Here is a 55103-nt window from a genome sequence, read left to right on the forward strand (position 1 = left end):
GAATCACCGGACACACTCAGCCGGTGCGCCAGCGAGTGACTCCAGCCAAACCCCAGCCCGCAATCCACTTCCACCGCGCTGGTGCGATACAAGCGGGTCCACTCAAACGGCAGAATCCCATCCAGTGCCCCATCAGTGAGCGTCAGCAGTTCCTCGCCCGTGACCATCGACACCGGGCAGCCGTTAGTGGCCGTCTTATCCGAAGAATCAGCCGCATCCCCCGCCGGATTTCGAGCAGAAACAGGCACATCATCCACAGGCTCCACCTGCTTCAGCACCGCGTTCTGCCGCGCCTTCCAGCGCATCTGCAGCCTGCCTTGCTTCAACCCGCCAACCACCCCGCGAACCGCGACCGCCTTGTAGCGATCCACGGCCTGCATGAACTTTGTCAGAATTCCCAAAAGCCCCCTGACAAAACCCACCGCCGCCTCAAGAATCTGCCCGCCATACTTGACCAACCGCAGACTCAAATACGCCACACCCGCCGCCGGCAAGGCGATGGTCAACACCACGCCAATCACCAGATCAATCAGCAACGACACCACAAACCCAGCCGCCATCTCGGCCATTTCACCGGGCGGCAAGGCGTCCAGCCAGATCATCGCCGTGCGCAGCATCAGGAACAGTGCTGCCTCATCACTGGCCAGCAACATCGCCTGTTCCATGACTTTGGGCGCATCGGTGGCGAGCTGCGCCAATTTGGCCGCTTCTGCGCCCAGCTGTTCGACATACTTCAATGGGTCATCAAGAATCGCCTGTACGAGCTTGATGCTGTCCCACACATCACGAATCGCCGCCCAACTGCCCGCCAGTACGCCGCTGCCAATCGCACTGGCGGTGGACTGCTCCCAATGCGGTTTAAAACCCGACCACTCAGACCGAAGCCACTGCTCAAGGTCACCGGTCAGCCCCGCGTAAGAGGCAAACAACGCGTCCACTTGCTCAGTAGAAACGCCCCCCTGCACCCGCACTTGATAGCGTCCGCCCGCCGCGCAGCGGTGCGAACCCTTGCCTTGGTCATCCAGCATGACCTCCGCGGAACTGCCGTCATCCAGCCCGATCACCTCCACCGGGATGTTGCCGATCGGCACGTCATACACCGACTCGAACAGGCTCTCGATCTTCAGTTCGCCGCCCACCGGGCACTGGGCTACGGTGGAAAAGTCGGCATCCGCAATACTCACCGCCCGCTGCGAATCCCCCACCCGCAACACCCGATCCATCCCCAGCAGCGACGGCATGTCCAGGCCATGGCTCACCGAACTCAGCGCACGCGAATACCACGCGTCCATCTGCTGGCGATAAATAACCAGGCTCTGATGGAAACCATCCAGCTCAAATTCAATCAGGGCAATGTGGGAAGGGTGGGTCATCCGTGACGTCTCGGCAAAGGGCAAGGCGTCGGAGCATGCCGTAGCAAAACGCAGCGGGATGAGCGGTTGAGAAATTCAGAAAGGGCTGACTGAACGCGGAAAAAAAACGCAACGAGCCAACCCCAAGAGCTACAGAAAAAAGCGACAAACCTGATTGCAGCGCATCAACTCAAATAAAAATCGCTCTCATCCTTACCCGATCTTCCGATATGGCCGTCATGGTTTATAGAACCTCCCTTACCCAGGATTTCCCATGTCGCGCCTTGCTCGTCCCTTGCACCCACTGGCTTTGTCAGTGGCGATGGCTTTTGCCGCCGTGCCGTTGCTGACCGTCCAGTCCTCCTTTGCCGAAGAAAGCAGCAGCGCCGTGCGCAGTTTCTCGATTCCCGCCGGTGATTTGAGCCAGGCGCTCAATAGCCTGGCCGAGCAGGCGGGCCTGGTGCTGGCGTTTGATGCAAGCCTGACCCGTGGCAAGCGCAGCAAGGCTCTGAGTGGGCAGTACGACACCGACGTGGCGCTGAACCAGTTGCTCGCCGGCAGCGGCTTGCAAGCCTTGAAGCTCTCCGCCGACCGCTACCGCCTGGAAGCCATCCCGGATAACGGCGGGGCCATGGAGTTGCAGGCCACTACCATCAGCGGCGCCTACCAGAGCGAAAGCCCGACCGGGCCAGTGTCCGGTTATGTGGCCACGCGCAGCTTGTCGGGCACCAAGACCGACACTGCGCTGATCGAAACCCCGCAGTCGATCTCCATCGTCACCAAAGACCAGATGCGCGCGCAAAACGCCGAGAGCCTCAACCAGATCCTGCGCTACAGCGCCGCCGTCATTCCGGAGACCCGTGGCGCCACCGCATCGCGCCTCGACCAGTTGACCATCCGGGGTTTCTCACCGGCCACTTACCTCGACGGCCTGCGCATGCCATCGAGCCGTGATGCCTTGCCGCAAAAGGACGCTTTCGACCTGGAACGCGTTGAAGTGCTGCGCGGCCCGGCCTCGGTCCTTTACGGCCAGGGCACGCCGAGCGGCGTGATCAACATGGTCAGCAAGCGCCCGGTGGATACGCCGTTTCACGAAGTAGGTGTGGAGTACGGCACCTTCAACAAGAAGCGTACGACCTTCGATTTGAGTGGCCCATTGGATGATCAGGGCGTGTATTCCTACCGCGTGGCCGGGCTTTTCGACGATGCCGATGGCCAGGTAGAACACACCGAGACGCGCCGCCAGTCATTGTCCAGCGCCTTCACCTGGCGCCCGGACGACGCCACCTCACTGACCCTGCTCGGGCACTTCCAGAAGGACCCCAAAGGCGCGTCCTACGGTTCGGTGCCGGCCTGGGGCTCGGTGCTGCACAGCCCGACCGGGCGCAGCATCGATGTGGATTTCTACGACGGCGAAAAGAATTTCGAGAAAAGTGACCGCGAGTACTACAGCATCGGCTGGGCATTCGAGCATCACTTCGATGACGTGTGGACCGTGCGCCAGAATGCGCGCTACCTGCGCAGCGAAGGCCAGTACCGCAGCCTCTACAGCAACTACCTGATGGCGGATTACCGCACCATCCGCCGCTCGACCATCGCCAGCGATGTCGACCTGGATGCCTACACCCTCGACAACCAGGTGCAGGCCAAATTCGACACCGGCCCGTTGCAGCACACCTTGTTGATGGGGCTCGACTACCAGAACACCAGCACCGACACCAAGTCCGGCTCGGGCGTGTACACCGCCGGCCCGACCCTGGATATTTTCAATCCGGTCTATGGTGCAGCCGTGCCGGTGCCGGCGTACACCACCGACGGCACGTCGCGCAGCGAGCAGACCGGTGTGTACCTGCAAGAACAGATGAAGTGGGACAAATGGGTCCTGTTGCTGGGCGGACGCTATGACTGGGCCAGCACTGACAGCAGCACCAAGACGATTCGCACCGGCGCCAAGTCCGAGTCGTCCCTGGACAGCAAGGCGTTTACCGGCCGTATCGGCCTGGTCTACCTCTTCGACAATGGCCTGGCCCCCTATGCCAGCTACGCCGAGTCGTTCAACCCGCAGTCGGGCACGGGCTACGGCGGTTCGGTGTTCAAACCGACCGAAGGCAAGCAGTATGAAATCGGCATCAAGTATCAGCCGCCGGGCAGCAACAGCTTTATCACCGCGGCGATCTTCGACCTGCGCCAGACCAACGTGCTGACCACCGACCCGGACCCGACTCACCTGTGCGGTACCGGGCGCTGCCAGAGCCAGGACGGCGAAGTGCAATCCCGTGGCTTTGAGCTGGAAGGCAAGGCCAGCCTCAACGACAACCTGGACATCACCGCGGCCTACGCCTACCTGGACAACCGAATCAGCAAGTCCAACAACACCGTGCGGTATGCGCCCATCAGCGACATCGGCGTAGGCCCGGCCATCGCCGCCGAAGGCACCACCACCTACGGCGTGCCGCGTCACACCGCGTCGGCGTGGGCCGACTACACCTTCCACGATGGCAACCTGAAAGGTTTCGGTGCGGGCGCGGGTGCGCGGTATGTCGGATCGTCCTGGGGCGATACGGCCAACACCCTCAAGGTGCCGGGCTACACCCTGTTCGATGCGGCCGTGCACTACGACATCCCGAACATCACCAGCCTGAAGGACAACCTGCGCTTGGCGCTTAATGCCACCAACCTGGCGAACAAAGAGTACGTTGCGTCCTGCTACTCCTATTCGTGGTGCTGGTATGGCTCGCAGCGCACCGTACAGGCGAGCGCCACGTACCAGTGGTGAGGTGAAAAAAAGGCCTTGGCGAAAGGATTCGGGAGCAGCATCGCCAAGGCCGAAACGGGCTAGCGCTTAGCGGGCTCGATCCATTTGTCGACCACCGGCGCCTGCCACCGCCCAAGGGCATCGAGCAGGGCGCCGGGGTGGTCTTCGACGATCAGCATCTGGCTGTGTTCGGCTTTGATGAAACCTTCCTTTACGCCGTGCGCGAACAGGCCCTGCAACGGCGCGAAGAACTGTGCGGTATTCAGGCAGGCCACGCCTTTGTGGTGTTCGCCAAGCTGCGTCAAGGTCATCGCTTCCAACAACTCCTCGAAGGTGCCGAGGCCACCGGGCAGGGCGATAAACCCATCGGCCAGTTCGCTCATGCGCGCTTTGCGGCTGCGCATGTCTTCGGTGATTTCATAGGCGCTGAGCCCTGGATGCATGTGCCCGAGCTCATGCAGCAATCGGGTGATGACGCCGATCACTTCGCCACCCTCAGCGAGCGCGCTATCGGCAATCACGCCCATCAAGCCTTTGGCGCTGCCGCCGTAGACCAGGCGAATACCACGTCGGGCGATTTCACGGCCCAGGGCTTTGGCGTCTTCACTGTAGCGAGGGTGGGTGCCGAAGTTGGAGCCGCAAAACACCGTGAGACTGCGCATCAGAATTCCTGGTTGGGAGAGGGCGTCGCAGTTTCACGCCTGTTGGCCGACAAGCACAGCGCCAAGAAATCGCCTGATGACTAGGCCACCCAGCATTCCAGGATGCGCCGGCCCAATGCTTCAGCGCTGGCCTGGGAATCGATGTTGGCAAACCCCAACAGCAGGCCTGGACCGCTGTGCTGCACGACATTCCATTCGCTCAAGGCTTCTGCGAAGAGACCGACGCTCGCCATTTTCTGCACCAACAGGCGGTCTGATTGCGGGGTTTTGAACCGGAGGATCAGGTGCATCCCGCCAGGTTGTGCATCAATGGAAATATGCGCGTCCAATACCTTGCGCAACCCGTTTGCGGTGGCTTCGCGGCGCTCGCCGTACAGCTTGCGCATGCGCTGGATGTGCCGGGCGAAATGCCCTTCGGCAATAAAACTGGCGACGATGGCCTGGGTGAGTTCCGGGCAGTTGCCGAGGAAGCTCTGGCTGACCTGCTCGAAACGCCCGACCTGGGAAACGGGCACCACCAGATACGCCAGGCGAATGCCGGGGAACAGCACTTTGCTGAAAGTGCCCGCGTAAAGCACCCGGCCCTCACGGTCCAGGCTCTTGAGCGCCGGTAGAGGGCGGCTGACGTAACGGTACTCGCCATCGTAGTCGTCCTCGATGATCCAGGCGTGTTCGCGGCGGGCCCAGGCCAGCAGTTCCAGGCGGCGCGGCAGCGACAGCGACACACACAGCGGGCTTTGATGGGCCGGGGTGACGACCACGGCGCGGGCAGCGCACAGGTGCTGTACGCAGAGGCCATCCTGGTCCACAGGCACTGGGATGGACTTGATCTGCAAATGGTCCAGCAAGGGTCGCGTGGGCAGATAACCTGGGTCTTCCACCAGCACCGCGTCGCCGGGTGACAGCAACGCATGGGTGATCAGGCTCAGCGTGTTGCGGTAGCCCGACGTGACGAAGACCTGCTCCGGCGAGCAATGGATTCCCCGCGCCACCTGCAAGTAACTGGCGATAGCGGTGCGCAGCGAAGGCAGGCCGCAGACCGGCGGGTTGGACATGTCCGCCAGTTGTGTGGCGCGTACGCAGCGGGCGGCGATTTTCGACCAGATTTTGCGCGGGAAAGCGTCCAGCGCCGGCAGGCCCATCTGAAAGGGCAGTACGTGTGACTGTTGTCGCACGGCGTTGTAGGGCGTGATGACCACGGGCGTAGGCTGGGCGCTCTGGATGCCGTGCGCCACCACCGTGCCCGCCTGGCCGCGAGCCTCAAGGTAACCCTCGGCGGTCAGCAATGCGTAGGTGCTGTCGATGGTGCCGCGCGCGAGTCCCAACTCCTTGGCCAGCGCCCGCGCCGCCGGGACACGCTCGCCAGGCTTGAGCAGGCCTTCGGCGATGGCACTGCGAAACCGCCAGTAAAGCTGGCGGTAGATCGGCTCGGCCGAGGTAGGGTCCACAGGGGGTAGGGTGTGCATGGGGGAGATTTCCTGGTCGCGCCTGCCTTAACTGTAGCGGCTGCATGACCTGTACCCAAGGACCATAACTGCAACATTTGACTAGACCATCATGGTCCGGTCACCGGGCCCATTCTTGGCTCTTCAGAGGTGAGCCATGGCGCTGCAACATGGTGCCTTCACTCAACCTCGACAGGATTTATCATGACCACTCGCCTCGATTACACCCAAGCATCCCCGGAAGGCTACAAGGCTTTCGGTGGCGTCTATGTCTACCTGCAAAACAGCGGCCTGCCCAAGACGCTGATCGACCTGGTCTACCTGCGCGTTTCGCAGATCAACGGCTGCGCCTTTTGCATCGACATGCACTCGCGTGACTTGCTTAAACAAGGCCTGACGGTGGACAAGCTGGTACTGGTGCCGGTGTGGCACGACGCACGGGATGTGTTCACCGCCCGTGAACGCATCGCCCTGGCCTTCGCGGAAGCGGTCACCCACAGTGACGTCTCGGACGCCGAGTACGCAGCGGCCGCCGCCGAGTTCAGTGCCAAGGAACTGACCGACCTGACTTATGGCATTGCCTTGATGAACGCCTTTAACCGCCTGGGCATCACCTTTCGCACCACACCGGCGGCGGCGAGCTGAAACATTGCTCGATAAGGCAATTTAATGGCCCCTTTGTAACAAAATCCTCGCCAGAATCGCTTTTATTTTCAGGTGGTTAGGTGAGGATGCAAATGCGCTCTGTTGGAATCATGCTGATCGCCTGCTCCCTGGCTGGCGGCGCGGCTGCCGTGCAGGCACGGGAGCTGCGCGAGGGGGACAAGTACATGTGCAGTTGGGGCGCCGGCACTGCCGCCAGGGCCCAGGAACTCAAGCTGTCGGGCGTGTCGTTGTACGCGGCGCGGCAGAAGATCCAAAGCATGAAGTTCAACAAGTCGTGGATGCGCATGATGGCCATGGGCATCACCGAGCAGACCTACGACAGCCGTTCACGGCTCAAGCCCGAGGCGATCCGCCAGGGTTTCTATCAGGATTGCGTGCGCTACAAGGTCGCACGCAAATAACCGCTTAACGTGACAGCGGCGAGCTGGCGTCCTCCTGGAAATACACTTTCGCCGTTTCAATGAACCGCCGATTGGCCTGGGACAGGTATTCGCTGGCGCGCCAGCACAGGTTGAAGTGCATGAATTGCGCCGGCTCGAATGACACGCCGGCCAACCCTGGCTCTTGCTCCTGCACCGACCGCAGCAAGGTAGAGACACCCATGCCGTTGCGCGTGGCGGTAATCACCAGCGGCACGAAGTTGCTTTCCAGGGCGATGTTGAAACGCACGCGGGCGTTGCTGCAAAAGGCGTCCAGCAGATGGCGTTGCAGGAAGGTGTTGTCGAACACCAGCATCGGTTCGTGTTGCAGCCGCTGCGCCGCAATGGACGAGTTGCCCGCCAGCGGGTGATCTTCGGCCATGCACAACACCATCTCATCACTGCCGAGCAGCACCGACTCCCACGCCGGATCCACCCGTCGCGACTCCAATAGCGCCACATCGATATCCCGTGTGGCCAGGCGTTCGCTGATGTCATCGGCGCTGCCTTCCACCACATGCATGGCAATGCCGGGGTACTGGGCGCGAAATTGCATCAGCAGTTCGGGAATATGGCGGATGCCGTACATGGGCGGCACGCCCACGCGGATTTCGCCGCTGTGCAGTTGGGTCAGGTCCTGCAATTCTCGGCGGGCACCGGCCAAGCCTTCAAGACACGCCTCGGCGCGTGCCAGGAACAGCTGGCCTTCGGCAGTCACGCTGATCTGCCGCGTCGCGCGGTTGAACAGGGCCACACCCAGCTCATCCTCCAATCGGCTCACCGCCATGCTCAGCGCCGGCTGTGCCACGTGCAAGGCATGGGCGGCTTTGGTGAAGCTGCCTTGGCGGGCGATTTCGACGCAGTACTCCAGCGCTTTGAGGTTCATGATGGCTCGCATAACAAAGTGTGATAGCTGGTTTCACAAATGGATATTTTCTGTGATGAGAGCAAGTCTATAGCCTGTCGGCATTCTTCTCCATGCCGAGTACCCGACCATGCCCAACCATTGGCTTTTCACACTGATTATCGGCGCGTTGGGCGGCAGCCTTGCCAGTTGGGCGGGGTGGCCGTTGCCCTGGGTGATCGGTTCGCTGGTCGCCGTGATGCTGACCCGTTGCGCCGGCAGCCTGGTGCCGGAAATTCCCCATGGCCGCCAGGTCGGGCAACTCATCGTGGCAGTTGCCATCGGCTGTCATTTCACGCTGCCGGTGATGCAGCAGGTGGCGGCTCATCTCGGGCTGATCGTCACGGCGGTGTTGCTCACGCTGGTACTGGCGCTGTGTTCGGTGCTGCTCCTGCATCGCTGGGGCGTGCCTTTCAGCACCGCATTCTTTGCCTTGATGCCGGCCAATTCCAGCGAGATGGTGCACCTGGGCCGCCAACGCCAGGCGGACACCAGTTTTATCGCCGCCGCCCATAGCATCCGATTGTTGCTGATTCTTTTGACGGTGCCGGCAGTCGCCACCTTCGGCATGCCCCCCGTCGCCGCGCATGCGCCGTTGCCGGTGGTCTGGCCCTGGTTGATCTTCATCCTCGCCGTGGGCTGGCTGGCTGCGCTGGGTTTTAAGCAGTGCAAGTTGCCTAACCCTTGGACGTTCGGGCCGTTCCTGATTTGCGCGGTGGGGGTGGGCTGCAATCACCTGTCGATGAGCATGCCGGGCTGGCTCAGCGGCAGCGGCCAGTTGCTGATTGGCTGTGCATTGGGTGTCGCGTTTGACCGCAGTTTCTTCCAGCGCGCGCCGGGCCTGCTGGGTAAAGTGCTGCTGCTATTGACCGGTTCGGTGATCGCCAGCGCATTGGCCGCCTGGGCGCTGGGTGCCGGGTTGGGCATGCCGTGGCTGTCGCTGGCCCTGGGCATGATGCCCGGCAGCGCGCCGGAAATGAGCCTCACCGCCGAGGCCCTGGGCCTGGCCGTGACATTGGTGACGGCGATGCAGGTCATCCGCATGCTGTTGATCCAGGCGGCGTGCCTGCCGTTGTATCGCCTGTTGGATCGGTCGCCTCAAGCACCGGCCAGTGCAAAATCTGCGTAGACCTGTCCAACTTCGCGCCGGCGCCACTCGCCATACTGGCGCCAGGTAACGACGAGGCCCAAGCCATGACTGACTATGTATTCACCCCGACGCCCATCCCATCCCTGGCCGTGCAGGGCAGCGAAGCCCGCTTCCCGCTGCGCCGGGTGTTCTGTGTGGGCCGCAACTACAGCGAACACGCCCGTGAGATGGGGCATGACCCGGAGCGCGAGCCGCCGTTCTTCTTTATGAAACCGGCGGATGCCGTGGTGCCGGCTGAAGGCGTGGTCGCCTATCCGCCGCTGACCGCCGACCTGCACCACGAAGTGGAACTGGTGGTGGCCATCGGCAAGGGTGGGGTCGACATCAGCCCGGAACAGGCGTTTTCCCACATCTGGGGGTATGGCGTCGGCATCGACCTGACCCGTCGCGACCTGCAAGCCCAGGCGAAAAAGCTCTCACGCCCGTGGGATTGGGCCAAGGCTTTCGATGCGTCCGCACCGACAACGGCGCTGCAACCGGTGAGCGTGGTCGGGCATCCGTCCAGTGGCAAGATCTGGCTGAAAGTGAACGGTGAACAGCGTCAGGTGGGCGACCTGGCCGACCAGATCTGGTCCGTCAGTGAAGTGATCAGCCATGCCTCCAAATCCGTTGCACTGAAGGCCGGCGATTTGATCTTTACCGGCACCCCGGTGGGCGTCGGCACCTTGCAACCGGGCGATGTCGTCACCGCCGGCATCGACGGCATCGGCGAGTTGCGTTTCACCCTCGGCCAGGGTTGAGGCTACAGTGGTGCCCAGGCCACCCGAGAGACCGTTATGCCAGGCACCCGCGTCACCACTTACGGCATGCAACAACGCAGCGACCGCCCCGACTTCTATATCCGCGACAAACGCGGGCGGGCGGCGCTGACCAGCCCGCATCGCCATGAGTATTTCCAGATCCAGATCAACCTCGGCGGTGACACCGTGCAGCATATCGGCGGCGCGGTGCGGCCGTTTCCGCGCAAGGCCCTGGCATTTATCCTGCCTCACCGCCTGCATGTGATTCCCCATCCCGAAGAGGGCGAATTCATGCTGATCAACTTCAGCCAGGCGTTTTTCCTGCCGCAATTGACCTGCGATCCCCTGGACCTGGAAGACATCCCCATCGGCCAGGCGCCGGAGCTGTCGCCGTTTCGCTTTCAGGAACAGCTGGACTTCATCCTTGAAGACGCGGCGTTCGAGCAGGTAAAAACCTGGCTCGCCCATATGCGCGAACTTGATGCCCACCGCACCTTCGGCGCCCGCGAACGCCTCAAGGGCTATCTGTTTCAACTGGTCGGCCTGGTCTGCGAACAATACGCCGAGCCGTTGCAGGCCTTCGCCGCCAACAATGCCACGCGGCGCGGGCGCAAGGATGCGTTGGCACGGGTGCAGGGCTATATCCGCGAGCACCTGCATGAACCGACCCTCAACCTCACGGACGCAGCGGCGGCGGCGTTCCTGTCGCCCAACTACCTCACTCACCTGTTGCGCAAGGAAACCGGCAAACCCTTCTCGCAACTGGTGCTCGACCGGCGCATGCAGTTGGCGCGCACCTTGTTGCTCAACAGTGCGCAGATGATTGGCGTGGTCGCGCACCGCTGCGGTTTCACTGACGAGGCGTATTTTTCCCGGTGTTTCCGCAAGGCCCATGGCGTGGCACCGGGGCAGTTCCGTCGTCAGCAGCAGGGCGAGGCGCTGTAGGCGTTTTACAAATCCACGACATTCACTGTGTTTCAATTTGCATACAATTGCGCTTCGTCACAGGTAGAGCAGGGCGCTCGAGGATTATGCAACAGCCACAAGATGCGCCGTCCAACAGCTTTCGCTACTTCGTGCTCGGCGTGCTCTGCGCTGCAGTATTGCTGGGGTTCTATTTTGTGCGGCTCAACGCCGAGGTTGACCGCGAGCGGGAAGCCGCCAACCAACGCCTGGCACTGTGCAGGCAGGTGGAAAGTGTAGGGCGCTCGTTACTGCCCAATAGCCTTGAAACCCAGGAAGCGTGCAAACAATTGAATGAGCGTATATCCAAAAGTGTGACGCCGCTTTAATCCAATAACCCTTTTTTATAAGTGGAAATAATCTCAGTAGTTGCACCAAAAAGTGGCACTCATATACTGCGCTACCTTAAAAAATGTGTGGTTATTGAATGACTTACAGCACTTTTAATCCGACGAAAGGATTAAAATAATCTTGTTGCAGGTTTTTACAATCGTTACTATAGCCGGGCGTTCACCTCCCACGGTTTATGCATTTTTAAATCCCAAGTTTCCATCAGCTACTTGGGATTTTTTTTGCCTGCGATTTGACCTTCGCGTCACACTTCACCGTCAGCGAACTCTGCGCGCATCCGCCCATTGCGTTTGGCTTGGTACAACAACTTGTCGACGGCTTCGACAAACCCCAGCATCGGGCTGTCGGGTTTCACGATGCGCGTACCGACGCCCAGGCTCAGGGTCAGCAGGTTCGACACCGCCGAAAAACCGTGCTCAATGTGCTGCTGGCGGATCAGGTGCAAGCAACGCTGCGCCACCTGCCGGGCAGACGCCGCATCGGTTTCCGGCAGCAGCCACACAAACTCTTCGCCGCCAATACGCGCAATGAAATCCCTCGGACGGTTGGCCGCCTGGGACAGGGTGTTCGCCACCTGACGCAGGCATTCATCGCCCTTGATATGGCCGTAGTGGTCGTTGTACTGCTTGAAAAAATCGATATCCAGAATGATCAACGACAGCGGTAACTGGCTGCGCTGGGCACTGGCCCATTCGCGCTCCAGCACCGTGTCAAACATGCGCCGGTTGGCGATGCCGGTCAGGCCATCCTGGTAGGAATATTCCTCGAGTTGTTTTTGCAGGCGCACCAGGTGCTCTTCGGTCTTCTTGCGTTCGCTGATATCGAACATGAACCCGATCAGTGCTTCGACCTCGCCGTCCTTGCGTACCACATGCACCACGTCGCGAATCCACACGTAGTCGCCGTTCACGGTCAGCGCGCGGTAGTCCGCTTCGTGGTCCACCCCGGCGCGCGATTGCGACACGCAGAAATTCACCACGTATTCACGATCATCCGGGTGCATGCGCTCGACCCAGTCGTCCACGCTCACCCAACTCTGCGGAGTCCAACCCAGCAAGGTCTCGATCTGCGGGCCGATGTAACTGAAGGTCATGCTCTGCCAATCGATGCGCCAAGGGATGGCCTTGGTCGACTCCAGCAAGGTCTTGTACACATCGCTGTCGGGCTGGCTCGGAGGGTCGATGCTCATGGTGGTTTGGCTCAAGATGATGGCGAAAAGCCAAGAGCGTCTGGTGATCGACGCTTCGAGTCAAGCCCTCCACGGAGCAGCAGACGAGAGGTCGAAAAGCGGGTTTTCTGGCGTCAGTGATTCGGCGTTTTTGGGGTGAAATGAGGCATGGCTAACACTTTTGCATTAATGCTTCCATGCCCTGTAGAACCTCATCTACTCTGTCTCCATCACAACACCTCGTGAGGCCCAGGGATGGGAACTTGTCATGATTTCAATCGTTGAATTCAACCGCATCATGGCCTCGGGTTTCCTGCCGCTGGCGTGCGATTGCACCTTGAACAGCGACGGCTCGTTGCGCATCAACATCTTCGAGCCCGTGTCTGGCCGGGTCGACCTGTTGTTGACCGGTGTGTCCCCCGAAGGTTTGGACAGCATCCGTTCCATCTCAAACCTGATTGGCGAGTTGCGTACCGAAATCAAGGCCGGGCGCCGGGGGTTTGCGGCAGTGGGTTAGCTGTTGACGCTGTGGGTCGGCGCATCGAGCGCGCCGTAATAGCGCCAGCAGCAGTGGCGGTGTTCCGGCACGATCACGCAGCCGCTGAGGCTGGCGATCAGCAGTGCGGCAACCAGCAGGTAAAGTCGGCGGGACATGGTGTTTCCTCTTGGGTTGATCAGCGTTAATCCTTCAACGTTGCCACCGGCATAAATCCGTCGCGAAGCTTTCAAACCTTTCATCAAGTGCCTTCCTCCCCTGGGCAATACTGCCTGCGACAATAATCTGCGCGTCCTGCGACGGATTTTTCGACACGCCCCGTTCAACCCATCAGCAACCGGCACTTGCGCCCGTTGCATGAAGGAGTTGCCATGAGACCCCTGGCCACATTGCGCTTTGCCTTGCTTGCTCCGCTGGCCCTTGCCGCGTTTGTCAGCACCCCGGTGTTTGCTCAGACCGAAATCATCATCCGCCAGGCGCCGCCACCGGAGCGCGTGGAAATGGTCCCCGTGGAGCGGCCCGGTTACGCCTGGGACCGAGGCCACTGGCGCTGGGAAGGACGCGGTTATGGCTGGGTGCCGGGTCATTGGCAGCCGGTGATGCGCAATGCACGTTGGGAGCCCGGCCATTGGGAAGCCCACGGCCCCAATTGGTACTGGCGCGAAGGGCATTGGATCCGCTGACCGAGAATTGCCCGATTGAACGACACTGATCCGGACGTTGAACTGCTCGCACGTATCGGCAACAACGAACCTGCAGCCGTCAACGAAATGGTGACGCGCAAACTGCCGCGTCTGCTGGCACTCGCCAGCCGGATCCTGGGGGATGCCGACGAAGCCAAGGACGTGGCCCAGGAAAGTTTCCTGCGTATCTGGCGCCAGGCATCCACATGGCGCAGTGGCGAGGCGCGTTTCGACACGTGGCTGCACCGCGTGGCACTCAACCTGTGCCATGACCGCCTGCGTCGGCGCAAGGAGCGGCCTTTGAACGAGGAGGCGGCGCTGGAGCTGGCAGACAGCGCACCGCCTCTGGATGAACAATTGGAAAGCACCGAGCGCAGCGCGCGCATGGCCGCCGCACTGGCCGCTTTGCCCGAGCGCCAGCGCGAGGCGATTGTGTTGCAGTACTACCAGGAGCTGTCGAACATCGACGCCGCGGCCCTGATGAATATCAGCGTCGAGGCACTGGAGAGCCTGCTGTCGCGGGCCCGACGCCAGTTGCGCCGCCAACTTGCCGATACACCCGGGCTTGCCCGCCCAGGAAGGGGAACATCATGACACCCGAACGATTTGCTTATCTGGCTGACGCCTATGGCGCCGACCTGCAGCGTTGGCCGCTGGCTGAGCGCGGGGCGGCTAAGGCGCTGCTCGATAGCGGCAATCCCAGTGCCCGTGAAGCGTTGGATCAGGCCGGTTGGCTCGACGCCCAGCTGGACAGTCATCAACTGGCATTTATCGACCCGGCGCTGACCCGACAGGTCCGTGAGTCGGCGCCGCGCCGTAGGTCGTTCTGGTCGCGTTATGCCGGCTGGCTGTCACCGGCGGGGCTGGTGGGGGTGGGCATTGCCGGTGTCGTCACCGGCATGCTGGTGGCGTCCATGAGCGTGCCGCTGCCGATGGTGTCTGCCGAGGTGTTGCCCAGCGTGTTTGACCAGGGCGATGCGCAAGTCATCTTTACCGTCAACGCTGAGGAAACCGAGCAATGAGCGCCCAATCTCTTAAACCGTGGTTGCTGGTCTCGGTGTTGCTCAATGTGTTTTTGATTGGCGGGGTAGGCGGGGGGCTGTACCACTGGATGGCGAGTGCCAAGCCTGTGGAGGCGGTGGTCAATCAGCATGGGTTGCGCCAGGCGATGGTCAAGTTGCCGCCGGAGCGGCGGCGGGAGTTGCGTCAGTTGTTGCGCCATAACCGTGCCGACAGCCAGCCGCTGGTGATGGCGGGGCGGGAGGCGCGGTTGGGGGTGATCAAGCAGCTGGAGGCGCCGACCTTGGATCGGGATGTGTTGGTGGCGGAGTTGGCCAAGGCGCGGGAGGCGGATATGGCGCTGCGGGCGTTGGTGGATTCGACCTTGGCGCAGTTTGCCGGGACGTTGCCTCGGGAGGAGCGGCAGAAGTTGGTGGAGGCGTTGTATTTGCGGGGGCAAGCGGGTGGGGTTAAGCCTCGGTCTTGATTGTGTGGCGAGGGAGCTTGCTCCCGTGGCGGCCTTCAGGTTGGCCTCGGGGGGGAGGGGCTGGTTGAGTACATATTCCGTTATTTGGGTGATGGCGGGTATGGGTTCCGCCCTTACGGCGGCTCACTTTTGATAGAGCCGGAATGCCGGCCCAGTCAAAAGTAAGCAAAACGCTCTTGCCCCAACACTCGGCACCTCGCCTAGGCTCGGTGTGCCCAAATCCCCGCCGAATTCCGGCCAGCGTGTTTGACGGGGCGCCTGAGATCAAGATCAAAAGCAAGAGCACGGCGGCCTGGTAGCCGACCTGAGTGGTTAGATCAAAAGCAGGTGCGTGTAGGCGCAGGCTTGCCGGGTCGCCGCATCGCTGCGACGCAGACGCCTCGATGCTACGGCTAGGGAGGGCTCTAATGCTTTCATGTGGTGAGCGGGCTTGTCCCGCGCTGGGCTGCGCGGAAATGTGCATGCTAGTGAGTTCCTGGCTTACCCCAGTGAGGGCTGTGGAACGGCAGTTTCCCTGCAAACCCAGGTCACCGAGCAATGGCGCCCGGTGCAGGACGATTTCATGACCATCCGCCAAGCCATGGCCGTACCGGTGGCGCACGCAGCCGCTGCCGCGTTCGTCAGGTCCTTTGTCGAACGGCAGAAAGAGAATGGTGGGGTGAAGCGAGGTCTGTTGGCCAGTGGCCAAAGCGTCGAACTACAGGCGACGTAGAAAAGATTTAACGATGTGGCGGGTGGCGTCGGTGGTGTCCAGATCATCCATGGCGCTATAGGAGTGCCACTGGCAATCGATTATTTCATTGCAAGGTTTTGCATCGGCAATGTTCACCACCGACGCTTCGAACACGTGATGGACGGTGTCGCGGGCTTTCAGCTCCTGCAAGTACAACAAGCCGTCCACGTTCAATCCGGTTTCTTCTTCCAGCTCGCGTTCAGCCGCGCCGACCGGGCGCTCATTGGGTTCGACCTTGCCACCCGGCAACGCCCATTTCGATCTGGCCTTGCGCACGAAGAGGATATGCCCCTCGTGTTCGCAAATGACCGTGGCCCTTATTTTCATCGTCTGTGCCCCGCAGTGGGATGAGTGTCATAAAAGTGTAATGCAATTGTCATGCTAAGTGCTTGTGGCGCTGACGTGTGGGGATGTGGATACTGCCCGATTGATCAAAACGCATGAGGAGAGCAGATGAGCAGCGTACGCTGGGGCATGATCGGCTGTGGCAGTGTCACTGAACTGAAGAGTGGACCGGCTTTCTACAAAGCGCCAGGTTCTGCGTTGGTGGCCGTGATGGGGCGCCGCGAAGAAGCCGTGCGTGATTATGCGGCACGCCACGGTATTGCACGCTTCTACACCGACGCCCAGGCATTGATCAACGACCCTGAAGTGGACGCCGTCTACATTGCCACGCCGCCCGACAGTCACCTCGAATACAGCCTGATGGTGGCGGCGGCCGGCAAGCATTGCTGCGTCGAGAAACCGATGTCGCTGAATGCCGAGCAGAGCGCCTTGATGCAGCGCACGTTCGAACGTGCCGGGTTGCATCTGTTTGTGTCCTATTACCGCCGTTCGCTGCCGCGCTTTCAGCAAGTGCGCGACTGGCTGCGAGATGGGCGTATCGGTGAGCTGCGCCACCTGACCTGGACCCTGTGCAAACCACCGGCTGCCCACGACGCCAATGCCGCCAACTGGCGGACCGACCCGAGCGTTGCCGGGGGCGGTTATTTTGCCGACCTGGCGAGCCATGGCTTTGACCTGTTCCAGTACCTGGCCGGCGATATCATCGAAGTGTCCGGTTACACCTCGCGCCAGGAAGGCCGTTACGCGGCGGAAGATGCCGTGACGGCCAGCTGGCGCTTCGCGTCCGGCGCGCTGGGCATGGGCTGCTGGAACTTTGTGGCGGACCGTCGTGAAGACCGGGTGGAACTGATCGGCAGCCGTGGGCGTATCCAGTTCTCGGTCTTTGAGGACCAGTCCCTGCACCTTGAAGGCGAGACGCGGGAGGTGCTGGAAGTGCCGTGCCACGCGCATATCCAGTGGCACCATGTGCTGGCGATGAACGCGCATATTCGCGGCGAAGCCGAGCATCCGTCATTGGCCATCGAGGCGCTTAAGACCGATCGGATCCTGGACAAGGTGCTACAACGTAACCCCCATCACCCCGGCTAGGCACGATAGGGTTTTCTTTTTCCAAGGAATAGACGGATGAAATACTGGATAGCGGTGTGGCTGGTCCTGGCCACCAGTGCAATGGCGGCCCCGCGTAGCCAAGGCACGCCGGGGGAGTTTGATTTTTATGTGTTGTCGTTGTCCTGGTCACCGACCTTTTGCTTGACCCACCCGGACAACGAACAGTGTTCAGGCAAGGGCTACGGGTTTGTGCTGCACGGCTTGTGGCCGCAGTACGCGCGGGGAGGGTGGCCGGCGTCGTGCTCGCCGCAGACACAGTTGAGCCGTGAAGACATCGAGAAAGGCGCGGCATTGTTCCCAACTCGTTCGTTGCTCAGGCACGAATGGGCCAAGCACGGCACCTGCAGTGGCCTGGAGCCGTTGGCCTACCTGCAAAAGACCGATGAGGCGCTGGGCGTGGTGAGCATTCCGCAGCAATTGCAACCCTTCAACACGCCGCCATCGCTGCAAGCCCGTGAGATCGAGGCGCTGTTTCGTGAGAGCAACCCGCGCATGGGCAACCATGGGCTGGCGGTAATCTGCAAAGGCAAGGTGTTCTCGGAGGTGCGCGTGTGCCTGAGCAAGGACCTGGCGTTTACCGGCTGCCCGCGCAGTGTGAAAACCCAGTGCCGCGACGGTGATATCCGTATCCCCACCCAGCGCTAAGGCAGCATCGCCAGGCGATAGCGCTCGTCAAAATCTTCGGCCAATTGCGCCAAGGTGACCTGGTCCAGGCGCTCCAGCAGCAGCGCCTGGGCTTGCTCGAAGGCCTGCGTCAGCGCGGCGTTCACCGCTTGTTCCACCAGGCATTGCGGGTGGTCGGTGGACAAACCGATAGCAAATATCGAGGGTGTACCCAGGGCGTTGTGAATCTCCAGCAAGGTGATTTCACTCAACGGCTTGCCCAGGCTCCAGCCACCTTGATGGCCCTTTTCCGAACGGACATAGCCCTTTTCCTTGAGCAGCCCGAGCGTGCGCCGCACTACCACCGGGTTGGTGCCGAGCATCTGCGCGATGGTTTCCGACGTGGCGCGTTCTTCATGGCGGCCCATATGGATCAGCACGTGGAGCATGCGCGAAAGGCGGGTGTCATTTCTCATCAAGGGGCCTCGGTTCATTCAAGCCGAAAGTATCGTTCGTAACCCTAAAAGTTGCGAGACGCTTGACGGACTATTTTTACGTAACTTATGGTGTGTCGTGAAAGCCCTCGGATAACCGAGGGCACACAACATGGGGTCATTTTCATGATGTACGACGTGATTATCGTGGGTGGCAGCTACGCGGGCCTGTCTGCCGGCCTGCAATTGGCGCGGGCGCGACGACAGTTACTGGTGATCGACTCGGGGCAGAGGCGTAATCGCTTTGCGGCCACCTCCCACGGTTTTCTCGGCCAGGACGGCCAGGCGCCGGAGATGATCGCTGCCGAAGGGCGCAGCCAACTGATGGAGTACCCGACTGTCACGTGGGTGCAGGACCGCGTGGTTCAGGCCGAAGGTTGCAACGTTCGCACCGAATACAACGGTACGTTCCAGGCCAAGCGCCTGATCCTCGCCACCGGCGTTGTCGACGAGTTGCCCACTATCGAAGGCCTGCAAGAACGTTGGGGCAAGCACGTATTCCACTGCCCGTACTGCCACGGCTATGAGCTGGATCAAGGCCGCATCGGCGTTCTCGCCACCTCACCGCTGGCCATGCACCATGCGCTGATGTTGCCGGACTGGGGCACCACCACCTTGTTCACCAATGGCGTGTTTACCCCGGATGCCGATCAGCAGGCGCAGTTGGATCGACGTGGGGTCAGCGTGGAAAACGCGGCGGTACGGCGTATCAGCGGTGAGCGCGCCGACCTGGAGTTGGTCGACGGCCGAGTCTTCAACCTCGACGGCATCTTCACGATGTCCCGCACCCGAATCAGCCCCTTGGCCGAGCAACTGGGTTGCGAACTGGCCGATGGCCCCACCGGCCCTTACCTGCACACCAACGACATGCGCCAGACCTCCGTGCCTGGCGTGTTTGCCTGTGGTGATACGTCGCTGGCCGCCGGTTCCGTCGCGCTGGCCGTGGCCGAAGGCGTGCGCGCCGGTGTGGGCGCGCACTTTTCGTTGATCAATGGTTGAGGTAGACCTGGCTTGATCCGGCGCAGGCGCTAGACTCCAAGCACCGTCTCCCATTGGAAGGGACATCGCTTGAGCGCCGATTTCGAGAGCAAGACCACGTTTCAGGGGTTGACCTTCAAGCTGTACCGAGGAGAGGGCGCTGCACTGCTGGCGTTCGACCTGGCGCAGGATCTGGCCACCCCTGACTTTGTCGGCTTCAGTATCGAAGTGCGCTACCCCGGCGCCACCCATTGGGGTGTGCTGCACAACCGCCTGCACTTCGATTATCCACCTACGCCCGAACGGCCGCGGACTTTTCCTTCCACCGAGGCGCCATTCCAGAAATTCCGCTGGATCCATGTGCCCAGTGAGATCCCACCAGGCTTTTTCCGCTACCGCGTCACCGCTTGCTACATGGGGGCTGACGGCACGCTGAGCAAGGGCGTCGGGGTAGAAGGGCAGGTGAGCCTCGAAGCGCAGACCATCAGCCATTTCGTCAATATCGGCTTTACCCGAGGCTTTGCGTCCTCCCAGGCCTACGGCGACCGTTTCGACAATGAAACACGCATCCTGCCACCGGCCCGTTCCGCCCCCAGTGCCTACCTGGAGCTGGACATGGCGCCTTTCGAGCGCAACTACCAATGGTTGGGTTTTGAGGCGCGTCAGTTGATTCTGCAGGTGCTCGACCAGGTGGCGAACGACCCCGAGTTGAGCCTCGACGCGTTGATCTACGAAAGCAAGGAGCCGGACATCCTGCGCCGCCTGGAGCAACTCGGCCCGCGCCTGCGTGCAATCATCGATGACCATGGCGACCAGGGCGCCGCCGATAGCTGCGAAAGCATCAGTGCCGCCCGCTTGAGTACCGCCGGAGCGCAGATCAAGCGTCTGCATTTCTCCAGCCAGCAGCACAATAAAGTGTTGATTGTACGTCGCGCCGGCAAGGCAATCCGGGTGCTCGGTGGTTCCACCAACTTTGCTTTGCGCGGCTTGTATATCCAGGCCAACAACGTGCTGTTGTTTGACGACGAAACGGTCGCGGGCAAGTTCGCCGAAGTCTTCGACGCCTATTGGACCTCACCCACGACGTTCCGCAAGCACCCGCTCTCGCAACAGTGGTGGGTGGTGCGCGACGAGCCGGGCTCCAAGGTGTCGCTGTGTTTTGCGCCGCATGCCGACAGCGCGTTGTCTCTCGATCCCATCGCCACCAGCATCGAAAACGCCACCAGTTCGGTGCTGTATTCCATCGTGTTTCTGAGCCTGATCAACGGCAAAGTGCGCACAGCACTGGACGAGCTGATGCAGCGCGCACTGTTCTCCTACGGCGTGGCCCAGCGCACCGGCAAGCTGGCGGTGCGCAAGCCGGACGGTTCGGTGGGGTTGCTGCCGTTCGCCTACCTGGCGAGCAACGCACCGGCGCCGTTCAAGTCGGAGTGGTCGGGGAATGCGGGGAACATGGTGCACAACAAGTTTGTGGTCACGGACTTCAATGGCGCCAACCCCACGGTGTACACCGGTTCATCCAACCTGGCCGGCGGTGGAGAGAAGAACAACGGTGACCACCTGATCCGCATCGAAGACCGCAAGATCGCTGTGGTGTATGCCATCGAGGCGTTGCGCCTGTTCGACCATTTCCACTTTCGCGTCAATGCCAGCCAGCCTGGCGCACTGCAAACCCTGCGTCTGGCCAAACCTCCGGCTGCGGGTGAGAAAGCCTGGTTTGACGCCTACTATCGCCCCGGCCATGTGAAGGCGCGGGACCGCGAACTGTTCGTCAAATAGGCCCCGGCTGGCCGTCCACCAACTGTTGGAACAACGGCGTCAACAGGTCGATCAACACCTGGGGATCGGCCTTGGCCAATGCCGACAGTTCCAGCATCTGGCGCATCACCTGGAAGCCCGACACCAGCGCCATCACCAGCGCTGCGCGCTCTTCGTGATGGGCGCCCTTGAGCGCGGCGGCCATGGTCGCCTGATGGCCCTTTTCCACTTGCTCGCGGCCGATGATCGCCGCGCGTTTGCTGGACGCCGAATGCAGCATGATCAGGAAACCTTCCAGCGGCGTGCTGCCGGCTTCGGTGATGCTGACCAGTGCGGTAGCCATCGTGCGGCCGAGGTTTTCCGAGCTGAGATTGTTCTCGGTGAGGATGATCGGGCTGGCCATGGTGTCGGCGATCACTTCGGCAAACAGCTGCTCCTTGGAGCCGAAGTAGCGGTTGACCAGCATTGCCGTCACGCCCGCGCCAGCGGCGATTTCGCGCACCCCGGCACCGTCATAGCCCGACTGGGCAAACGCCTTGCGTGCGGACAACAAAATGGCTTCGCGGGTGACGGCGGCATTGCGCCGGCGTGGAATGGGGTTGGGCATTGGCATCCTGACGTGGCTGGAAACTGTGGGCGCACACACCGTGCGCGCCGACAGGGTACAGGGTCTATTTGCTGTCGAGGAAGCCCAGCAGTGCGGCATTGAACAACGCCGGGTCTTGCAGGAAGGCAAAGTGACTGGTGTTCGGCAGGATCAGCAGGCCTGCACCGGGGATGGTTGCGGCCATGTACTCGGTGTGTTCGCGCTTGATCGCTTCGTCATGGTCGCCGTCGGCAATCAGGATTGGCGTCTTGATGCTTTGCAGTTGCGCGTCAGTCCAGTTCGGTTGGCTGGCCCACATATGGCTGATCTGCTCGACGAACGCGTCGTACTCTTTTGGCGTCGGCGACAGCTTGGCGTACTCCTTGCCCGCGCGTTCGATGAAGGCAGCGAAGGTCGGGTTTTTCTCCACGCCGTCTTTTACGCCGGCGGTCTGGGTGTTGGCGGCGAAGGCGAACACTTTGCCGATACGGTCCGGATGACGCAGGGCCAGGTCGATGCCGATGATCGCACCGTCGCTCCAGCCGACGATGTCGGCGCGGGGGATTTTCAGGTGGTCGAGCACGGCCACCACGTCGTCGGCCATCAGGTCGTAACCGTAGGGTTTTTCATCCCGCGAACTGCGCCCGTGGCCACGGCTGTCGATGCTGATCACCGTGTGTTTGGCCGACAGCGCCTTGACCTGGTTGCCCCAATAGTCGGAGTTGGACAGGCCGCCGTGCAGCAGAACCACCGGCGAGCCGTGGCCGGTGCGGGTGTAGTAGACCTTGATGCCGTTGACGGCAGCGTAGCCGGTCTTGGCGCCGGCCACGGCGGCGGGCGTTGGCGGCAGGGTTTCCCAGCGTTCAGCGGCTTGAGTAGCGGAAAAAGACAGCATCAGGCAGGCAGCTGCCAGCAGGCGACGTGACATAGCGGTTCCTTCTTTGCGATGAGTAGGGGCCGAACTCTAGCATCGGCTCCGGCACCGGAAATACGCATTTTTGCCTATCAAAACCGGCCGTTTGAAAGAAAAAAATGCAGTTATATCAATGGAATAAAAGCGTCTAAACGACCTTGTGGGCGATCAGGCTATTGGCACAATCGATCAGCGTCTCGCGGGCCGGGCGCGGCTGCCAGCCCAGCATCACGCGGGCTTTTTCTGAGGTGTGGCGGTGTTGGCGGCCAAGGTTGGGGGTGAGGCCGCGCAGCAGCGGATCGAAACGTGCCAGCAGGCGCAGCAGCCAATCCGGGATGTTACGGCTGGGCACCTTGTTGGCGGCGTCGCCCAGGTGGTCGCGCAGTATCTGGGAAATTTCTGCCATCCACAGGAACTGCCCAACCCCCAACAGCCGCTGTCCGGCGGCGGCCGATGCGGTCATGGCGCGGATATGCAGGGCGGCGAGATCGCGTACATCCACCACTTCGAAGCCCAGGCGCGGGTTGCCTTTGGCGCGACCTTGCAACAGGCGGGCGATGACTTGCACGGACCCGAGGGTGTCGGCGCTCATGATCGGGCCGAACACCGCACCGGGCAGCACAGTGGTCAGTGTGGTCGGGCCGGTCTGTTTGTGCATGAAGTCCCACGCGGCGCGCTCGGCCTGGCGCTTGGCGTGGCGATACGGCGTCACGTGGGTTTCCTTGGGGTCGAACCACACGGACTCGTCGCTGAGGCTGTCGGGACTCTGCAAGGGTGGGGTGGCGACGGTGGCGGCGCTGGTCATGACCACCCGGCGAACCTCCGCGTGGGTTGCCGCACGCAGGACACGCAAGGTCCCGTCCCGCGCCGGGGCAACCATGTCCTCCAGGTGTTGTGGCGCATCCAGGCCCAGGGGCGAGGCGACGTGCAGCACGTAGTCGCAACCGGCCATGGCCGCGCTCCACCCTTCATCGCGAGTCAGGTCGGCGGCAAAACAGGTGAGCCGGGTGTGATCGATACCCTGGCCGCTCAAGGTGGCGCGCAGGGCCGGTTCCCTGGCCAGGCTGCGCAAGCTGGTGCGCACGTCATAACCCTGTTGCAACAGGCCTGCCAGGCACCAACCGGCGATGTAGCCCGTGCCTCCGGTGACCAGAACCGTTTCCGCCATGACCTTTCTCCCGCCTGTGTGAATGAATTCAGGCTGAATTTAGGGCTGAAATCGCTATAAGTCTACAGCTGTATACAATTTTTTCCGGAGAGGGGCATTTTGTTCAATACCCCGATCCTTTTGCTCTTTACCGTAACGTCATCGTCACTCGCTCGAATAAAAGGGAACTGCAATGAGCTTGATCATTTCCATGGCCGCCTTCGCGTTGGCCACTTCCATCACGCCGGGACCGGTGAATGTGGTGGCGCTGAGTTCGGGGGCGCGTTTCGGGTTTGTCGCCAGCCAGAAACATGTGGTTGGCGCTGCCGTGGGGTTCACCTTGTTGCTGGTGCTGATTGGCCTGGGCCTGCATGAGGTACTGGTGCGCTGGCCGATCCTGACCCAACTGATCCAGTGGGGCGGAGTGGCCTTCCTGCTGTACATGGCTTGGAAGCTAGCGGTCGACGATGGTCGACTGGATGCCGAGGGCACTGCCACCGCACCCTCGATGCTGTATGGCGCGATCATGCAATGGCTCAACCCCAAGGCGTGGCTGGCCTGTGTGGCGGGGATGGGGCTGTTCGTCGCGGACGGCGACGCCGCGCAAGTCTGGCTGTTCGCGGCGCTTTACCTGGTGATCTGCTACCTGTCGGTGGCCTGCTGGGCCTATGCGGGAACCTTCCTTCGCCGCTACCTGGGCAACCCCGGAGGCGTGCGGGTGTTCAACCGTTCAATGGCCGCGTTGCTGGTGGCCAGTGTGGGTTATTTGCTGATGGCGTGAGCCGGTCGCGGTACTGCCCTGGTGTGGCAGCGAAATGCTGTTTGAAGGTGCGCTGGAAATGCGCCTGGTCGGCGAAGCCTGCGGCCAGGGCTACATCGGCGATCAACTCGCCCTGGCGCAATTGCGTACGGGCAAACTGGATGCGCTGGTTGACCAGGAACGCATGGGGCGTGAGGCCGTAATACTGCTTGAACGCACGGATCAGGTAGGACGGCGACAGCTCGGCCGCACCGCAGATATCTTCCAGTTTCAGCGTCTGCGTGCAGTGCTCGCGGATGTAGTCGGCGGCACGCTCCAGCTTGTGATTCACCTCGCGCAGGGGCGCATCGCAAGGGTTCAGGCGCAGTTGCACCTGCGTGAAGTAACTCACCAGCGCGCTTTGCTTTTGCAGGTGTTCGGCCTGTTCATCCACCAATAGGGCGTGCAACTCCAGCAAGCCGCTGTACAGCTGTGGGTCGCGGGTATGCGGGGTGGTGAACGCTCGATAACCCTGGTCGGTACTGAAACCCAACTGGTATTGCAAGTCGGTCAACCAGGGCGTGTCGATGTACAGCATCTGATAGGACCAGGGCTCATCAGCGATCGGGTTGCAGGCATGCACATCGCCGGGGTTCATCAGCACCACGGTGCCAGCGCTGATTTCGAAGGTCTCGGCGCCGTAGTGGTAATAGCTGCGCCCGGTAGTCACCGCGCCGATGGAGAAATGCTCGTGTGCGTGCCGGGTGTAGGTCACCTTGCGGCCATCGGCAATGGTGCGGGCCTCGATAAATGGCAAGGCGGCGTCACGCCAGAAACTGTGGGCTGTCGCGCTGGCGCAAGAGGACATGGCAGGGCACTCCGAAAACATTCGCTGTGTAGGTTTATCTATTCCCGCCGCACGTTCAAGGCTTCATTTGGCGGCCAGTGCCATGCTCAGCAAATAATCGGCCCACGGATCATCGCCACGGCTGAGTTGCGCCAGGCTGGGCACCAGCAAGGCTTGGGCGTGCAGCCGTGCGCCTTGTTGCAAGTAGTGGCGCTCGATAATGATGTTGGCCAATGCCTGCGACCGGGTTGAGTCGAGGCTGCGCGGGATGCGGTGGCCATCGGCGTCGGGCTCCGGCAAGTGATCGACTTCGATCAGAACGCTGTCCAGCTGGTTGATGTGCACACCGGGCAAGCTCTTCACCGGCACGTCTTCCGAGGGTTCGGCACCCTTGGCGTAGGCTGGCCACTCGAACGCCAGGTTCGACACGGCCTGCCCTGTCGTGGCGGCATTGATCAGGGTGGTGTAGTCCAGGTCGCGTCGGGGGCGCATCAGTAGATATTTGGGAAAGCACTCGTACACGTGTTGGTCGCTGTAAAAACTGGCACAGATAATCAAACCGAACGTCCCGACCGGCCCGGTGCCGCTGCGCAGGGTAAAGAACACCACTCTGCCGAATTCCAGTGCCTCACGGCGGGGCAGTGACAGCGAACAAAAGACATTTTTCAGGTAGTCGATATAGGCGGTCTGCATCCGGCCCAGGTGCGCGGCGAACGCCTGGGCGTACAGTGGGCCGAAGGGCTGCAACTGCCCGAAATGCGGGGCCATTTGCGCGAACTGAATGCCTGGGTCCGACGATATCCAACGGTGTGACGTGGCGACCAGTTCATTGGCCATGTACAGGTCGACAAACGCATATTTTTTGCCTCGGTGCGGGTTTCTCTGCAACGGATTGACCGGCGCCCACTCCCACACCAGGTCTTGCAGCAGCGATGACTGCGGGTAGACCTGCTTCAGCGCCTCAAGGGCGACCTGGCGTTGGGTCGGGACTGCTTGGTTGAAGATAGCTTCGGCTGACTGCAAGCGTGTACGCAGGCTGTTCAGTGCGCCGATTGCGCTGTTCGTCTGCGCAACGCTGTAATGCGTCTGGCGCGGCAGGATGCCGTTGGTCACTGCCCAGGCCAGGATCGGCGGGGTCGCCTGCGGCGAATCGAGGAACAGGCTCCAACTGCCGCGCACGGGCTGATAGGCCACGTAAAGAATTTCATCATGACTCATCTGTCGGGCGCTTCCGCGTATGCGTTGCTCCAGGTAGGTGGCGAATTGCTCAAACAATACCCAGGACTGGGTGCTGCGCAAAGGCAGTGAGTCGGGAATATCCCGTACCAGCAAATAGGGCGCCTGGCCGCACAGCATCAGGTGCGCCGCCAATGCGGCGGTAGCCGGGTCAAGGCCCCTGAAGCTGTTTTCGATGTGCAAGCGTACGAACGCCACCGATTCACCCCAATAGTAGGGCGCTGCCCAATCCAGGCCGTTGATCACGGTAGAGTGCTCGTCTGCTTGGGCGTCGAAGCTGAGAATTAACGCCGCCCACAGCAATGCACTTCGGCTCGCGCGCCCGCCGCTCACACTGGCCTCACTGCCTTGCCATTGCACTGCCTCGTCCAATAGCTTGGCAAGTTGCTGCGCACGCGGCGAGGCAATCAGGCGGGCCATCAGCAAGTCGGCTTCGGCCCTGACGTCGAGCCGCGACTTGCCTGTCAGCAGCGGCTCACTCAAATAAGCGAACAGTGACTGATCCGAGTCGGGCAGGAAGCCACGGCTGACGCTGACCAGCCGCTGACGATCCGTTGTCGACAAGGTCCACCCGGCAGGATGCGTGGTTTTGACGGGGGTGAGTGCGCGCCAGTAGTTACTTTCGTAGATCGGATGGGGCACGGTGATTACCCGGCGGCGGGCGGTCAGTCGCGCTGCCTCCAGGGTGGTGGGCAGTGGAATGTTATAGAGCCGTAAGGCCTGGCGCAGGCTGATGGCCTCGTTGGTACGCAATTCACCGCCCAGTTGCTCGGCGACGGGCAAAAGCTGGCGCACCCTCGGCGCCAGCCGAGCGTCGGCCGTTACGTCTGCCTCAAACGATTTCCAAACGCCATCCGCGCCGAAGGCGCCCAGGCCGCTCTCCACGCTGAACAGCACATGGCTTTGCGGATCAATGTTGTGTTTCACGAGAATCGCGACAAATTCAGGTTGGTCGATCAGCTCGCGCAGTTGGAGGCGTGCGGAGAGCAGCTTGGGCGGCAGGGTGTCGGCATCGATTTCGATGATCGCATCGAGCCCCATTGGGCCCTTGAGCGTGCCGGTATTGACCGCCCGGTACAGCGCGTCGCGCAGATTGTGACGATCATTGAGTACCCCGATGAAGCGACTGTAGATATAGCGCTCATCCAGGCTGCGAGCCGCCGCATACAAGGTCGGCGCTGCCGGCATTGGCCACTGGCGCAAACGCGCCACCAGCGCAGTGCGCGTGGTCTTGTTAGTGGGCAAATCAATATCGTAGGCCCGCAGGCACGCAGCCAGGCTCAGGCTGTGATCAGGGTAAAGGTCGAGGCCGAGTTTGTCCGCCAGCCGGATCAGCGCATGCCAGCGCCAGCCAGGGGATTCGGGGCGTAACTCGTAGGGGCGCGTCTCTTCGTCTCCCGGCTGAGGTTGGACATGGATCGCGTGTTCAGCCTGATCGAAGTAGTACTGGGACGAGGCCACCTGTACGCCTTCGTCACCATTGTCTTGGAGGATACGTTGCAAATGCTGCGCCGCGTCTATCAACGCCCGGGCCAGCCATGTGCCGGATGTGAGACGTAGGCGGGTACTGAGCAACGCCGGTCGGTCGAAAGGCTCAAGTGCTTGTAATGCGGTGGCCAATTCTTGGAAATCCAACTGTTGATTGACGCGCTCGCCATGTATCAACGAGCGGTTCAGGCCCACCGCATCAATGGATGGGAAGGCGTCGGCGGCGCGCAGCTCTTCGCTGATCACCAGGGCTTGCAGGCGATTGGTGGGCATGGGGTAGCCGTAGAACGCCAGCACCCGGTCCAGGGTTAACGTTCGCGCGAGGTTATCGACACGATCTCCGATGTAGGGCAATCCAAGCTCAGCGGGGTCCAGCAGTTGGGCGATGAAGACAATCGGGTTGGCGACTTTCCACCAGCCCGAGTCATCAGCCAGGGTAAAGCGTTGCAGGACGGTTTGCTGCGGCGTGCGGCCCAGCAACACGCCATTGCGCACCTGCAGCGTGGTGAAGTCCAACTGCCGACGGTCTGCCCAGTCGAGGAAGTCTCCCTGGTTGATGGCCTTGTGAAAGACCTCTCCCCATTGCCCCAGCAGTGACAGCTCGGAAATAATCACCGATGTGCTCGCGGATGCCAGTGCCGGGGCCTCCAGGATACCCAGCAACTGGGCGATCAGTTCACTGTCACCCAGGCGGCGCAGGTCCTCGCGCTCGCTGAGTTCGGCCGTGGTGTAGTGGATGCTCGCCAGCGGCAGGGCGTCGGGGGAAAAGTCTTCGGGGGACAAGGTTAGAACAAACAAACCATCCATAGCGGCGGCCTTCTACTGTGAGGGTGACCCGTATGATTGGCTCACTCGGGCGTTCGTCGACAGCAGGCCGCTCGCTGAATGCCGTGGCGGGTCTCAGCCATGGCTGTAGGCGTCAGAAGTCCCAACGCGTGGCGAGTTGCACGCTGCGCGGCTCGCCATAGAAGCCCGTACCGAAGTTACCCAGCCCGGTGTAGTACTTTTTATCGAACAGGTTCTTCACGTTGAGCGTGGTGCTCAGGTGATCGTTGAAGCGGTAACGCGCCATCAAGTCCACCAGGTAGTAGCTGTCCTGGGTGATCCGCGAGTTATGGCCGAAGTTGACGGTGTCGGCCGGATCGGGCTGGAACACATTGCCGAAGAACTCGCTCTGCCAGTTCACGCCGCCGCCCACGGTGACGTTCTGCAGGGCGCCGGGCAGGCGATAGGCGCTGAACAGGCGTACCACTTGCTGCGGCGTGGTGGTTTGCAGCACCGAGCTGTAGACGTAGCCATCATTGGCATCGCGGGTGTGCTGGTAGGTGTAGCCGGCGGAAAGGTTCCAGCCGTCCAGCACTTCACCCGACAGCTCTGCTTCGAAGCCCTTGGTGGTGGCGCCGGCAATAGGGCGGTACACCGAGTCGGTCTCGAAGCCCGAGACATACTCGGCGACGTTGTCCTGCTCGATGCGGAACGCGGCAAAACTGGCGTTCAGGCGGCCCTCGTAGAACGCGGCCTTGATCCCGGCTTCGTAGGTTTCGCCTTCGATCGGGTCGAGCAATTTGCGGTCCGCGTCCTTGCTGGTTTGCGGACGGTAGATCTGCGTGTAGCTGGTGTAGACCGACCAGGTGTCGTTGAGGTCGTAGACGATCCCCGCGTACGGCGTGACCACGCCACTCTGATGATACGTGGTGCGATTGTCGGTCTTGGTCGGGTCGTAGAAGTCGGTGGTGTCGGTGCCACTGAAATTGCTCACGCGGGTGCCGAGGATCACCGACAGGTCATCGGTGGGTTTCAGGCGCGTGGCCAGGTAGGCGCCGGTCTGGCGTTGCACGATGTCGTTCTGGCCGCTGCGTGGGATATCCGGCTTGGCGTACTCGCCGTGCCAATCGAAGATGCTGCCGCCCACCGCGGGGTAGATCGAGCCATACACTGGCACGTCCTGCTTCGAACGGGTGGCCATGAAGCCCATGATCAACTCGTGCTCGCGACCAAACAGACTGAACGGCCCGCTGAGGTTGACGTCCAGGGTGTTCTGCACCTGATCGCCCTTGTACTTGCCCATGAACATGTACATGTTCTCGCCGCTGACCGGGTCCGGGTTGCCGCCGCTGGCGGAGGCGAGCAGGGTGTCGTGCTGGCTGCGCTTGCGGTCGAGGCTGACCTTGAGCGACCAGTCATTCGTCAGCTTCTGCTGCACCGAAGCGAAGAGCGTCTGGTTCTGGAAGTCGCGACGGCTCCAGTCGGCCGCCGGGTTGAACGAGCGCGAGAAGTTCGTGCGCGAGCCGTCGCTGAAGTACATCGGGAAACCGGTCCAGCTGGCGCCGCGTGAGCGGGTGTTCTGCTGGTCGATGCCGAAGGTCAACAGCATGTCGGGCGTAGGGTCCGCCTCAAGGATGCCGTAGGCGATGTCCTTGGTGTTCTGGTAATGGTCCAGGTACGACTGGTGGTCCTGATACACACCGACAAACCGCCCACGCACATTGCCCGACTCGGTCAGCGGGCCGGAGATGTCGCCTTCGGTGCGGTAGTTGTCCCAGGAGCCGAAGGTCTGGGTCACGGAGGCCTTGAACGCCGCCGTAGGTTTCTTGCGGATCAGGTTGACCGTGGCGGACGGATCGCCGGAACCGCTCAACAGGCCAGCCGAACCCTTGATGATTTCCAGGTGGTCATACACCGCCATGTCGGTGCTGGTGGTGCCGTAGTCATACACGCCGTCGTAGGTGGAGTTGACGCCGTCGTACTGGAAATTGGTGATCGGCAGGCCACGGCTGGAGAACTCCCAGCGCTCACTGTCGTAGTTCTGCACGCTCACGCCGGGGGCGCGGCGCAGGGTGTCGGCGATGCTGTTGGAGCCTTGGTCATCCATCTGCTGGCGGGTGATCACGGTGACCGATTGCGGGGTCTCGCGCATCGACAGTGGCAGGCCGGTGGCCGAGGCCATGGAGCCTGTGGTGTAGGAATGGGTGTCTTCAGTGGTGGCGCCAAGGTCCTGGCCAGAAATGGTCGTGGCGCCCAGTTCGAGGGCACCCGTATTGGCCGGGATCTGTTCCAGCACATAGCCGTTGTTGCCTTGGGGCAGGGCCTGCAAACCGCTGCCCTGCAACAGGCGCTGCAAGCCGGCTGCCGGGGTGTAGCTGCCGTTCAGGCCGGGGCTGGTCTTGCCGGCAGCGAGGTTGTTGTGGCCGGCGATGTAAATACCGGACTGCTCGGCAAAGCTGTTCAGCACACTGACCAGGGAGCCGGCGGCGATGCGATAGCTGCGGCTGGCTTCCTGGGTCGAGGGCGATTCGGCGGCTTGCAGCGTCGGTGCGCCAAGGCAAAACAGCGAGGTAGCCAGCGCCAATGGGCGCAGCGCGAAGCGAGCAGGTTGCGACATGGATGTTTCCCTTTGGATCAAATCGATCGGCGAAATGAAGCGTCTGCAGGGTTAACCGAACGAGTTTTCAAAAAGGGAACTGGCGGTTGAGGATTGTTTACCGAGGACCGACGGTGACCCACCATGTCATCGGTTTATCGACACGTATCGGCAATGCGGCTTGCAGCAGATGCAGCGCGTGGTCGCTGTCCATCAACGGGAATGAACCCATCACCGGCAAGTGCGCCACGGCCGGGTCGCAGCCCAGGTGGCCGGGGCGATAACGGTTGAGCTCGGCGATCAGTTGGCCAAGCGGCAGGTTGTCCGCCAGCAATACGCCGCGGCTCCAGGCCTCGCGCGACGGTGAGGCCGGTGCGGTTGGCTGGAAGCCGTTGCGGCTGAATGAGACTTGCTGGCCGGCTTCGATGATGCGCACGGGGTGGTTGGCAGCGGTGACTTGCACCCGGCCTTCGAAGACGTTGAGTTGGGTGTGGTCGTCGCTTTGCACCACGCTGAAACGAGTACCCAGCGCCTGCATACGGCCGTATGCGGTATCCACCAGAAATGGCCGGCTGGCATCTTTGGCCGTGTCGATCAGCACTTCGCCAAAACGCAGCTGCAGCAAGCGTTGAACCCCATCAAAGCGCACATCCAGAGCCGTCAAGGCGTTCAACCACACATGACTGCCATCGGCCAGCAGCGTGTCGCGGGTTTCACCGCTATGGGTGGCATAGTCCGCACTCCAGCCGCCGACCAGTCGGGGCAGGGCGGTATTGCGCCAGGTGCCCCAGGCCAGTGTCGAACCGACGCCCAGCACCAGCAGCGTCTTGAGGGTTTGACGGCGCGAGGTGCGCAACGCCCGGCTGGCGCCATGGGCGTGTTCCTGCAACGGGGTAAACCGCTGGCTTACACGTTGCACATACTGCCAGGCCGCCAGGTGCTCGGGGTTCTGCGCGACCCAGGCCTGCCAGTGCAGTTGCTCCAGGGCGCCCCCTTGATCCTGCAGGCGCACGTACCATTGCGCCGCCTGCTCCAGGCTGGCGTGGCTGAGTTTGCCGGGCGTGTTCATTGCACCAGCATGCCGTCGAGTTCCGCTTCCAGGATCGCGCAATGCAACAGGGCCTGAGCCATGTACTTCTTGACCATGCGCTCGCCCACGCCCAACTGCTCGGCGATCTGCTTGTAGGCCAGGCCGTGCAGTTGGGCGAGCAGGAAGGCTTCGCTGACTTTCTTCGGCAGGCGCGCGAGCATGGCGTCCACTTCGTAGAGCGTCTCGACGATGATTGCGCGTTGTTCCGGTGACGGCTGGGTGGCTTGCGGACACAGGGCCAGGCTGTCCAGCCAGGCCTTCTCTAGCTGGCGCCGCCGCCAGAGGTCGATGCACAAGCCACGGGCGATGGTTGCCAGGTACGAGCGCTGGCCCACGTGGTCGGTTTCGGTCGGCGGGCGGTTGAGGAGGCGAATAAAGGTGTCGTGGGCCAGGTCGGCGGCATCCCAGCGGTCATTCAGCCGACGGCGCAGCAGGCCGAGCAGCCAGCCGTGGTGAGTGCCGTAGAGGTGGGTGAAAGAGGTCGACACGATGTCCATCCAGCGCAAAAGGATTGGCGTAAATAAGAATTGGTCGCGATTAAAGCAAAGGGAGGAGATGTGCGCAAATGATATTGGATTGCTTTTGTGTGGGAGCCGGGCTTGCCCGCGATGGCGGTGTATCAGTCAGCGGATGTATTGGCTGACCCGCCGCTATCGCAGGCAAGCCAGCTCCCACATTTAACAGTGTTTAGTCAGGCGGGCACGAGGAACGCTGCCTCCAGCAGTTGCCGGGTGTAGGCATGCTGCGGGTCGGCAAAAATCGCCTTGGCATCGCCTTGTTCCACCACCTGCCCATGCTTGACCACCATCAACTGGTGACTCAGCGCCTTCACCACCGCCAGGTCATGGCTGATGAACAGGTAGGTCAGGTTGTACTTGGCCTGCAGGCTACGCAGCAGTTCCACCACTTGGCGTTGCACCGTGCGGTCCAGGGCTGAGGTAGGTTCATCGAGCAGGATCAGGCGCGGCTTGAGCACCAAGGCGCGGGCGATGGCGATGCGTTGGCGCTGGCCGCCGGAGAACTCGTGGGGGTAGCGGTGGCGGGATTCGGGGTCGAGGCCCACTTCCTTGAGCGCCGCGATGATCGCGGCTTCCTGCTCGGCCGGCGTGCCCATCTTGTGGATGCGCAGGCCTTCGCCGACGATCTCGCTGACGCACATGCGCGGGCTCAGGCTGCCGAACGGGTCCTGGAACACCACCTGCATTTCCCGGCGCAGCGGGCGTACCTGCTGCTGGGTGAGCTTGTCCAGTTGCTGGCCTTCAAAGCGAATGCCGCCCTTGCTGGCGATCAACCGTAGAATCGCCAGGCCCAAGGTGGATTTGCCCGAGCCGCTTTCGCCGACGATGCCCAGGGTCTGCCCCTGGGGCAGGCTGAAGTTGATGCCGTCCACCGCCTTGACGTAATCGACGGTGTTGCGCAGGAAGCCCTTCTTGATCGGGAACCAGACTTTCAGGTCATCGACCTCCAGCAAAGGCGGGCCGACTTCGTTGCAGGCCGGTCCGCCGCTGGGCTCCGCCGCGAGCAGTTCCTGGGTGTACGGATGCTGGGGCGACTGAAACAGCGTTTCACAGTCGGCCTGCTCGACGATGCAACCCTTTTGCATCACGCACACGCGATGGGCGATGCGCCGCACCAGGTTCAAGTCATGGCTGATCAGCAGCAGCGCCATGCCCAGCCGCGCCTGCAATTCCTTGAGCAATTCGAGAATCTTCAACTGCACCGTCACATCCAGCGCCGTGGTCGGCTCATCGGCGATAAGCAGCTCCGGCTCATTGGCCAGGGCCATGGCGATCATCACCCGCTGGCGCTGGCCGCCGGACAGCTCATGGGGCAGGGCCTTGAGGCGTTTGTGCGGCTCGGGAATGCCCACCAGATCCAGCAGCTCCAGGGTGCGCTGGGTGGCGACTTTGCCTTGCAGCCCCTTGTGCAGGCCGAGCACTTCGTTGATCTGCTTCTCGATGGAGTGCAGCGGGTTCAACGAGGTCATCGGCTCCTGGAATATCATCGCAATGCGGTTGCCACGAATATGGCGGATGGTCTTTTCTTTCAGCGTCAGCAGGTCCTGCCCGGCATAGTCGATGGTGCCGGAGGGGTGCCGCGCCAGCGGGTAGGGCAGCAGGCGCAGGATCGAGTGGGCAGTCACCGATTTGCCCGAGCCACTTTCGCCCACCAGGGCAATGGTCTCGCCACGCTTGATGTCGAAGCTGACGTTGTTCACCACGCGGTGGTGATGGTCGCCCGTGACGAACTCGACGGAGAGGTCGCGGATTTCGATCAGATTGTCCTGATTCATCTCATTTCCTCGGGTCGAAGGCATCGCGAGCGGACTCGCCGATAAACACCAGCAAACTCAACATGATCGCCAGCACGGCAAAGGCACTCATGCCCAGCCACGGCGCTTGCAGGTTGGATTTGCCCTGGGCCACCAGCTCACCCAGGGACGGTGAACCGGCCGGCAAGCCAAAACCGAGGAAGTCCAGGGCGGTGAGGGTGCCGATGGCGCCGGTGAGAATGAACGGCATGAAGGTCATGGTCGACACCATCGCATTGGGCAGGATATGCCGGAACATGATCGCGCCATTCTGCATGCCCAGGGCCCTGGCGGCGCGCACGTATTCCAGGTTGCGCCCGCGCAGGAACTCGGCGCGCACCACGTCCACCAGGCTCATCCACGAAAACAACAACATGATGCCCAGCAACCACCAGAAGTTGGGTTGCACGAAACTGGCGAGTATGATCAGCAGGTACAACACCGGCAGCCCGGACCAGATCTCCAGAAAGCGCTGCCCGGCCAAGTCCACCCATCCGCCGTAGAAACCCTGCAAGGCCCCGGCGATCACGCCGATGATCGAGCTGAGCACTGTCAGCGTCAGGGCAAACAGCACCGACACACGGAAGCCATAAATGACCCGCGCCAGCACATCGCGGCCTTGGTCATCGGTGCCCAGCAGGTTGACGCTGGAAGGCGGCGCGGGCGCCGGCACTTTCAGGTCGTAGTTGATGCTCTGGTAGCTGAACGGAATCGGCGCCCATAACGTCCAGGCGTCCTTGGCCTTGAGCAGCTCCTGGATATACGGGCTCTTGTAGTTGGCCTCCAGCGGGAATTCACCGCCAAAGGTGGTCTCCGGGTAACGCTTGAGCGCCGGGAAATACCAGCCGCCGTCGTAGTGCACAGCCAGCGGCTTGTCGTTGGCGATCAGCTCGGCGCCCAGGCTCAGCACGAACAGGATCAGAAACAGCCACAGCGACCACCAGCCACGCTTGTTGGCCTTGAACCGCTCGAACCGGCGGCGATTGAGGGGGGATAGATTCATCTCAATGCTCCCGGCTGGCAAAGTCGATACGCGGATCGACCAGGGTGTAGGTGAGGTCGCCGATCAGTTTCACGATCAGCCCCAGCAGGGTGAAGATAAACAGCGTGCCGAACACCACCGGGTAGTCGCGGTTGATCGCCGCTTCAAAGCTCATCAGGCCCAGGCCGTCGAGGGAGAAAATCACTTCCACCAGCAAGGAGCCGGTGAAGAAGATCCCGATGAACGCCGAAGGGAAACCGGCGATCACCAGCAACATCGCGTTGCGAAATACATGGCCGTACAGCACGCGGTGGTTGGTCAGGCCTTTGGCCTTGGCGGTGACGACGTACTGCTTGTTGATCTCATCGAGAAAGCTGTTCTTGGTCAGCAGGGTCATGGTGGCGAAGTTGCCGATCACCAGGGCCGTGATGGGCAGCGCCAGGTGCCAGAAGTAATCGAGGATCTTGCCGCCCCAGCTCAGTTCGTCGAAGTTGTTCGACGTGAGCCCGCGCAAGGGAAACCAGTCGAGGTAACTGCCGCCGGCAAACACCACGATCAGCAGGATCGCAAACAGGAACGCCGGGATCGCATAGCCGACGATGATCGCCGAGCTGGTCCACACATCAAAATGGCTGCCGTGCCGCGTGGCCTTGGCGATCCCCAGCGGGATCGACACCAGGTACATGATCAGCGTGCTCCATAACCCGAGGGAAATGGACACCGGCATCTTCTCCTTGATCAAGTCGATGACCTTGGCGTCGCGGAAGAAGCTGTCGCCAAAATCCAGCTGGGCGTAGTTCTTGACCATGATCCACAAGCGTTCCGGCGCCGATTTGTCGAAGCCGTACATCTTCTCGATTTCCTTGATCAGCGCCGGGTCCAGGCCCTGGGCGCCACGGTAGCTGCTGGAACCGGCCACCGACACTTCGGCGCCGCCACCGGCAATGCGGCTGGTGGCGCCTTCAAAACCTTCAAGCTTGGCGATCATCTGCTCCACCGGGCCACCGGGGGCGGCCTGGATGATGACGAAGTTGATCAGCAGGATTCCGAACAGCGTGGGAATGATTAGCAACAGGCGGCGAAAGATATAGGCCAGCATTTAATCGCCTCCACTCGCCGGATCGGCGCTGGTGTCTGGTTCTGAGGTGACGGCGGGTTTTACGTCAGGCTTGGCCCACCAGGTGGCGGTGCCGACGTCGTAGCGCGGCGGGACTTTGGGGTGGCCCAGGTGATCCCAATACGCCACGCGGAAGGTCTTGATGTGCCAGTTCGGGATCACGTAGTAACCGAACTGCAACACGCGGTCCAGGGCTTTGGCATGCGCCACCAGGCTTTTGCGCGAGTCGGCGTCGATCAGCTCTTCCACCAGTTGGTCGATGGCCGGGTCCTTGAGGCCCATGTAGTTGCGGCTGCCGGGCTTGTCGGCGCTGGAAGACTTCCAGAACTCGCGCTGCTCATTACCCGGCGAAGTGGACTGCGGGAAGCTGCCCACCAGCATGTCGAAGTCCCGCGAGCGAATGCGGTTGATGAACTGTGAGACGTCAACCCGACGGATCACCAGGTCGATGCCCAGGTCGGCCAGGTTGCGCTTGAACGGCAGCAGGATGCGTTCGAACTCGGTCTGGGCCAGCAGGAACTCGATTTTCACCGGCTTGCCGGTGGTGTCGACCATTTTGTCATCGACGATGCGCCAGCCGGCTTCCTGCAGCAGTTGGTAGGCCTCGCGCTGCTGGGTGCGGATCATGCCGCTACCGTCGGTCTTGGACGGTTCGAAGGCCTGGGTGAAGACTTCAGGCGGGATCTTGTCGCGCAGCGGTTCGAGGATCGCCAGTTCATCCGGGCCCGGCAGGCCGGTGGCGGCCATCTCCGAGTTTTCAAAGTAGCTGCGGGTGCGGGTATAGGCGCCGTTGAACAGCTGCTTGTTGCTCCATTCGAAATCCAGCAACAGGCTGATGGCCTTGCGCACGCGCACGTCCTGGAACATCGGCTTGCGCATGTTGAACACGAAGCCCTGCATGCCGGTGGGGTTGCCGTTGGGAATTTCTTCCTTGATCAAGCGGCCCTGGGCCACCGCCGGGATGTTGTAGGCGTTGGCCCAGTTCTTGGCGCTGAACTCCAGCCAGTAGTCGAACTGCCCGGCCTTGAGGGCTTCCAGGGACACGGTGCTGTCGCGGTAATAGTCAGTGATGCGGTTATCGAAGTTGTAGAAACCCTTGGCGACCGGCAGGTCCTTGGCCCAGTAATCCTTGACCCGCTCGTAGCGGATCATGCGCCCGGCCTTGACCTCGGCCACCTTGTACGGCCCGCTGCCCAGCGGCACTTCAAGGTTGCCCTTGGCGAAATCGCGGGTGGCCCACCAATGCTTGGGCAATACCGGCAGTTGCCCGAGGATCAGCGGCAATTCGCGGTTATTGGTGCGCTTGAACTTGAACAGCACCTTCAGCGGGTCTTCGGCGATCACTTCGTCGACGTCAGCGTAGTAGGTGCGGTAGATCGGCGAGCCTTCCTTGATCAGTTCCTGGAAGGTGAACACCACGTCTTCGGCGCGGATCGGGTGACCGTCATGGAAGCGGGCTTCGGGGCGCAAATAGAAGCGCACCCAACTGTTATCCGGGGCTTTTTCGATCTTGCCGGCGACCAGGCCGTATTCGGTGATGGGTTCGTCCAGGCTTTGCATGGCCAGGGTGTCGTAGATCAAACCGAGGTTGTCGGCCGGCACGCCCTTGCTGATGTACGGGTTGAGGCTGTCGAAGCCGCCCATGGCCGACTCGCGGAACGTACCGCCCTTGGGCGCGTCCGGGTTGACGTAGTCGAAGTGCTTGAAGTCGGCGGGGTATTTGGGCGGTTCGTTGTAGAGCGTCAACGCATGTTGCGGGGCGGCGTGGGCCGCGGTGCACAGCAGCAGGCCGCCGAGCAGTGCAGTACGCAAATACATCATTGGGCTTTCTCCGAAGCTTTCAGCCACCACGCGCTCAGGCCCAGGCTATAGGGCGGCGTGGTGACAAAGGCGAACCGGTTGCGGTACGCCAAGCGATGATAGTTGAGGTACCAGTTGGGAATACTGTAGTGCTGCCACAGCAGCACCCGGTCCAGGGCACGGCCGGCGGCCAGTTGCTCTTCGCGGGTCTTGGCGGCCAGCAGTTGTTCCAGCAGGTGATCGACAATCGGGTTGGCAATGCCTGCATAGTTCTTGCTGCCCTTGATCGCGGCCTGACTGGAGTGGAAGTACTGCCACTGCTCAAGGCCCGGGCTCAAGGTCTGGTTGAGGGTGATCAGGATCATGTCGAAGTCGAATTGATCCAGGCGTTGCTTGTACTGGGCGCGGTCGACGGTGCGCAGGCGCGCGTCGATGCCGATGCTGATCAGGTTCTCGACGTAGGGCTGCAGGATGCGCTCCAGGTTCGGGTTGACCAGCAGGATTTCGAAGCGCAGCGGTTGGCCGTCCTTGTTCAGCAGACGTTGGCCGGAGAGTTTCCAGCCGGCGTCACCGAGCAGGGCCAGGGCGCGGCGCATGGTCTCGCGCGGAATGCCGCGCCCGTCGGTCTGGGGCAGGCTGAACGGCTGGGTAAACAGGTTGGCCGGCAATTGCTCGCGGTAGGGCGAGAGCATCAGCCATTCATGGCCGGTGGGCACGCCGGTGGCGGAGAATTCGCTGTTGGGGTAATAGCTCAAGGTGCGTTTGTAGGCGCTGCTGAACAGGGTGCGGTTGGTCCATTCGAAGTCGAACATCAGCCCCAGGGCTTCGCGCACCTTGGTCTGGCTGAAATTCGGTCGCCGGCTGTTCATGAACAGGCCCTGGCTCTGGGTCGGGATCTGGTGGGCGATCTGCGCCTTGATCACGTCGCCCCGGTTCACCGCCGGGAAGTTGTAGCCGTTGGCCCAGTTTTTGGCCTGATGCTCGATATAGATATCGAACTCGCCAGCCTTGAAGGCTTCGAAGGCCACGTCGCTGTCGCGATAGAACTCCACTTCGACCTTGTCGTAGTTATAAAAACCCTGGTTGACCGGCAGGTCCTTGCCCCAGTAGTCCTTGACCCGTTCGAACACCAGTTGCCGGCCAGGCGTGACCTTGCTGATACGGTACGGCCCGCTGCCCAGTGGCGGTTCGAAGGTGGTGGCCTTGAAGTCGCGGTTTTTCCAATAGTGCTGGGGCAATACCGGCAATTCGCCAAGGCGCAGGATCAGTAACGGGTTGCCGGCGCGCTTGAACACAAAGCGGATCCGGTGCCGGTTGAGGATATCCACCCGCGCCACTTCCTGCAGGTTGGTGCGGTATTGCGGATGGCCTTCGGTCAGCAGGGTGCGATAGGAAAACGCCACGTCATAGGCCGTGATTGGCTTGCCATCATGAAAACGCGCTTCCGGGCGCAGGTTGAACACCACCCAACTGCGGTCCTCGCTGTACTCCACCGACTGGGCGATCAGCCCATAACTGGAGGTGGGCTCATCGCCGGAGGGCGCGTACAGGCCGGTGCCGACCATCAATGGCTCGTTCAGCTCGTTGACGCCGTACTGCAGGAAATTGGGCGTGGAAACCGGGCTGGAGCCCTTGAAGGTATAGGGATTGAGCGTATCGAAGGTGCCAAAGGCCATGACCCGCAATGTCCCGCCTTTCGGCGCTGCGGGGTTTACCCAATCGAAGTGGGTGAATTTGGCCGGGTACTTGAGCCTGCCGAACTGCGTATAACCGTGGCTCTCGGTAATCGCCGCGTTCGCACCAAAGCTCAAGGCCAGACTTATTAGTAGAAGGAGGGGACGCTTCAAGTCAGGGATCCGATCCAGGCGGCTTGCGCTTTATGATCGGTACAGTAACAGCTTGTTCCGGTTGGAAAAAGCCGATTGGGATGATGTAGATCCAATGTGGGAGCGGGCTTGCTCGCGAATGCGGAGGATCAGTTAATGCATCTAGTGACTGACACACCGCATTCGCGAGCAAGCCCGCTCCCACATTAGCTCCCCGGTGTGCTTCAGGCCTCAGCGTGGTCCGGAAACCACCAGCATCTGCCCCGGTTTCAACGCCTGGCCCGTGCGCGGGTTCCAACGCTTGAGATGTTGCATCTCAACGTTGAAGCGCTTGGCGACGATGTACAGCGAATCACCCTTCTTGACCTTGTACTGCACCGGCTTCTTGCTGCTGGCCACGACTTTGCGCGTGTCTTGCATCACCAGGGTCTGGCCGACCTTGAGCGCTTGGCCGTTGAGCTTGTTCCAGCGCTGCAGGTCATGCACATCGACCTTGTTGGCCTTGGCGATCAGCGTCAGGTTGTCGCCACTGCGCACCTTGTAGCTGCGGCTACGGCCGGCAACGCGCGCGGTCTCGACTTCGTCGAACACCTGCTTTTTCGGACGCATCGCCAGCAATTCTTCTGGCTTCATCGTCGAAAGGGTACTGGTGAGCAGTTGTGCCTTGGAACTCGGCACCAGCAGATGCTGCGGGCCATCCAGGGTGGTGCGCTGTTTCAGCGCGGGGTTGAGCTGGAACAGTTCGTCTTCGTCGATCTCGGCCAGTGCGGCGACCCGTGACAGGTCCATGCTTTGCTTGACTTCAACTACTTCGAAGTACGGCGTGTTGGCAATCGGGTTCAGGTTGACGCCATAGGCCTCGGGCGCCAGCACCACCTGGGACAACGCCAGGAACTTGGGCACGTAGTCCTTGGTTTCCTGGGGCAGGGGCAGGTTCCAGTAGTCGGTCGGCAGGCCGAGCTTCTCGTTGCGCTCGATTGCCCGGCTCACCGTGCCTTCGCCGGCGTTGTAGGCGGCCAGGGCCAGCAGCCAGTCACCGTTGAACATGTCGTGCAGACGGGTCAGGTAGTCGAGGGCGGCGGTGGTGGAGGCGGTGATGTCGCGGCGGCCATCATAGGCGCGGGTCTGGCGCAGGTTGAAGTAGCGCCCGGTGGAGGGGATGAACTGCCACAAGCCGACCGCATCGCTGCGCGAATAGGCCATCGGGTTGTAGGCACTTTCAATCACTGGCAGCAGTGCCAGCTCCAGGGGCATGTTGCGTTCTTCAAGGCGTTCGACGATGTAATGAATATAGAGGCTGCCGCGTTCACCGGCGTTCTCAAGGAAGGAAGGGTTGCTGGCGAACCACAGTCGCTGTTGCTCGATACGTGGGTTGACGCCTACACCATCCTGCAATTGAAAGCCCCTTCGCATGCGCTCCCAGACATCCTGGGGCACTTCGGGAGCGGGCTTTTGAGAAAGCCAGATGACGGGTTTCTGTTTGATCTTGGCGCTGAGGTTTGGCTTGGGTTGCACGGTGGATTGTGCGGTGAAATTGCTTGATTGGCAGCCCGCCAGCGTGGCGGACACAGCCACCGCCACAGCTTGAGCCAGGCGGGTCAATGCGTCTGAATGGTTGGATTTACGAATAGATGACGACATTGGCTGGAAGTAAGTTCCGGGCAAAAATGTCGGGCGATTCTAGAAACCCGTTTGGTTCCGGTCAACCATTCAGAAATTACGTATCAGATTGCTTCCCGTTAGAACTTATCTTTCCACGCCCTCAAGCTAGCAAACACCTCGGCCCCAGAGCGGTTGTCGCGGCCATTCCGTTCGTCCGCTTTTTGTTTAACGGATGTTTCAGAGGTGCGCAGAAAGGGGTTGGTGCGCTTTTCCAGGGCCAGGTTGGAAGGCAGCGTGATCTCGCCACATTCGCGCAATTGGCGGACGTTTTCCACCCGTTCGGCGATATCGGCATTGTCCGGTTCCACGGCCTGGGCAAACTTGAGGTTGCTTTGTGTGTATTCGTGGGTGCAGTACACCAAGGTGTCGGCGGGCAGCGCGGCCAGACGCTCAAGGGAGGTGTGCATCTGTTCTGGCGTGCCTTCGAACAGACGCCCGCAACCGGCGGCGAACAGGGTGTCGCCACAGAACAGCACGCCCTGGTGATAAAACGCGATATGGCCAAGGGTGTGGCCGGGCACGGTATAAATGTCGAAGTCCCAGCCGAGCACGCTGATGCGGTCGTTATCGTTCAGGGCGACGTCCCGCACCGGGATTTTCTCGTTGGCCGGGCCGTACACCTTGGCATCAGTCACCCGTTTGAGTTGTTCAACGCCGCCGACATGGTCGTGGTGGTGGTGGGTGATCAGGATGTCGCTCAGGACCCACTCAGGGTTGTGCTTGAGCCAGGCCAGCACCGGCGCGGCATCGCCGGGGTCGACCACGGCGCAGCGCTGGGTGCTCGGGTCTTGTAACAACCAGATGTAGTTATCGGTGAAGGCGGGCAGGGCACTGATCTGTATCATTCTTCGATTCGCCAAGCTGAACACATTGGTGCATCTTAGAACGTCTAGGCGAGTTGGAGAATGCAATGACTGATAAAGCGTTCGCCCAGGCCGATCCTGAGTGGCTGGCCCTGATCAGCGCAGCCCGTGAATGGCTGTCCGGTCCGATCGGGCAATTTCTGCTGGACGAAGAACGGCGCATGCTCGAAGACGAGTTGGGCCGGTTCTTTGGCGGCTACCTGGTGCATTACGGCCCCTCGGCCGAAACGCCGCCGGTCGCGCCCCAGGTGCAGCGCAATGTGCGCCTGGGTGCACCGTTGCCGGGGGTGGAGATTGTCTGCGAGGAGCAGGCCTGGCCGTTGAGCGAGCACGCTGCCGACGTGGTGGTGTTGCAACATGGCCTGGATTTCTGCCTGTCGCCCCACGGTTTGTTGCGCGAAGCGGCGAGCAGCGTACGTCCGGGTGGCCATTTGCTGATTGTCGGGATCAACCCCTGGAGCAGTTGGGGCCTGCGCCATGTGTTCGCCCACGATGCCTTGCGCCAGGCGCGTTGCATCTCGCCGCAACGGGTGGGGGACTGGCTGAACCTGCTGGGCTTCGCGCTGGAGAAACGCCGCTTCGGGTGCTATCGTCCGCCGCTTGCGTCGACCAAGTGGCAAGCCCGCCTGGCCGGCTGGGAACGCCGCGCGGGTGCCTGGCAATTGTCGGGTGGCGGCTTCTATCTGCTGGTGGCGCGCAAGATCGTGGTTGGGTTGCGGCCGGTGCAGCAGGTGCGCCGCGAGCCGATGGGCAAGCTGGTACCGATGCCGATGGCCAAGGTCAACCGCAAGCAAAGTGACGCATGACCCTCTTTTTGAATGAATACCGAGCAACCGATGACCGATAGCGTAGAACTCTTCACCGATGGCGCCTGCAAAGGCAACCCCGGCCCTGGCGGCTGGGGCGCGTTGCTGGTGTGCAAGGGCGTGGAGAAAGAGTTGTGGGGCGGCGAGCCCAATACCACCAACAACCGCATGGAGCTGATGGGCGCGATTCGCGGCCTGGAAGAACTCAAGCGCCGTTGCAACGTGTTGCTGGTGACCGACTCGCAATACGTGATGAAGGGCATCAACGAGTGGATGGTCAACTGGAAGAAACGCGGCTGGAAGACGGCAGCCAAGGAGCCGGTGAAGAATGCCGACCTGTGGCAACTGCTCGATGAACAATGCAATCGCCATGACATCACCTGGAAGTGGGTACGCGGCCACATCGGCCACCCCGGCAACGAGCGTGCCGACCAGTTGGCCAACCGTGGCGTGGACGAAGTGCGCGGCTACAAACAGAGCTGATATTTAAAGTGCCGCGATCGCCTGGGCCAGTTGCATATCGGTAAAGGTTTGCCCTGGCAGGCGTTCACGCACATGCACCAACGCCGATGCCAGGCGCACACCCAGTATCTGGCCGTCGCTGGCGACAAAGGCTTCGGCGTCATCCCTGGCGGCCTGGACAATCTTGTCGTCCTTGAACGAAGAACTGGTGCCCTTGCTGGCGCTCATGGACAGGCTGACTAGGAAGTCGGTGGTCATTACGAAGCTGGTAGCGTGTGCAGTGCAGGCACAGCCCATCAGCAACAGGGAGCACAGTGTTTTCGAAAGGTTCATGGTGTTGCCGAGTCCGCATTCAGTTGGGGTGCGCAGGCTAGCAAGGGCACCTTGGGCAATCTGCTGCGGCTTTGCTAAAGATTGTAAGAAACTGTCGGAAATTAAAGGCGTTGGGCCAGCCTTGGGCGGCCTGGAGCGTGACGTGCTAATATCCCGGCCCTTGAAATACACCACACCGTTGAGAGCTGAACCCTGATGGCCATCCGATCTGTTGTACTCGATACCGAAACCACCGGCATGCCGGTGACCGACGGCCACCGGATCATTGAAATCGGCTGTGTCGAACTGATGGGTCGCCGCCTCACCGGTCGTCACTTCCACGTCTACCTGCAACCGGATCGCGACAGTGACGAAGGCGCGATCGGCGTCCACGGCATCACCGACGAGTTCCTCAAGGGCAAGCCGCGTTTCGCTGAAGTCGCCGATGAATTCTTTGAGTTCATCAACGGCGCCCAGTTGATCATCCATAACGCGGCGTTCGACGTCGGCTTCATCAACAACGAATTTGCCCTGATGGGGCAGACCGATCGTGCAGACATTTCCCAGCACTGCTCGATCCTCGACACCTTGATGATGGCCCGTGAGCGCCACCCCGGCCAGCGCAACAGCCTCGATGCCTTGTGCAAGCGTTATGGCGTCGACAACTCCGGCCGTGAGCTGCACGGCGCCTTGCTCGACTCCGAGATTCTTGCCGACGTCTACCTGACCATGACCGGCGGGCAGACCAGTCTGTCCCTGGCGGGTAACGCTTCCGATGGCAGCGGCTCGGCGGAAGGCTCGGGCAACCGTCCTTCGGAAATCCGCCGCTTGCCGGGCGACCGCAAGCCGACCACGATCATCCGCGCCAGTGAGCAGGACCTGGCCGAGCATGCGGCGCGGCTGGAAGCGATTGCCAAGTCGGCGGGAGCGCCGGCGTTGTGGTCAACCCTGACCCAGCAATAACCCCAGGACTGAACACGGTCTGATGTGGGAGCTGGCTTGCCTGCGATAGCGGTGGTCCAGCTAGCCTGACTGGTGCTGATACACCGCCATCGCAGGCAAGCCAGCTCCCACACTTGATCTCCATTGCTTTCAAAATCTTCATTCGCGTCATCGCCCCCCAGCTTCTACCCTTGAGTGCATAGCCCTCAGGACTGAACGCACTCATGTACAAAGACCTGAAGTTTCCTGTGCTTATCGTGCACCGTGACATCAAGGCCGACACCGTTGCCGGTGACCGGGTCCGAGGCATCGCCCGAGAGCTGGAACAAGAGGGCTTCAGTATTTTTTCCGCAGTGGATTACGCTGAAGGGCGACTGGTGGCTTCTACCCATCATGGCCTGGCGTGCATGCTGATCGCCGCCGAGGGTGCTGGCGAAAATACCCACCTGCTGCAAAACATGGTCGAGCTGATCCGCCTGGCGCGGCTGCGGGCGCCGAACCTGCCGATCTTTGCCCTGGGCGAGCAAGTCACCCTGGAAAATGCGCCCGCCGACGCCATGAGCGAACTCAACCAGCTGCGCGGCATTCTCTATCTATTCGAAGACACCGTGCCGTTTCTTGCGCGGCAAGTCGCCCGTGCGGCGCGTACTTACCTGGATGGCCTGTTGCCGCCATTCTTCAAGGCGCTGGTGCAACATACCGCCGACTCCAATTACTCCTGGCATACCCCCGGCCATGGCGGTGGCGTGGCCTACCGCAAGAGCCCGGTGGGGCAGGCGTTTCATCAGTTCTTCGGGGAAAACACGCTGCGCTCTGACCTCTCGGTATCGGTGCCTGAGCTCGGCTCGTTGCTGGATCACACCGGCCCACTGGCCGAAGCCGAAGCCCGCGCCGCGCGCAACTTTGGCGCCGACCACACTTTCTTCGTGATCAACGGCACCTCCACCGCCAACAAGATCGTCTGGCATTCCATGGTCGGCCGCGATGACTTGGTGCTGGTGGACCGCAATTGCCATAAGTCGGTGTTGCACTCGATCATCATGACCGGCGCCATCCCGTTGTACCTGTGCCCCGAACGCAACGAACTAGGCATTATCGGCCCGATTCCCCTGAGTGAATTCAGCCCCGAATCGATCCGCGCCAAGATCGACGCCAGCCCGCTGACCCGTGGCCGCCCGCCGAAAGTGAAAATGGCGGTGGTGACCAATTCCACCTACGACGGCCTGTGCTACAACGCCGAGCTGATCAAGCAACAACTGGGCAACAGCGTCGAGGTGCTGCATTTTGATGAGGCCTGGTATGCCTACGCCGCGTTTCATGAGTTCTTCGCCGGGCGCTACGGGATGGGTACTTCGCGTACGCCAGACAGCCCGCTGGTGTTCACCACCCACTCGACCCATAAATTGCTGGCGGCCTTCAGCCAGGCCTCGATGATCCATGTGCAGGACGGTGGCGCACGCCAGCTGGACCGTGACCGGTTCAACGAAGCCTTCATGATGCATATCTCCACCTCGCCGCAATACAGCATCATTGCCTCGCTGGATGTGGCGTCGGCGATGATGGAAGGTCCGGCCGGGCGTTCACTGTTGCAGGAAATGTTCGACGAGGCGTTGAGTTTCCGCCGTGCCCTGGCCAACTTGCGCCAGCACATTGCTGAAGAGGATTGGTGGTTTTCGATCTGGCAGCCGCCCTCGGTGGCGGGTATCGACCGCGTCGTCACCGCCGATTGGCTGTTGCACCCTGAGGATGATTGGCATGGCTTCGGCGACGTGGCCGAAGACTATGTGCTGCTGGACCCGATCAAAGTGACCCTGGTGATGCCCGGCCTGAATGCAGGAGGCGCCCTCAGCGATTGCGGGATTCCCGCAGCGGTCGTCAGTAAATTCCTTTGGGAACGTGGCCTGGTGGTGGAAAAAACCGGGCTGTATTCCTTCCTCGTGTTGTTCTCTATGGGCATCACCAAGGGCAAATGGAGTACCTTGCTCACCGAGTTGCTGGAATTCAAGCGCAGTTACGACGCCAATGTCAGCCTGGCCAGTTGCCTGCCTTCGGTGTTCGCCCAAGGGCCGGCGCGTTACCAGGGGCTGGGTTTGCGCGATCTGTGCAACCAATTGCACGGCTGTTACCGCAGCAATGCCACGGCCAAACACCTCAAGCGCATGTACACCGTCTTGCCGGAAATCGCGATGAAACCGGCCGACGCCTACGACCAATTGGTGAGGGGCGAAGTGGAGGCAGTGTCCATTGATGCCTTGCAAGGCCGCGTCGCAGCAGTGATGCTGGTGCCTTACCCGCCCGGTATTCCATTGATCATGCCGGGCGAGCGCTTTACCGAGTCGACGCGCTCGATCATCGACTACCTGGCGTTTGCCCGGACGTTCGATAGCAGTTTTCCCGGTTTTGTCGCCGATGTTCATGGCTTACAACACGAAGATGACGGCAGTGGTCGTTGTTACACCGTCGATTGCATCAAGGGTTAAGAATGTTTATGCAAGCTGTAATGAACCCGAAGTATCCGGGGCTCAGTGTACGGGTCGCCGACGAAGGCTTTGATGCCTACGTGTGGGGCAATGATTTCAGCTTTGAGGTCAGTGCCTACGGTGAGCCGCAGATGGGCAAGCGGGTCGATCAATGGCCCGTGGAGCGCATCCTGCCGTACCGCAAGTGCTATGGCATCGACCCTGAAGAGTTCGCCAGTTTCCGCGATGCGCCCGACAGTGCGATCTTCATGGCCTACCTGGATGATCGCCCGGTGGGGCATATCGTGGTCAGCACCAACTGGAACGGTTTTGCCCACGTCGACGAACTGGCGGTGGCCTTGCCTGCGCGGCGTCATGGGGTGGCCAAGGCGTTGCTGGATGTGGCGCAGTTCTGGAGTCGCAAGAAGAACCTGCCGGGCATGATGCTGGAAACCCAGAACAACAACCTGGGCGCCTGCCGATTGTACGAGCGTTGCGGTTATGTGATGGGCGGGGTCGATCACCTGCGCTATCGCGGCATCGATCCGCAAACCCGTGAAGTGGCGATATTCTGGTATCGGCTGTTCAAGAGCGAAGTCGACAAGCCTTAACCTGCCAACAGGCTCTCGGCCTTTTGCGTCACGATTTCCAGCAGCGCATTCAATGCGGGCGAGGTCACGCCATCCTTGAGGGTCAGCGCGTACAGGCTGACCATGATCGGCGGCGACACCGGGCACGCATCCAGCCCAGCCTCACGCGCGCCGAACGCGGTGAAGGGGTCGACCACTGCCAGGCCTTCTCCGGCTTCCACCATGCTGCGCATCATTTGGTAGGTCTGTACGCGTGTCTGCACCACCGGCAGCGGGCGCAGGGCTTGCAGCTTGGCATCCAGCAGGCGGCTGAGCGGGTCTTGTCCTTCCAGGCCGATCATCGATTGCCCGGCCAGATCCTGTAGCGCGATGTATTTTTGCTTGGGCTTGAGCCAGCCATGGGGGGCGAGCAATTGCAGTTTGCCCTGGGCCAATACCGTGCAGTGGATCTGCGGATGTTCCGGGTCATGCAGGCTCAAACCCACATCGGCTTCGTGTAGCAGCAAACTCCTGACGATCTCTCGGGTCGGTTGGCTCGACAGGTTGCACGGTGTGTCCTGAAAGCGTCGGCGCAACGCTGCAATGCTTTGCGGTAGCAGTTGATTGGCTAAGGGCGGCGTGCAGAGGGCGCGCAGAGTGGGGGCATGATGGTGTTTCAAGCGGCTGGCCAGTCGTTGCACCGGCTCCAGCGCTTCATAGACGTGGGCGATCTCAGCTTGCAGTTCCAGGGTCTCCCGGGTGGCCTGCAAGCGTCCACGCACACTGGCGAACAACATGAAGCCCAGCTGCTGCTCGGCGTCCTTGAGCGCCGCGTCCACATCGCCCACGGAGAGTTGCAACCACTCGGCGGCCAAGCCTGGGTGTCCGGTCTGCAAGATGGCCTGAATCACTTCGATATGACGTAAACGCATCGCCGGAGTCTATGTGCAGCGGGCCGGGTATTCAATAGAATGGCTGCGCTGATCATCAACGACCACAGCCGGCTACCGGCATTAACAACAAAAACAGGTCTGGTCTCATATGCCTTTACCCTCGATTTTCCTCGGGGTAACGGCCAAGCAACTGCTGGTCCTGGTGACCGTCGGCTGCGTGGCTGCTTATCTCCTCGACACTCAGAACGAAACCGCGCCGGAAAACCTGGCCCTTGAAGCCTATATCCGTTCCCAGGAACAGGTGGTCGAGCAGGTAGGCTCGGTGCTGGGCATGGAGTTGGTCAGGCAGGTGGTCGCGCATCCGGGCTACAACTCGGCCGGCTACCAGCGTTCGCTGTATGCCGTTGAAGGCGAGCGGGGGCGGTTGATGGTGACGCTGAAGAAGGTGCAGGGAGAGCAGGGCATCGAGGTCACGGAAATCCGTCGTCCGTGATCACCCCAGCCCAGTCAATGCCGTCAATGGCCAGGACTGAGCAGGTGGATAGGGCGAGATCTTATGACGCGAGGGTTGTTTGCGATTCGCGCACAAGAATGGTGCCCGATTGGATCAACTTGAATTCGTCGCCTTCCAGTTTCTCTACACGGTCGCCAATGGCCAGCTTGTAGGTGGTGGTAGGTGCCGAGCCAGCCAGGTCGCCTTGCGCCGGGTTGGATTCCTGGAACTCATGCACCGAATACACGCGTCCTTCTGCGTCTCTGGCATGAAACTGTCCGACTAATACTGCTGCCATCTGTTTAGAACCTCTGGAGATAAACACTCGATTTGCGGTTCTGTAGACCGTCATGGAGCGGGGTAGTTTACTTACGGAATAAAAATACTATTCGCTGATATTTTCAGATGCTTCCTACGTGTCGCAGTGCCAGGCAAACGCCCGCAGGAATATCAAAACCTTCTGGTGAACACGCCGCGAAGACTCTATAACTACAAGCTCCTTAGTCAGACGTCGGGAAACCCCAATGAGCAAGGTCTACACCGTAGCCGTCGTGGTCGGCAGCTTGAGAAAAGACTCGATCAACCGCAAGGTCGCACTGGCACTGGCCGAACTGGCCCCGGCCAACTTGAAGTTGAACATTGTGGAAATTGGCGATTTGCCGCTCTACAACGAAGACATTGACGGGGCGACACCGCCGGCAGCCTACAGTACTTTCCGCAAATACGTGAGTTCATCCGACGCGGTGTTGTTCGTGACCCCGGAATACAACCGCTCCGTGCCCGCCCCGTTGAAGAACGCCATCGACGTCGGTTCGCGGCCTTACGGGCAGAGCGCCTGGAGTGGCAAGCCGGGGGCGATCATCAGTGTATCGCCGGGTGCGATTGGCGGATTTGGCGCCAACCATCACCTGCGCCAGTCCCTGGTATTTCTCGATGTGCCGTGCATGCAGCAGCCGGAGGCCTATCTGGGCGGCGCGGGCAGTGTGTTTGACGAGGCGGGCAAGCTCTCGGAAAAGACCAAGCCGTTCCTGCAGGCGTTCATTGACGCCTATGGCAAGTGGGTTGAAAAACAGCACGGTTGACCGCTGTAGACCCGGCCAAAGCGGCCGGGTCTTTTGCGTGTTGTCAGGCCAACTGATCCGCAAGCAACAACGCCAACTCCGTGCTTTTCAGGCGCGACGCCTGATCGACCTCCGGCCCCAGGATGGTCTTCTCCACATAGAGCGAGTGCACATCCATCACCCCGATAAAGCCTAGCCAGGCCTCCATGTAAGGCTTCTGGAAATCCATCGCCTGGGTGTCCGGCGCCGAAAAATCCATACCCCGCGCATACACGTTCACCGCCGTCTTGTTGCGCAGCAGCCCGCGCAACCCGTGCTCCGGGCTGAATTCGAACAACACGTCCTTCTGCGACACCACGTCGATAAAGTGCTTGAGCTTGTAGGGCACGGCGAAATTCCACAGCGGAACCGAGAACACCAGCACGTCAGCCTGATGCAGTTGGGCTGCCAGCTTTTTCAGCGTTTCCCAGGCGAGGGCTTGCTCTTCGCTCAAGGGCGTTCCGCTGAGCTCGGCGTATTTGGCGTCCATGATCGGGCCGTCGAATTCGGGCAGGTCCAGCGCCCAGAGGTCCAGGGTATTGACCTGGGTGTCGGGCGCGTTCTGCTGATACCGCGCGATAAACTGGCGGGCGATTTCCAAAGAGGCGGAGCGCTGTTTGCGCGGTGAGCATTCGATGTGCAGGAGGGTGGTCATGGCGGGTCTCGGAGAAAGATGACCCAAGCATTGCAACATAGCGCCAAGTGAAATATAAATCGTGTTTTATCGCTTGATTAATCTGTTATCAGAATATGTTCGATATCGTCCTGCTAAAAACCTTTGTCGCCGTGGTGGATGAAGAAGGCTTCAGCCGCGCTGCCGCCCGTTTGCACCTCACCCAATCGGCGGTCAGCGGGCATCTGCGTCGTTTGGAGGAACAGGTGGGCAAGCCCTTGCTCACCCGCACCACGCGCTCCCAGCAACTGACGCCGGACGGCGAACGCTTGATGGCCTACGCACGCGGCATCCTGGCGCTGAATCGCAATGCCTGGGCCGAGCTGACGCGCTCGGCATTTGAAGGAAACCTGCGCGTTGGAGTGTCGGAAGAGTTCGCGGATGCGCGTCTGTTGCGCGAGTTGCAGGAGGTTGCCGCGCAATATCCCGGCCTGCAAATCACTGTGCAGGTGGGGATTCCCGGTTCGTTGCTGGCATTGATGAAGCAGGGAGAATTGGATGTGGTCGTGGGTTCATTGTGCGAATCCAGCGAGCCTGGCCTGGCGCTGTGGCAGGAGCCGCTGGTGTGGGCCTGGTCTGCGCAACCGCTGACGACACTGCCGACGCCCTTGCCCTTGGCGCTGTTTCCCGAGCCTTGTCCTTATCGCGAAGCGGCGCTTTCACGCCTGGCCCAGGCGGGGATCGCCCAGCGCACCGCCATGCTCTGCGCCAGCTACGCAGCGTTGCACGCTGCCGCGTTGGCCGGCTTTGCCATCGCGCCGATTGCGCGCAGCCAACTGGTGCCCGGCTTGACGATACTCGGTGCCGAGCACGGGTTACCCGAATTGCCCGATGCCGAGTTCCGCCTGTTCAGCGCGCCGGATGCGGACCCGCGCATGGTCGAGGTGATCACCGAAGTGGTGGTCCGCTACGGTGCTTCCCTGCGCTAGCGCAACCAGTTGGTACGCGCCAGTTCGATCACCTCATCGCCACGGCCACTCATCACTGCCTTGAGCATATACAGGCTGAACCCCTTGGCCTGTTCCAGCTTGATGGTCGGCGGCATCACCAGCTCCTGGGTCGCGGTAACCACGTCCACCAGCACCGGGCCGTCATGGGCGAGGGCGCGGCGCAGGGCCGGTTCCAGGTCTTCCGATTGCTCCACGCGAATGCCGAGGATGCCCATGGCGTTGGACATGGCGGCAAAGTCCGGGTTTTTCAGCTCGGTACCGGCATCCAGATAGCCCGCAGCCTTCATTTCCATGGCGACAAACCCAAGGGACGAGTTATCGAACACGATGACCTTCACCGGCAGTTTCAGCTGTGCCAACGAGATGAAGTCCCCCATCAACATGGCGAACCCCCCGTCACCGGACATCGAGATCACCTGGCGACCGGGAAAGGCTGCCTGGGCACCAATGGCCTGGGGCATGGCATTGGCCATCGAGCCGTGGTTGAACGAACCGATCAGGCGGCGCTTGCCGTTCATCTTCAAATAGCGTGCAGCCCACACGGTGGGCGATCCGACATCGGCGGTAAAGATTGCATCGTCATCCGCCAATTCACTGAGCAAACGTGCGACGTATTGCGGGTGAATCGGCCGATTGGTTTTCGAGGGTTGAGCGAGGTCGTCCAGCCCTTGGCGGGCTTTCTCGTAGTGCTTCAGAGAGGTTTCGAGAAAGCTGCGATCGGTCTTGCGCGTCAGGCGCGGCAGCAGGGCGCCGATGGTTTCGCTGACATCCGCGGCAATGCCCAGGTCCAGTGTGGCGCGGCGGCCGAGGGCCTGCGGATTGCGGTCGACCTGAATGATCTTGGCGTCGGTTGGGTAGAACTGGCGGTAGGGGAAGTCGGTGCCGAGCATGATCAAGGTGTCGCAGTCGAGCATGGCATGGTAGCCAGAGCTGAAGCCGATCAGGCCGGTCATGCCCACGTCGAACGGGTTGTCCCATTCCACATGCTCTTTACCGCGCAATGCATGCACCACGGGAGCGCCGAGGGCGTCGGCCAGGGCCACCACCTGGTCATGGGCGCCGGCACAGCCGCTGCCACACAGCAGGGTGGTTTTCTGGCTGCTTTCCAGAATCTCGGTGAGGCGTTGCAGGTCCTGCTCCGCCGGCAGCGTGCGTGGCGCGTGCAAGGCGGGCCACGGCTTGAGCTTGTCTTCGACTTCCAGCAGCGACACATCGCCCGGAATCACCACCACCGCCACGCCGCGATTGAGGATCGCCGACCGCATGGCGCGGTGCAGCACGTGAGGCATCTGTTCGGGGTTGGTGACCAGCTCGATAAAGTGGCTGCACTCCTTGAACAGTTCCTGCGGATGGGTTTCCTGGAAGTAGTTCAGGCCGATCTCCGACGAAGGGATCTGCGCGGCAATCGCCAGCACCGGCACATGATTGCGATGGCAGTCGAACAGGCCATTGATCAAATGCAGGTTGCCCGGCCCGCAGCTGCCGGCGCACACGGTCAGTTCTCCGGTGGCTGCCGCTTCGGCGCCGGCGGCGAACGCAGCCACTTCCTCATGACGCACATGCATCCACTCGATGCTGTCCATGGTGCGCAGGGCGTCCGTAAGGCCGTTGAGGCTGTCGCCGGTCAGGCCCCAGATGCGCTTGATCCCCGCCTGTTCAAGGGTGGTCGCCAATTGCTGGGCCAGGTTGATTTTCGCCATGAAGAACTCCAATCGTCAGTGAGGTTAAAAACTGCTGATCAATAGGGGACAGTTCGATCACGGCGGATGTTCATCCTTTAATGTGAAGATTGCGTCATGGCCGCCCGGTATTGCCGGGTGCGCCGCGCCAGAAACCACTGGTCACGCACCAATGCCATGCATGGCGCAACATTGGCCTTGGGCAGATGGCCGCGGCTGAGGCGGCGCATCTGGTAGCGCACCACGGCGAGGATGGCGAGGGAGGCCAGGGGTTTGCGCTTCCAGTCGATGGGCTTGAGTTGCGGGTTGGGGTCGCGGCCTTCGCGCCAGTGCTGGATCAGTTGTGGCTCCAGCGTCAGGGCGGTAGCGATCCCGGCCATGGCGACGCCGCTGTCCAGCACCTTTTGCACGATGGGCAGGCGGCGTATGCCACCGGTGACCATCACCGGCATCTTGGCGAGGGTCGCCAGTTGGCTGGCAAACTCCAGGAAGTACGCCTCCCGCGCCAGCGTGCGGCCGTCCCGCGCTTCGCCTTG

55 protein-coding genes (1 of these 55 running past the window's edge) are annotated in these 55103 nt (G+C 61.3%); 26 read left to right on the plus strand and 29 right to left on the minus strand.

What is annotated here, in order from left to right; translation table 11 throughout:
• Positions 1-1373: DUF6531 domain-containing protein (locus ACP7BX_RS25970; protein WP_426197807.1), on the minus strand; the 1373-nt coding region annotated here is incomplete at its 3' end.
• Between the two features lie 253 nt (positions 1374-1626).
• On the opposite strand from ACP7BX_RS25970, the gene ACP7BX_RS25975 reads away from it, so the two are divergent.
• Positions 1627-4128, plus strand: coding sequence for a TonB-dependent siderophore receptor (locus ACP7BX_RS25975; RefSeq protein WP_426130107.1), 2502 nt, complete (start codon positions 1627-1629; stop codon positions 4126-4128).
• A gap of 59 nt (positions 4129-4187) precedes the next feature.
• Here ACP7BX_RS25975 and ACP7BX_RS25980 read toward each other — a convergent pair whose 3' ends face one another.
• Positions 4188-4769, minus strand: a complete 582-nt coding sequence (locus tag ACP7BX_RS25980; RefSeq protein WP_426130109.1) for a TIGR00730 family Rossman fold protein — start codon at positions 4767-4769, stop codon at positions 4188-4190.
• Positions 4770-4849: 80 nt separating this feature from the next.
• A complete protein-coding gene (locus ACP7BX_RS25985) occupies positions 4850-6235 on the minus strand; it encodes a PLP-dependent aminotransferase family protein (protein WP_426130111.1) in 1386 nt (461 codons plus the stop codon).
• Between the two features lie 183 nt (positions 6236-6418).
• On the opposite strand from ACP7BX_RS25985, the gene ACP7BX_RS25990 reads away from it, so the two are divergent.
• Positions 6419-6859, plus strand: coding sequence for a carboxymuconolactone decarboxylase family protein (locus ACP7BX_RS25990; RefSeq protein ID WP_426130113.1), 441 nt, complete (start codon positions 6419-6421; stop codon positions 6857-6859).
• A 92-nt stretch (positions 6860-6951) separates the two neighbouring features.
• Positions 6952-7281, plus strand: a complete 330-nt coding sequence (locus tag ACP7BX_RS25995; RefSeq protein ID WP_177077788.1) for a hypothetical protein — start codon at positions 6952-6954, stop codon at positions 7279-7281.
• 4 nt (positions 7282-7285) lie between these two features.
• Here the strand turns inward: ACP7BX_RS25995 and ACP7BX_RS26000 are convergent, their stop codons facing one another.
• The gene (locus ACP7BX_RS26000; protein WP_426130115.1) at positions 7286-8185 is read right to left on the minus strand and encodes a LysR family transcriptional regulator; all 900 of its coding nucleotides are present in this window, start codon (positions 8183-8185) and stop codon (positions 7286-7288) included.
• A 109-nt stretch (positions 8186-8294) separates the two neighbouring features.
• On the opposite strand from ACP7BX_RS26000, the gene ACP7BX_RS26005 reads away from it, so the two are divergent.
• The 4 genes from ACP7BX_RS26005 (at position 8295) to ACP7BX_RS26020 (ending at position 11385) form a co-directional block, all read left to right on the plus strand.
• On the plus strand, positions 8295-9332 hold the full coding sequence (locus ACP7BX_RS26005) for an AbrB family transcriptional regulator (protein WP_426130117.1): 1038 nt from the start codon (positions 8295-8297) through the stop codon (positions 9330-9332).
• A 65-nt stretch (positions 9333-9397) separates the two neighbouring features.
• Complete coding sequence (locus ACP7BX_RS26010) at positions 9398-10093, plus strand: fumarylacetoacetate hydrolase family protein (RefSeq protein ID WP_426130119.1); 696 nt, start codon at positions 9398-9400, stop codon at positions 10091-10093.
• A 36-nt stretch (positions 10094-10129) separates the two neighbouring features.
• On the plus strand, positions 10130-11038 hold the full coding sequence (locus ACP7BX_RS26015) for a helix-turn-helix transcriptional regulator (RefSeq protein ID WP_033898240.1): 909 nt from the start codon (positions 10130-10132) through the stop codon (positions 11036-11038).
• Between the two features lie 86 nt (positions 11039-11124).
• On the plus strand, positions 11125-11385 hold the full coding sequence (locus ACP7BX_RS26020) for a hypothetical protein (protein WP_426130122.1): 261 nt from the start codon (positions 11125-11127) through the stop codon (positions 11383-11385).
• A gap of 266 nt (positions 11386-11651) precedes the next feature.
• On the opposite strand, the gene ACP7BX_RS26025 is transcribed toward ACP7BX_RS26020, so the two are convergent.
• A complete protein-coding gene (locus ACP7BX_RS26025) occupies positions 11652-12596 on the minus strand; it encodes a sensor domain-containing diguanylate cyclase (RefSeq protein ID WP_426130124.1) in 945 nt (314 codons plus the stop codon).
• A 247-nt stretch (positions 12597-12843) separates the two neighbouring features.
• Here ACP7BX_RS26025 and ACP7BX_RS26030 point away from each other — a divergent pair, with 247 nt between their 5' ends.
• Positions 12844-13092 (plus strand): DUF1652 domain-containing protein, encoded by a 249-nt coding sequence (locus tag ACP7BX_RS26030; RefSeq protein WP_033902309.1) that lies wholly within the window; start codon positions 12844-12846, stop codon positions 13090-13092.
• Here ACP7BX_RS26030 and ACP7BX_RS26035 read toward each other — a convergent pair.
• Positions 13089-13229 (minus strand): hypothetical protein, encoded by a 141-nt coding sequence (locus ACP7BX_RS26035; protein ID WP_177077778.1) that lies wholly within the window; start codon positions 13227-13229, stop codon positions 13089-13091. The genes ACP7BX_RS26030 and ACP7BX_RS26035 overlap by 4 nt on opposite strands.
• 213 nt (positions 13230-13442) lie before the next feature.
• Here ACP7BX_RS26035 and ACP7BX_RS26040 point away from each other — a divergent pair, with 213 nt between their 5' ends.
• The 5 genes from ACP7BX_RS26040 (at position 13443) to ACP7BX_RS26060 (ending at position 15952) form a co-directional block, all read left to right on the plus strand.
• Complete coding sequence (locus ACP7BX_RS26040; protein ID WP_028616441.1) at positions 13443-13754, plus strand: YXWGXW repeat-containing protein; 312 nt, start codon at positions 13443-13445, stop codon at positions 13752-13754.
• Between the two features lie 15 nt (positions 13755-13769).
• Positions 13770-14348 carry an RNA polymerase sigma factor gene (locus tag ACP7BX_RS26045; protein WP_033902308.1) on the plus strand — a complete coding sequence of 193 codons (579 nt, stop codon included), beginning with the start codon at positions 13770-13772 and terminating at the stop codon, positions 14346-14348.
• Positions 14345-14776 carry a hypothetical protein gene (locus ACP7BX_RS26050; protein ID WP_426130127.1) on the plus strand — a complete coding sequence of 144 codons (432 nt, stop codon included), beginning with the start codon at positions 14345-14347 and terminating at the stop codon, positions 14774-14776. The genes ACP7BX_RS26045 and ACP7BX_RS26050 overlap by 4 nt, the downstream gene beginning before the upstream one ends.
• Positions 14773-15240, plus strand: coding sequence for a periplasmic heavy metal sensor (locus tag ACP7BX_RS26055; RefSeq protein WP_269133864.1), 468 nt, complete (start codon positions 14773-14775; stop codon positions 15238-15240). The genes ACP7BX_RS26050 and ACP7BX_RS26055 overlap by 4 nt, the downstream gene beginning before the upstream one ends.
• A 457-nt stretch (positions 15241-15697) precedes the next feature.
• Positions 15698-15952 (plus strand): hypothetical protein, encoded by a 255-nt coding sequence (locus ACP7BX_RS26060; protein ID WP_426161321.1) that lies wholly within the window; start codon positions 15698-15700, stop codon positions 15950-15952.
• On the opposite strand, the gene ACP7BX_RS26065 is transcribed toward ACP7BX_RS26060, so the two are convergent.
• Positions 15938-16300, minus strand: a complete 363-nt coding sequence (locus tag ACP7BX_RS26065) for an NUDIX hydrolase (protein WP_426130131.1) — start codon at positions 16298-16300, stop codon at positions 15938-15940. The two genes, ACP7BX_RS26060 and ACP7BX_RS26065, sit on opposite strands and share 15 nt — an antisense overlap.
• A gap of 126 nt (positions 16301-16426) precedes the next feature.
• Here ACP7BX_RS26065 and ACP7BX_RS26070 point away from each other — a divergent pair, with 126 nt between their 5' ends.
• Positions 16427-17407: a Gfo/Idh/MocA family protein gene (locus tag ACP7BX_RS26070; protein WP_426130133.1), complete on the plus strand. Its 981-nt coding sequence runs from the start codon at positions 16427-16429 to the stop codon at positions 17405-17407.
• Positions 17408-17443: 36 nt separating this feature from the next.
• Positions 17444-18073: a ribonuclease T2 family protein gene (locus ACP7BX_RS26075; RefSeq protein WP_426130135.1), complete on the plus strand. Its 630-nt coding sequence runs from the start codon at positions 17444-17446 to the stop codon at positions 18071-18073.
• Here the strand turns inward: ACP7BX_RS26075 and ACP7BX_RS26080 are convergent.
• On the minus strand, positions 18070-18507 hold the full coding sequence (locus ACP7BX_RS26080) for an Rrf2 family transcriptional regulator (RefSeq protein WP_314534956.1): 438 nt from the start codon (positions 18505-18507) through the stop codon (positions 18070-18072). The genes ACP7BX_RS26075 and ACP7BX_RS26080 overlap by 4 nt on opposite strands.
• Before the next feature lie 144 nt (positions 18508-18651).
• Between ACP7BX_RS26080 and ACP7BX_RS26085 the strand changes: the two genes are divergently transcribed.
• Together ACP7BX_RS26085 and ACP7BX_RS26090 are read left to right on the plus strand one after the other, a co-directional pair.
• Positions 18652-19524: an NAD(P)/FAD-dependent oxidoreductase gene (locus ACP7BX_RS26085; RefSeq protein ID WP_426130138.1), complete on the plus strand. Its 873-nt coding sequence runs from the start codon at positions 18652-18654 to the stop codon at positions 19522-19524.
• 69 nt (positions 19525-19593) lie between these two features.
• A complete protein-coding gene (locus ACP7BX_RS26090; protein WP_426130140.1) occupies positions 19594-21282 on the plus strand; it encodes a phospholipase D-like domain-containing protein in 1689 nt (562 codons plus the stop codon).
• On the opposite strand, the gene ACP7BX_RS26095 is transcribed toward ACP7BX_RS26090, so the two are convergent.
• The 3 genes from ACP7BX_RS26095 to ACP7BX_RS26105 form a co-directional block, all read right to left on the minus strand.
• Entirely contained in the window at positions 21275-21868 is a 594-nt protein-coding gene (locus tag ACP7BX_RS26095; RefSeq protein ID WP_033902286.1) for a TetR/AcrR family transcriptional regulator, read from the minus strand. The two genes, ACP7BX_RS26090 and ACP7BX_RS26095, sit on opposite strands and share 8 nt — an antisense overlap.
• A gap of 64 nt (positions 21869-21932) precedes the next feature.
• Complete coding sequence (locus ACP7BX_RS26100) at positions 21933-22775, minus strand: alpha/beta fold hydrolase (protein ID WP_061436467.1); 843 nt, start codon at positions 22773-22775, stop codon at positions 21933-21935.
• Positions 22776-22908: 133 nt separating this feature from the next.
• Positions 22909-23928, minus strand: a complete 1020-nt coding sequence (locus ACP7BX_RS26105) for an NAD-dependent epimerase/dehydratase family protein (RefSeq protein WP_426130143.1) — start codon at positions 23926-23928, stop codon at positions 22909-22911.
• Between the two features lie 172 nt (positions 23929-24100).
• On the opposite strand from ACP7BX_RS26105, the gene ACP7BX_RS26110 reads away from it, so the two are divergent.
• Entirely contained in the window at positions 24101-24688 is a 588-nt protein-coding gene (locus ACP7BX_RS26110; protein WP_269133879.1) for a LysE family translocator, read from the plus strand.
• On the opposite strand, the gene ACP7BX_RS26115 is transcribed toward ACP7BX_RS26110, so the two are convergent.
• The 12 genes from ACP7BX_RS26115 to gloB all read right to left on the minus strand — a co-directional run bounded on the left by ACP7BX_RS26115 (position 24630) and on the right by gloB (position 43211).
• A complete protein-coding gene (locus ACP7BX_RS26115) occupies positions 24630-25514 on the minus strand; it encodes an AraC family ligand binding domain-containing protein (RefSeq protein ID WP_426130145.1) in 885 nt (294 codons plus the stop codon). The genes ACP7BX_RS26110 and ACP7BX_RS26115 overlap by 59 nt on opposite strands.
• Before the next feature lie 63 nt (positions 25515-25577).
• A complete protein-coding gene (locus tag ACP7BX_RS26120; RefSeq protein ID WP_426130147.1) occupies positions 25578-29024 on the minus strand; it encodes a hypothetical protein in 3447 nt (1148 codons plus the stop codon).
• Positions 29025-29136: 112 nt separating this feature from the next.
• Entirely contained in the window at positions 29137-31599 is a 2463-nt protein-coding gene (locus tag ACP7BX_RS26125; RefSeq protein WP_426130149.1) for a TonB-dependent siderophore receptor, read from the minus strand.
• A gap of 97 nt (positions 31600-31696) precedes the next feature.
• Entirely contained in the window at positions 31697-32647 is a 951-nt protein-coding gene (locus ACP7BX_RS26130; protein WP_426130151.1) for a FecR domain-containing protein, read from the minus strand.
• Positions 32644-33165 (minus strand): sigma-70 family RNA polymerase sigma factor, encoded by a 522-nt coding sequence (locus ACP7BX_RS26135; RefSeq protein WP_426130153.1) that lies wholly within the window; start codon positions 33163-33165, stop codon positions 32644-32646. Before ACP7BX_RS26135 ends, ACP7BX_RS26130 begins: the two co-directional genes overlap by 4 nt.
• A gap of 194 nt (positions 33166-33359) precedes the next feature.
• Positions 33360-34961 (minus strand): ABC transporter ATP-binding protein, encoded by a 1602-nt coding sequence (locus ACP7BX_RS26140; RefSeq protein ID WP_426130155.1) that lies wholly within the window; start codon positions 34959-34961, stop codon positions 33360-33362.
• 1 nt (position 34962) lies between these two features.
• A complete protein-coding gene (locus ACP7BX_RS26145) occupies positions 34963-35982 on the minus strand; it encodes an ABC transporter permease (RefSeq protein WP_012723835.1) in 1020 nt (339 codons plus the stop codon).
• Between the two features lies 1 nt (position 35983).
• A complete protein-coding gene (locus ACP7BX_RS26150) occupies positions 35984-37060 on the minus strand; it encodes a microcin C ABC transporter permease YejB (RefSeq protein WP_033902277.1) in 1077 nt (358 codons plus the stop codon).
• Positions 37061-38899: an extracellular solute-binding protein gene (locus ACP7BX_RS26155; protein WP_269133887.1), complete on the minus strand. Its 1839-nt coding sequence runs from the start codon at positions 38897-38899 to the stop codon at positions 37061-37063.
• On the minus strand, positions 38896-40725 hold the full coding sequence (locus ACP7BX_RS26160) for an extracellular solute-binding protein (RefSeq protein WP_033902275.1): 1830 nt from the start codon (positions 40723-40725) through the stop codon (positions 38896-38898). The genes ACP7BX_RS26155 and ACP7BX_RS26160 overlap by 4 nt, the downstream gene beginning before the upstream one ends.
• 210 nt (positions 40726-40935) lie before the next feature.
• Positions 40936-42345, minus strand: a complete 1410-nt coding sequence (locus tag ACP7BX_RS26165) for a transglycosylase SLT domain-containing protein (RefSeq protein ID WP_426130158.1) — start codon at positions 42343-42345, stop codon at positions 40936-40938.
• Positions 42346-42443: 98 nt separating this feature from the next.
• Positions 42444-43211: a hydroxyacylglutathione hydrolase gene (gloB, locus tag ACP7BX_RS26170; RefSeq protein ID WP_426130160.1), complete on the minus strand. Its 768-nt coding sequence runs from the start codon at positions 43209-43211 to the stop codon at positions 42444-42446.
• A gap of 65 nt (positions 43212-43276) precedes the next feature.
• Here gloB and ACP7BX_RS26175 point away from each other — a divergent pair, with 65 nt between their 5' ends.
• A complete protein-coding gene (locus ACP7BX_RS26175) occupies positions 43277-44035 on the plus strand; it encodes a methyltransferase domain-containing protein (protein ID WP_426130162.1) in 759 nt (252 codons plus the stop codon).
• 30 nt (positions 44036-44065) lie between these two features.
• Positions 44066-44518, plus strand: a complete 453-nt coding sequence (gene rnhA / locus ACP7BX_RS26180) for a ribonuclease HI (protein WP_010210917.1) — start codon at positions 44066-44068, stop codon at positions 44516-44518.
• 3 nt (positions 44519-44521) lie between these two features.
• On the opposite strand, the gene ACP7BX_RS26185 is transcribed toward rnhA, so the two are convergent.
• A complete protein-coding gene (locus ACP7BX_RS26185) occupies positions 44522-44830 on the minus strand; it encodes a DUF2388 domain-containing protein (protein ID WP_426130164.1) in 309 nt (102 codons plus the stop codon).
• 201 nt (positions 44831-45031) lie between these two features.
• Between ACP7BX_RS26185 and dnaQ the strand changes: the two genes are divergently transcribed.
• From dnaQ to ACP7BX_RS26200, 3 genes are all read left to right on the plus strand, one after another.
• Positions 45032-45772, plus strand: coding sequence for a DNA polymerase III subunit epsilon (gene dnaQ, locus ACP7BX_RS26190; protein ID WP_177053027.1), 741 nt, complete (start codon positions 45032-45034; stop codon positions 45770-45772).
• Positions 45773-45975: 203 nt separating this feature from the next.
• The gene (locus ACP7BX_RS26195) at positions 45976-48231 is read left to right on the plus strand and encodes an Orn/Lys/Arg decarboxylase N-terminal domain-containing protein (RefSeq protein WP_016979717.1); all 2256 of its coding nucleotides are present in this window, start codon (positions 45976-45978) and stop codon (positions 48229-48231) included.
• 8 nt (positions 48232-48239) lie between these two features.
• Positions 48240-48821, plus strand: coding sequence for a GNAT family N-acetyltransferase (locus ACP7BX_RS26200; protein WP_177112536.1), 582 nt, complete (start codon positions 48240-48242; stop codon positions 48819-48821).
• Here the strand turns inward: ACP7BX_RS26200 and ACP7BX_RS26205 are convergent.
• Positions 48818-49711: a LysR substrate-binding domain-containing protein gene (locus tag ACP7BX_RS26205; RefSeq protein ID WP_426130166.1), complete on the minus strand. Its 894-nt coding sequence runs from the start codon at positions 49709-49711 to the stop codon at positions 48818-48820. The genes ACP7BX_RS26200 and ACP7BX_RS26205 overlap by 4 nt on opposite strands.
• 109 nt (positions 49712-49820) lie before the next feature.
• On the opposite strand from ACP7BX_RS26205, the gene ACP7BX_RS26210 reads away from it, so the two are divergent.
• Positions 49821-50165, plus strand: coding sequence for a hypothetical protein (locus ACP7BX_RS26210; RefSeq protein WP_061436484.1), 345 nt, complete (start codon positions 49821-49823; stop codon positions 50163-50165).
• 61 nt (positions 50166-50226) lie between these two features.
• Here the strand turns inward: ACP7BX_RS26210 and ACP7BX_RS26215 are convergent, their stop codons facing one another.
• Positions 50227-50463 (minus strand): hypothetical protein, encoded by a 237-nt coding sequence (locus ACP7BX_RS26215; protein ID WP_016979714.1) that lies wholly within the window; start codon positions 50461-50463, stop codon positions 50227-50229.
• 226 nt (positions 50464-50689) lie between these two features.
• On the opposite strand from ACP7BX_RS26215, the gene ACP7BX_RS26220 reads away from it, so the two are divergent.
• Positions 50690-51247: an NADPH-dependent FMN reductase gene (locus tag ACP7BX_RS26220; RefSeq protein ID WP_426130169.1), complete on the plus strand. Its 558-nt coding sequence runs from the start codon at positions 50690-50692 to the stop codon at positions 51245-51247.
• Between the two features lie 43 nt (positions 51248-51290).
• Here ACP7BX_RS26220 and ACP7BX_RS26225 read toward each other — a convergent pair whose 3' ends face one another.
• Positions 51291-51920: an FMN-dependent NADH-azoreductase gene (locus ACP7BX_RS26225; RefSeq protein WP_426130171.1), complete on the minus strand. Its 630-nt coding sequence runs from the start codon at positions 51918-51920 to the stop codon at positions 51291-51293.
• Positions 51921-52015: 95 nt separating this feature from the next.
• Between ACP7BX_RS26225 and ACP7BX_RS26230 the strand changes: the two genes are divergently transcribed.
• Positions 52016-52867 carry a LysR family transcriptional regulator gene (locus tag ACP7BX_RS26230; RefSeq protein WP_426130173.1) on the plus strand — a complete coding sequence of 284 codons (852 nt, stop codon included), beginning with the start codon at positions 52016-52018 and terminating at the stop codon, positions 52865-52867.
• Here the strand turns inward: ACP7BX_RS26230 and poxB are convergent.
• Together poxB and ACP7BX_RS26240 are read right to left on the minus strand one after the other, a co-directional pair.
• Positions 52864-54588, minus strand: coding sequence for a ubiquinone-dependent pyruvate dehydrogenase (poxB, locus tag ACP7BX_RS26235; RefSeq protein WP_426130175.1), 1725 nt, complete (start codon positions 54586-54588; stop codon positions 52864-52866). The two genes, ACP7BX_RS26230 and poxB, sit on opposite strands and share 4 nt — an antisense overlap.
• A 77-nt stretch (positions 54589-54665) precedes the next feature.
• A protein-coding gene (locus ACP7BX_RS26240; protein ID WP_177052988.1) for an NADH:flavin oxidoreductase/NADH oxidase family protein crosses the window boundary here: on the minus strand, positions 54666-55103 show its 3' end. It continues 795 nt past the right edge of the window; only the last 438 of its 1233 coding nucleotides appear in the window; the start codon falls outside the window, past its right edge; its stop codon occupies positions 54666-54668.

The sequence above is a fragment of the Pseudomonas sp. DWP3-1-3b3 genome (assembly GCF_049896305.1).
Classification (GTDB): domain Bacteria; phylum Pseudomonadota; class Gammaproteobacteria; order Pseudomonadales; family Pseudomonadaceae; genus Aquipseudomonas; species Aquipseudomonas azotoformans_A.

Bases quoted from the DNA above. Each gene is read 5' to 3' on its own strand.
- ACP7BX_RS25975 (WP_426130107.1), top strand. From the start codon at position 1,627: ATGTCGCGCCTTGCTCGTCCCTTGCACCCACTGGCTTTGTCAGTGGCG.
- ACP7BX_RS25980 (WP_426130109.1), bottom strand. From the start codon at position 4,769: ATGCGCAGTCTCACGGTGTTTTGCGGCTCCAACTTCGGCACCCACCCT.
- ACP7BX_RS25985 (WP_426130111.1), bottom strand. From the start codon at position 6,235: ATGCACACCCTACCCCCTGTGGACCCTACCTCGGCCGAGCCGATCTAC.
- ACP7BX_RS25990 (WP_426130113.1), top strand. From the start codon at position 6,419: ATGACCACTCGCCTCGATTACACCCAAGCATCCCCGGAAGGCTACAAG.
- ACP7BX_RS25995 (WP_177077788.1), top strand. From the start codon at position 6,952: ATGCGCTCTGTTGGAATCATGCTGATCGCCTGCTCCCTGGCTGGCGGC.
- ACP7BX_RS26000 (WP_426130115.1), bottom strand. From the start codon at position 8,185: ATGAACCTCAAAGCGCTGGAGTACTGCGTCGAAATCGCCCGCCAAGGC.
- ACP7BX_RS26005 (WP_426130117.1), top strand. From the start codon at position 8,295: ATGCCCAACCATTGGCTTTTCACACTGATTATCGGCGCGTTGGGCGGC.
- ACP7BX_RS26010 (WP_426130119.1), top strand. From the start codon at position 9,398: ATGACTGACTATGTATTCACCCCGACGCCCATCCCATCCCTGGCCGTG.
- ACP7BX_RS26015 (WP_033898240.1), top strand. From the start codon at position 10,130: ATGCCAGGCACCCGCGTCACCACTTACGGCATGCAACAACGCAGCGAC.
- ACP7BX_RS26020 (WP_426130122.1), top strand. From the start codon at position 11,125: ATGCAACAGCCACAAGATGCGCCGTCCAACAGCTTTCGCTACTTCGTG.
- ACP7BX_RS26025 (WP_426130124.1), bottom strand. From the start codon at position 12,596: ATGAGCATCGACCCTCCGAGCCAGCCCGACAGCGATGTGTACAAGACC.
- ACP7BX_RS26030 (WP_033902309.1), top strand. From the start codon at position 12,844: ATGATTTCAATCGTTGAATTCAACCGCATCATGGCCTCGGGTTTCCTG.
- ACP7BX_RS26035 (WP_177077778.1), bottom strand. From the start codon at position 13,229: ATGTCCCGCCGACTTTACCTGCTGGTTGCCGCACTGCTGATCGCCAGC.
- ACP7BX_RS26040 (WP_028616441.1), top strand. From the start codon at position 13,443: ATGAGACCCCTGGCCACATTGCGCTTTGCCTTGCTTGCTCCGCTGGCC.
- ACP7BX_RS26050 (WP_426130127.1), top strand. From the start codon at position 14,345: ATGACACCCGAACGATTTGCTTATCTGGCTGACGCCTATGGCGCCGAC.
- ACP7BX_RS26055 (WP_269133864.1), top strand. From the start codon at position 14,773: ATGAGCGCCCAATCTCTTAAACCGTGGTTGCTGGTCTCGGTGTTGCTC.
- ACP7BX_RS26065 (WP_426130131.1), bottom strand. From the start codon at position 16,300: ATGAAAATAAGGGCCACGGTCATTTGCGAACACGAGGGGCATATCCTC.
- ACP7BX_RS26070 (WP_426130133.1), top strand. From the start codon at position 16,427: ATGAGCAGCGTACGCTGGGGCATGATCGGCTGTGGCAGTGTCACTGAA.
- ACP7BX_RS26075 (WP_426130135.1), top strand. From the start codon at position 17,444: ATGAAATACTGGATAGCGGTGTGGCTGGTCCTGGCCACCAGTGCAATG.
- ACP7BX_RS26080 (WP_314534956.1), bottom strand. From the start codon at position 18,507: ATGAGAAATGACACCCGCCTTTCGCGCATGCTCCACGTGCTGATCCAT.
- ACP7BX_RS26085 (WP_426130138.1), top strand. From the start codon at position 18,652: ATGATGTACGACGTGATTATCGTGGGTGGCAGCTACGCGGGCCTGTCT.
- ACP7BX_RS26095 (WP_033902286.1), bottom strand. From the start codon at position 21,868: ATGCCCAACCCCATTCCACGCCGGCGCAATGCCGCCGTCACCCGCGAA.
- ACP7BX_RS26100 (WP_061436467.1), bottom strand. From the start codon at position 22,775: ATGTCACGTCGCCTGCTGGCAGCTGCCTGCCTGATGCTGTCTTTTTCC.
- ACP7BX_RS26105 (WP_426130143.1), bottom strand. From the start codon at position 23,928: ATGGCGGAAACGGTTCTGGTCACCGGAGGCACGGGCTACATCGCCGGT.
- ACP7BX_RS26110 (WP_269133879.1), top strand. From the start codon at position 24,101: ATGAGCTTGATCATTTCCATGGCCGCCTTCGCGTTGGCCACTTCCATC.
- ACP7BX_RS26115 (WP_426130145.1), bottom strand. From the start codon at position 25,514: ATGTCCTCTTGCGCCAGCGCGACAGCCCACAGTTTCTGGCGTGACGCC.
- ACP7BX_RS26120 (WP_426130147.1), bottom strand. From the start codon at position 29,024: ATGGATGGTTTGTTTGTTCTAACCTTGTCCCCCGAAGACTTTTCCCCC.
- ACP7BX_RS26125 (WP_426130149.1), bottom strand. From the start codon at position 31,599: ATGTCGCAACCTGCTCGCTTCGCGCTGCGCCCATTGGCGCTGGCTACC.
- ACP7BX_RS26130 (WP_426130151.1), bottom strand. From the start codon at position 32,647: ATGAACACGCCCGGCAAACTCAGCCACGCCAGCCTGGAGCAGGCGGCG.
- ACP7BX_RS26135 (WP_426130153.1), bottom strand. From the start codon at position 33,165: ATGGACATCGTGTCGACCTCTTTCACCCACCTCTACGGCACTCACCAC.
- ACP7BX_RS26140 (WP_426130155.1), bottom strand. From the start codon at position 34,961: ATGAATCAGGACAATCTGATCGAAATCCGCGACCTCTCCGTCGAGTTC.
- ACP7BX_RS26145 (WP_012723835.1), bottom strand. From the start codon at position 35,982: ATGAATCTATCCCCCCTCAATCGCCGCCGGTTCGAGCGGTTCAAGGCC.
- ACP7BX_RS26150 (WP_033902277.1), bottom strand. From the start codon at position 37,060: ATGCTGGCCTATATCTTTCGCCGCCTGTTGCTAATCATTCCCACGCTG.
- ACP7BX_RS26155 (WP_269133887.1), bottom strand. From the start codon at position 38,899: ATGATGTATTTGCGTACTGCACTGCTCGGCGGCCTGCTGCTGTGCACC.
- ACP7BX_RS26165 (WP_426130158.1), bottom strand. From the start codon at position 42,345: ATGTCGTCATCTATTCGTAAATCCAACCATTCAGACGCATTGACCCGC.
- gloB (WP_426130160.1), bottom strand. From the start codon at position 43,211: ATGATACAGATCAGTGCCCTGCCCGCCTTCACCGATAACTACATCTGG.
- ACP7BX_RS26175 (WP_426130162.1), top strand. From the start codon at position 43,277: ATGACTGATAAAGCGTTCGCCCAGGCCGATCCTGAGTGGCTGGCCCTG.
- rnhA (WP_010210917.1), top strand. From the start codon at position 44,066: ATGACCGATAGCGTAGAACTCTTCACCGATGGCGCCTGCAAAGGCAAC.
- ACP7BX_RS26185 (WP_426130164.1), bottom strand. From the start codon at position 44,830: ATGAACCTTTCGAAAACACTGTGCTCCCTGTTGCTGATGGGCTGTGCC.
- ACP7BX_RS26195 (WP_016979717.1), top strand. From the start codon at position 45,976: ATGTACAAAGACCTGAAGTTTCCTGTGCTTATCGTGCACCGTGACATC.
- ACP7BX_RS26200 (WP_177112536.1), top strand. From the start codon at position 48,240: ATGCAAGCTGTAATGAACCCGAAGTATCCGGGGCTCAGTGTACGGGTC.
- ACP7BX_RS26205 (WP_426130166.1), bottom strand. From the start codon at position 49,711: ATGCGTTTACGTCATATCGAAGTGATTCAGGCCATCTTGCAGACCGGA.
- ACP7BX_RS26210 (WP_061436484.1), top strand. From the start codon at position 49,821: ATGCCTTTACCCTCGATTTTCCTCGGGGTAACGGCCAAGCAACTGCTG.
- ACP7BX_RS26215 (WP_016979714.1), bottom strand. From the start codon at position 50,463: ATGGCAGCAGTATTAGTCGGACAGTTTCATGCCAGAGACGCAGAAGGA.
- ACP7BX_RS26220 (WP_426130169.1), top strand. From the start codon at position 50,690: ATGAGCAAGGTCTACACCGTAGCCGTCGTGGTCGGCAGCTTGAGAAAA.
- ACP7BX_RS26225 (WP_426130171.1), bottom strand. From the start codon at position 51,920: ATGACCACCCTCCTGCACATCGAATGCTCACCGCGCAAACAGCGCTCC.
- ACP7BX_RS26230 (WP_426130173.1), top strand. From the start codon at position 52,016: ATGTTCGATATCGTCCTGCTAAAAACCTTTGTCGCCGTGGTGGATGAA.
- poxB (WP_426130175.1), bottom strand. From the start codon at position 54,588: ATGGCGAAAATCAACCTGGCCCAGCAATTGGCGACCACCCTTGAACAG.